This is a genomic window from Streptomyces sp. HUAS 31 (assembly GCF_028198125.1).
Classification (GTDB): Bacteria; Actinomycetota; Actinomycetes; order Streptomycetales; family Streptomycetaceae; genus Streptomyces; species Streptomyces chartreusis.
Genome location: NZ_CP116353.1, coordinates 3303821 through 3361491 on the forward strand (window position 1 = coordinate 3303821; position 57671 = coordinate 3361491).

Genomic DNA, 57671 nt, shown 5'->3' on the forward strand with positions numbered 1-57671 from the left:
GCCTGGAGGCAGACCAGCACCCCGTAGGTGTCCTGGGCGGCCAGCCGCCGCTGGTAGTCCGCGAGCAGCTCGATGCCGCTCTGCAGGAGCTGCACGCCTTCCTTCTTCTTCCGGACGCCCGCCTTGAAGCCCGGATCGAAGTCCTTCCCCAGTCGCACCTTCGTGCCGGGCTCGACCCGCAAGGGCTCGATGAAGTCCGCTATACGTGCGGCCCTGTCGTCGCCCATCGCCACCTCGCCCTTCCCCGTCCGACCCACGGCACGGTCACGGTCCGTCCCCACAGACCACCGCGAAAGGGGCTCCCCCGCTTCACCCTCCGGGGGTGGTTCGTCAAGGGCGACCGGCGGGAACCGGCGTGACCGGTTCGAGGAGGCGGCGTGGGGTGTTGATCGCCCTGGACACGGGGTCGCCGGCGGAGTCCTCCGGCTCGAATCCGGGTCCGGGCTCGATCAGGACCTCGGGGACCGGGACGACCGAGCCGCAGTCCTGGCAGCGGCCCTCGGGGTCGAGCAGTCCGCCGTCCCGGTCGTGACGGAGGGCGCGCCGCACTCCCGCGGGTGAGTAGAACGCGTCTCCCCAGTTCATCAGGGCGCGTACGACGGGCCACAGTTCGACGCCCTTGGCGGTCAGGCGGTACTCGACACCCGTGTCGGCGTCCTCGTCGCGGGTCAGCACGCCTTCCTGCACGAGGGACTTCAGCCGGTTGGCCAGTACGGCGCGCGGGATCTTGAGCTGGGTGGCGAAGTCCCCGAACCGGCGCACCCCGAAGAACGCGTCGCGAACGATGAGGAGCGTCCACCGTTCGCCCACCACTTCCAGGGTGCGCGCCAGCGAGCAGTTGCCGTCCGCGTAGGTGCTGGGGAGTGTCATGCCCTCGATTCTAGCCGCACCGGTTCACTGACTGAACCGAGCCGTGCTACGGTCGTTCCGCGAGGGCGGTTCAGTCACTGAACTGCCACATCCGAGCCCGTGGAGGCTGCCCCATGTACCAGTTCCTTGTGTCCTTCACCGTCAAGCCGGAGAACCGCGACGACTTCGTCCGGGCGGCCCACAGGACCGCCCGTGACTCCCTGGCGAACGAGCCCGGCTCGCACCGGTTCGAGGTCGTCGCGGACGAGGAGAACGCGGACGTCTTCTACCTCAACGAGGTCTACGAGGACGTCGACGCGTTCAACGCGCACGCGGGCGGCCCGTACTTCGCCGCGTTCTTCGCCGAGGCGAGTGGTTACGCCGAAGGTCCGACGTGGCTCATGCGGGGCAATGTCGTCGCCGACGGGCCCGCCGGTCTGCGGTCTTGAGTGACTTCAGGGCCTGCGGCGGCTCAGGACCCGCTGCGGCTCTGGGCCTCCGCCTGAGCGATGGCTTCGGCCTCGCTCTCGGCCATCGCCATCGTGACGCCGAACGCCTCGGCGATGTGACCCGCGGCCGACATCACGCGCGCGGTCCCCACGACGGGGGCGATCGCGACGAGCAGGTCCTGCAAGTGCTCGACAGTGAACTCGGCCCTGATCGCGGGGTTGATGTGGGCCATGTACGAGATCGCGGGTGCGTCCATGGCAACGAGGGCGGCGATACGGGACTGGATGAGCGTCCGCTCGTCCATGTTGCAGTGCTCGAGGGAGTCGATCGTCATCGCGGCGATCGTGTCGAGCACGGGGGTCTCGGATGCAGTGGCCATGACGGGGCCCGCCTTCCGGTGCTGTAGGGAGTGGAACCGCACCCACCCGCTCTACGTGGGAATCGCCCCTGGGTGTCCGGCGGTTGCCACTCAAGCGTAGGCGCGGTCCCTGCACGGCGCGCGTCGAGCCGGACGGGCCCTGGCCGCGAGCCGCACGGAGCGGGCTGGGTCGTGGGCCACGTGGAGCGAGGCTGGATCGTGGCTACGACGTGGAGCGGGGCTGGGTCGTCGGGATCCTCGACGTGAAGAACATCGCCAGGGCGCAGGCGAAACCGAGGATCGCGAGAGCGGCACGCAGACCGTCCAGCCGGGCTTCGGCGTTGGCGTCCAGCGCGGCCTGAGCGACCTCGTCGTCGACGCCCGCCTCGTCGAGGGCGGACTTCAGCTGAGCGTCCGACAGGAACGTCACACCGTCCTGGATCTCGACGGCCGCACGGTTCTCGACCTCGGCGGGGATCGCCGGATTCTGTTCGATGCCGGCCAGGAAGGAGGAGCCGAGCGCGGCGATCAGGATCGACCCGGCGAGCGCCGTGCCGATCGAGGAACCGAGGTTGGTGACGGCGTTCTGGACGCCGCCGACCTCCGCGCTCTGCTCGTCCGGCACCGCCGAGACCGTGACCGACCCCAGCTGGGACGCCAGCGCGCCCGTGCCCAGCCCGATCAGGAGGAACGGGATCGTCACGATCTCCGCGCCGGCGTCCGCGTCCAGCGCGGCCATCAGCACCACCGCACCGGCGAGCAGCGCGAGGATCCCGAGCCTGACCACCCGCCTCGGCGAGACGTCCGGCAGGAAACGAGGGATCAGGGTCGCGGCCGCCAGCAGGGTCAGGGAGAGCGGCAGGAGGCGGGCACCGGTCTCCAGCGCGGACAGGCCCAGCGCGATCGACAGATAGAGGGGTACGACGAAGAACACGCCCATCAGGACCAGGTACTGGAAGAAGAACATGGTCAGGCCGCCGGTGAACTGTCTGTTGCGCAGCAGCACCGGGTCGATGAGCGGATCCCTGTGCCGCTCCACGAGGCGGGCCTCCCAGGCGAGGAAGAGCCGGATCAGCAGCACGCCGGCGAGCATCAGCCACACGACCGGCGAGACACCGAGCCACGCTGGCGCGTCGGGCTTCGGCCGGAACCAGCCCCACTCGCCCGAGCGCAGGACGCCGTAGACGAAGACTCCGAGGCCGAGGGCGCACAGTGCGGCGCCGACGAGATCGATGCGCGGGCGCTCGGCGCCCACGGCGTCGGAGATACGGCGGGCGAGCAGCAGAATGACGAGCACCACCAGGACCTCACCGGCGAAGACCCAGCGCCATGACAGATACGTCGTGGCCAGACCCCCGATGAGCGGCCCGAGCGCGATCGCCACGGCGCCCGCTGCCGCGACCAGTCCGTAGGCGGCGGGACGTCGTTCGGCGGGGAAGTTGCCGGCCACCAGCGCCACGATCGCGGGCAGGATGAGCGCCGCCCCGATGCCCTCCAGGAAGGACCAACCGAGCAGCAGCACCGGCAGGTTCGGCGCGAGCGACGTGGTGAGGGAACCGCAGCCGTAGATGCAGCAGCCGATCGTGAAGGCACGTCTGCGGCCGATCAGCGCCCCTACCTTGCCGCCCGGGACCATGAACATCGCCATCACCAGCGTGTACGCCGTGATGGCGCCCTGGATCCCGGTCACCGTCGTGCCCACGTCGTCGGCCACCGCCGCGATGGACACGTTCATGACGGAGCTGTCGAGCGCCATCAGGAACTGGCCGGCCGCGAGCGTCCACAGGACGAGCCGCGCGGGCTCCCCCGCCGGCCCGTGCCCGCCGGTCAGCTCGCCACCCGGGTCACGTCCGTCACCTTGCACGTCACCTTCTGCGTGACCCGGTCCACGCCTCCGACCTCGGTCCGCACGGTCTGACCTGGTGCCACGGTCGAGGACGCGGTGCCACCCTCCGACACCCGTGTCCCACTCGCGGCAACGAACTCGATCGTGATGGTGTACGTCGACGCCTTCGAACTGTGGTTGTGGATCTCCACCCTCGCCGTCGCCTGCTGCGTCGCCGAGTTCACCGTGCATGACGTGATCTTCACGTCGTCCGCCGGCGGATGGTCGGTGTCGTTGTTCACCACGACGATGACGACGACCAGGATCACGGCGATGGCGACCACGAACGCCAGAGCCCCGACGCACCCCCAGAGACACGCACGACTGCGCTGCTTCCCCTGCGGCGGACCGGCGGGAGGCCGCGCCCAGCCTCCCGAAGGGGGCTGCCCCTGGGGCGGTTCCTGGGGCTGACGTTCCCAGTGAGGCCCGCTCGTGGGCGGCCGACTCCCCGGCGGCTCCCCCTCGGGCGGCTCACTCGGCGTCATCCGGACCTCCTTCGTACCGGTCACCGCCACGCTAGAAAGCCGACGACCACCCCACCAGTTGGAGAGAGCCGGGCGGGCGGCGAGGAGCGTCCCGGGGGTGCTCAGCGGGAGGTCAGGGAGGTCTCGGACTCGACGCGGGTGAGCTTCTCGGGATTGCGGACGTAGTAGAGGCCGGTTACGCGGGCGTTCTCCACGCGGAACGCCAGCACGCCGTCGATCTCACCGTCCAGGCGCAGGAGGAGTCCCGGGTTGCCGTTGACCGTCGTGGGCTCGCCGGTGAGGACACCGCCGGCCTTGTCGGCGCTGCCGGCCATGTAACGGAGCACCTTGTCGGCGCCGACGACCGGCTGCAGGGCGGCCAGCTTGAAGCCGCCGCCGTCGCTGACGAAGACGACGTCCGGGGCGAGGACGTCGAGCAGCCCTTGCAGGTCCCCCGTCGCGAGCGCGCGCTGGAACGAGTCCGACGCCGCCCGGGCCTCTTCCGGGGAGGCCGGTGTGCGCGGCCGGCGGGCGTCGACGTGCCGGCGGGCGCGGAGGGCGATCTGGCGTACGGCGGCGGCGCTCTTGCCGATCGCGGCCGCGATGTCGTCGTAGCCGAAGTCGAAGACCTCGCGCAGTACGAAGACGACGCGTTCGGTCGGCGAGAGCGTCTCGAGGATGAACATCAGCGCCAGCGACAGGTTCTCGGACAGCTCGACGTCCTCGGCCACGTCCGGCGCGGTGAGCAGGGGCTCGGGCAGCCACGGCCCGACGTAGGCCTCCTTGCGGCGCTTGAGGCTGCGCAGCCGGTTGAGGGCCTGCCGGGTGGTGATCCGCACCAGGTAGGCGCGCTGGTCCTGCACCTGCGCCAGGTCGACCTTGACCCATCTCAGCCAGGTCTCCTGAAGCACGTCCTCGGCGTCCGCCGCCGATCCGAGCATCTCGTAGGCGACGGTGAACAGCAGGTTGCGGTGAGCGACGAATGCCTCGGTCGCGGGGTCGGTGACGTGGTCGTTCATGTGGTGCGCTTCGCTCTCTCGTGGTGGGCCGCGATTGCCGACGGGCACAGCCGAAGGGGGGTATCGGCGGCTAGGCCGCAGGGCGAGCGCCGGCCTTGCGCGCCCCGGACGCCAGCTGCTTCAAGGTGAACCGGCAGGCGAACTCCTTGACGCCTGCGCCGAGCCGCCCGCTGATGTGGAGCGCGTTCACCCTGTCGTCCGGGTAGGAGAACTGGGTGACGCCCGCGTCCCGGCCGAGGCTCAGACACTGCCCGCCGAACAGCAGACGGACGGAACCCGGTGTCCTGCCCGCGATCCGGCGCAGGACCGTGTCGGCGGCCCCGGCACCCAGCTGCACTGCGGCCTGGCAGCTCATCCGGAACGGCCGGTCCGTCATGACCGCAGCGTCCCCGGCAGCGACGATGCGCACGTCGTCCACGCTGGTCAGCGTCGCGTCGGTCACCAGTCGGCCCTCGGTGTCGGTACGCAGACCGCTGCGGGCGGCCAGGTCGGGGACACGGAATCCCGCGGTCCAGATCGTCACCGCGCTGGACACCTCACGGCCGTCGTCGAGACGTACGGCATCGCGCGTCACCTCCGTCACGCGCGCGTGGGAGCCTTCGACGACGGTCACCCCCAGGTCGGCGAGCCGACGTGCGACCGGGCGGCGGACCCGGGCGTGCAGGGAGGGGCCGAGCACATCGCCGCAGACCAGGGTGACCTTACGGCCCCCTTCCGCCAGCTCGGCGGCGGTCTCCAGGCCGGTCGGACCGGCCCCGACCACGGTCACCGGATCCGTCGCGGGCGCGGCGGCCAGCGCCGACCGCAGCCGCTCCGCCCCCTCCAGGTCCGACACCGAATAAGCGAACTCCGCCGCTCCTGGCACACCGGGATCGGCGGCGCCGCTGCCCACGGCGTAGATGAGGTAGTCGTACGCGAACGTGCCACCGCCCGCCAGCGACACCCGCCGCTCGGCGGCGTCGATACGGGTCGCGGCATCGACCACCAGCCGGACGTTCCCGCCCAGCACCTCGCCGAAGCCCTCGACCGCGTCGTCGGAGCCGGTCACGAGCTGATGCAGCCGGATCCGCTCGACGAAGTCGGCACGCCGATTGACCAGGGTCACCGACACACCGTCACGCCGCGCCAGACGATTGGCCGCCGTCACACCGCCGTACCCGCCGCCGACCACGACCACCTCGACGTTCTTGCTCATGATGTCTCCCTCGCCGTTTTGAACTCGGCATGGAGACACCGGCCACGCGGGCGGTGTAACAGCCCTCGGGTGAGACGTGGAGCACAGCGGCAGCTCAGTAGCCGGTGCCGCGCTTGACCTTGTCCCGCTCCTTCCCGTGGGTCGCCCCCTTGTCGTCCAGGGTGCGGCACGCGTCGACGATGTCCTCGGTCAGGCGGTCGATCTGCTCGCGGCTCAGGGTCTCCTTGACCAGAGCACGCATGATCTTCACCCGCTCCGCGTCGGGTGGAAGCGTGTACGCCGGCACCATCCAGCCGCGCTCGGCGGAGAGCTGCCACGCGACATCGGACTCGTCGTAGGGGTGGTCCCCGGCGAGCCGGAAAGCGACCAGCGGCAGCTGCTCGAGGTCACTCCCGATCACTTCGAAACGGCCGCTGTCGCGCAGGTTGTCCGCCAATTTGCGGGCGTTCTCCTGCATGGTCCTCATGACATATGTGTAGCCCTGGCGACCGAGCCGAACGAAGTTGTAGTACTGCGCGAGCACCATTGACGCGCCGGTGGAGAAGTTCAGCGTGAAGGTCGAGTCGGTCTTGCCCAGATAGTTCTCGTAGAACACGAGGTCCCCGGCCAGGTCGGATTCCTCACGGAAGACCAGCCAGCCGATGCCGGGGTAGACCAGGCCGTACTTGTGTCCCGAGACATTGATCGAGCGCACCTGCTCCAGCCGGAAGTCCCATTTCGAATCCGGGTACAGGAACGGCCACACGAATGCGCCGCTGGCCCCGTCCACATGGATCGGAATGTCGAGGTCCCGCTCCTTGCGGATGTCCCGCAGCAGTTTGTCGATCCCGACGACGTCGTCCTTGTGGCCGGTGAATGTGGTGCCGAGGACGGCCACGACACCGATCGTGTTCTCGTCGACGTGGGGCGCCACGTCCTCCGGGCCGATCGTGTACTTGTCCACGCCGAGCGGCACGATCCGGGGCTCGACGTCGAAGTAGCGGCAGAACTTCTCCCACACGACGTGGACGTCCCCGCCGAAGACAAGGTTGGGGCGGTCGGCCGGGAGATTCGCCGCCTGGCGACGCTGCCGCCACTTCCACTTCAGCGACAGCGCCCCGAGCATGATCGCCTCGGACGACCCCTGGGTCCGGCACCCGGTGGTCGGGCCCGGAGCGTTGAAGAGATCTGCGAGCATACGCACGCAACGCTGCTCGATCTCAGCGGAAATGGGGTACTCCGCGTGGTCGATGAAATTCCGATGGAGATTCTCAGCGATGATCCGCTGCGCCTCCGGCTCCATCCAAGTGGTCACGAATGTGGCGAGGTTCCGCTGCGGATCGCCCTCCATGGCGAGATCCACATCCAACAGCCTCATCGCGTCCGTAGCGGACATGCCTTCCTCGGGAAACGCCTCCGATGGAGCGGGCATGGTCAGAAATCGATTACCGAAAAGATCCGCGTCGCCACGCTTAGTCATATGACAATTCAAACAGCGCCATCCGGGATCCCACCGAGGGACACGCCGAGGCGGAAAAGGACAGAGACAGAAGCGGCCGAGTGCGACTCGACCCAGGGCCACCGATGAGTTCCGCCGGCGGTCTCGTCGGTGCCCCTGGGGGTAGCCCTTGCCTCCGAGGGCTTCAAGGAGTCGGAGGGGGCTGCTCATGAGCTCGTTCTCGCGTGATGTCCCCGGCCGATCCGCCGGTGGTCCGGGACGCCCTCTGGGAGGAAGGCGTCCCGGACACGGTCACTTCGAGACTGTCACCTTGAGCGAGTCCAGATCCGGGCTCGGAACTGGCCTGCCGGTGCTCGCGGTGGTCGCGTTGGTCGCGGACAACGGCTGGGAGGCCGGGCTCTGCGCAATGGCACCCTTGTAGTACGGGGTGTACGCGTAGGTGCTGTCCACGCCGATGGCCCTGCCGATCAACGGGACCACCTTCGCGTCGACGGAGCCGTTGCCGCCGAACACGGCCACGTGGTTCAGGCTCGCCGACGTGCGCATCATGTACCACTTGGTGTCGTACGTCAGCGAGGTGACGTCGGTCCACAGCAGCGGCCCGAACGTGGTCATCGCCGACGACGCGGAGACGCCGCCGGTCCAGCTGTTCACCGAGGCCACCGCGGCGTTCGACGGCGACGACCACCAGAACTCGGCGAGCCTCGCGGCGACCGGCGCCGGACTGCCGCCGAAGCGGTAGTAGCTGTACTTGCCGGGCCAGTGGGGCAGCTTGCCGGCGTTGTACGCCTTGGTCAGCGCCGACTCGGCGTCGGTCCCCACCGTGATGATCTTCGTCGTGCTCGGGCTGTACTTGTTGAGGTAGCCGTACACGGACGGGGTCATGGTGGAGCCCTCGGTCAGCAGTACGACCGCGGTGCCCGAGGTGCCCATGGCGCCGGCGGCGGAGCTGGCCGCGAGGGCGTTGTGGTAGTCGGTGCCGGTCGCCAGGAACACGTACTTCGGGGCGCTGGTGATCGTCTTGGCGACAGCCACCGAGGTGGAGTAGCGCGAGACGTCGGACAGCCGCTTGGCGACGTATCCGAGCGAGGTCACCTTGGACGCCACCGAGCTGCTGAGGATGCTGGTGCCGCCGACCAGGTAGACGGTCTTGCCCTTGGGCAGCATGCGCTTCAGCTCGCTCTGGACGGAGGAGTCCAGACCCGTGCGGGAGGTCATCAGCACCGGTCCGTGCTTCTTGCCCGCCAGCGAGGTCGCGGTGGTGGCGTACGCGGAGTCCGACTTGCTGATCAGGACGGCCGAGCTCGCGTTCATCAGGCCCGGCACGCTCTTGCCGAGGGTGTTCCACGTCCACTTGGACGACGCGATGTTGGTGTCGTAGGTGTCGGAGCCGTAGACCCGGGAGATCGCGTTCTTCCGGAGCGGTTGCCAGGCCACGTCGGTCCCGTCGGCCATGGGCACACGCGTCTCCGCGCCCGTACCGAGGTCGTGGATCCATATCTGCGAACCGCTGGGACCGGTGTCCGGGCCGCCCGTGAAGTAGGTGTCGTACGCGATCCGGTCGCCCTTGGGCGACCAGGCGGGACGGTTGTGGTCGGCGGGGTCCGTGGTGACCTGGGTCAGCCCGGTGCCGTCGACCTTGACGGTGAAGAGCTGTTTGTGTCCGGCGACGGTCCGGGTGAAGACCAGCGACTGCCCGTCCGGGGACATGCTCGGCTCGTCCGCGTTGGCGGCCACCTTGGTGAACGTCTTGGTGGGGCCGTTGTAGAGCCAGACGGCCGGAGTGCCGGTGGTGGAGCAGCTCGTGCCGGTGCGCACGAAGGCCAGCTTGCCGTTGAGGGCGCCGCTGGCCTTGGAGTCGCAGCCGTCGACGTCGGTGCCGAACAGGGTCGCGGGAGCGCGGCCGCTGTTGGCCACGGCCACCCGGAGTCGGCCTCCGGCGGTGAAGACGATGTCGCCCCCGCCGCCCCAGAACGTCGGATCGGTCGGATGCCAGCCACTGCCCGCCGGCATGACGATGTCGTTGCCCGCTATCGACTCCTGGGCGTACGTCTTCGTGCGGAGACGGCCGTCGGCGGAGCCCACGTAGGCGATCTGGCTGCCGTCGGCGGACCAGGCAGCCTGATTCGCGGTCTCGTAGAACTGGGCGCTCTTGGTCCCGTCGGGGTTGATGTAGCGCAGCGAGCCGAGTTCGTTGTACAGCAGCCTGCCGTCCGTGGCCGGCCAGCCGGCGGTGTCGGCGGTCGCGTGGCCCGGGAGCCCGGCGACGAGACCGGCCGCGAGTGCGGCGGCGGTCATGAGCGCCGCGAATCCGCGACGCGCAGAGATGTTCAATGTGCCCCCACAGATGAATGGATGGCTGCGTTGCCCCTCCCCCGAGGCGAACGGACGGCATCGTGTTCGTCGTCCGTACGGCAGCGGCGAAACTTTAGCGCCGTGCCACGGCATCCGTGGAGACAGGGGCACCCGGTGCCGACGCGCCCGTGGCCGTTGTCCAGCCTCGACCGCCGTCGTCCGCTCCTGCTGGTGTCGGCCACCGGTGTCAGATATCAGCGCCGCGCTTGACGACTACGCAGCGGGATACTGCTCCGAACCATCCCCACGGTCTCCCCACGGCAGTTTGCAGTCGCGGTGTCGAGGGATCGCGGTGATCCTGGCAGTGGAGCATGGCCGGCGCCGCACGGGCGTCGTGCATCGGTGACCGCGCTGTACAGGAAGGTGGCGGCCATGGCGGCGATACCGAACGAACACGGGGGGCCGGGCGGCAGCGAAAGACTCAGCGGCGCGTCCCTGTTCGCCGGAGCCGTGATGATGCTCAGCGGACCGCTCAGCATTCTCATGGGGGCATCCGGAATCGCGGGGGACAACCTGTTCGCCGCGTCCCAGTACGCCTATCGGTTCGACCTGACCGCTTGGGGCTGGATTCACATCGTGGTCGGACTGGCACTCGTCATCGCCGCCATGGGGCTCGTGACGAACAAGAGCTGGGGTCGCGGAGCCGGTGCGGCAGCGGCAGGGGTCAGCCTGATCACCCAGTTCATGTTCGTTCCGTACTACCCGCTGTGGGCCATCCCGATAATGACGCTCGACCTCCTGGTCATCTTCGCGCTCACGAGGTTCTACGCCGGAACCAACGGCGGCCGGTGACACACCTCGGCCCACCACTCTCGAACGACCTGGGCACGGCCCACAGACGGGGGGTTCGACCACAACCCGGATGGCCGTGGTCGAATCGCATGCTCTGGCCCGGTGTCACAGCCTGGAGGCGTGACTGATCGCAAGCGCGAGGAACGCCCAGTGCCCCGGGACCTGTCATGAGCGACGTACAAGGCGACTCCAGCCGGAACGGGCACGAGGACGTCCCGGTCCCCCACCGTCTTGGCGGGCACTGATCACCGGGCTGCTGATCGCCCTGGTCATGACCACGATCATGTGTACGACGTACGTGTCGGCACAGCATGCGGTGGTGGCCCGCGACCTCCCGTGGGGTGTGGTCGGTAGCTCGCCACTGACCACCGCTGTTCAGGAAGACATCTCGCTGAAGATCCACCAGTACTCGGATCAGGCAGAGCTGGAGGACGCTGCCGACCGCACCGAGATCTACGGCGGCTTCGTGGCAGACAGCAACACCTTGGTCATCGCCGAGGCCGCGAGCCTGGTCGCTCCTGGGCAGCTGCCGGCCCTGTACGAGCGGGCCGCCAAGAAGCAAGGCGTACGCCTCGCCTTCGCCGTGACCAACAAACTTCCCAAGGAAGACCCCCTCGGCGTCGTCCCGGGCATCTCGGTGTTCGTACTGCTCGTGGCGGGCTATCTCGGCTCCACTCTGGCCATGCAGCGCACCGGCACCGCGGCAGCCCGCCGCCGCGTCCTCAGCCTCATCGCCTACTCGATCATCGCCGCCCTGGTGTTCGACGTGATCATCGGTCCGATCCTCAACGCCTACCCGGATGTCAGCAGCAACTTCTGGCCCCTGTGGGGCGAGTTCGCTCTCATGTGCCTTGCCGTCGCGCTCTTGGCCGCAACCCTTCAAAGCCTGATCGGCCCGATCGGCACCCTGCTCACGGTCGTCATCGTCGTCTTCTTCGGCAACCCCTCCACCGGCGGAGTCAACGGCACCGCCTACCTGCCCGCCTTCTGGCAATACCTCGGCCCCGTCCTGCCCCCGTGGAACGGGACGACGCTCATCCGCAACACCCTCTACTTCGACGGAAACGCCATCACTCAGCAGCTGATCGTCCTGAGCATCTACGTCGTTCTCGGCGCTGCCCTCGTCACCATCTCCACCTACGGCCACCTGATGTGGTGGCGCCGCAGCAAGCGACGCCCACCCATCAGCCCCGAGGAGGAAGGCGGCATCGCCGCGATCCCACCCGCATGAGGGCGCGTGCAGGTCTCGTCACATCGATGAGCGATGTACATCTGCGAGCACGCTCGGAACAACACAGGTCGTGACCCTGCTAGTCCACTTCGATGCCGTAGTCCTGGAGCAGTTGCTCCAGCCCCCGTGGGTAGCCCTTTCCGCCGAGGACGAAGTCCCAGTCGCCGTTCGGCCGATGCCGGAATGAGCCCAGTACCAGAGCTGTCTCGCCCGAGCGGCCATCCGAGACCTCAAGTCGGCCGAGCTCTGCCCTTGCCGGGTCCAGCAGCCGGATACAGGCGTCGGTGAAGCCTGACAGGTCCGCGTCCGGGTTCACCTCCGGATCAACAGCAGCCACGAGCACGAACCGATCGGCCTCCTGCGGGAGTCCGTCGAAGGAGACACGAATCGCTGCCTTGTCCGGCGCCCGCGCCGGCACTGCTCGCACCGAACCATCCGGAGTCTGCGGGTTGTTGAAGAACACGAAGTGCTCTTCGCTCAGAACCCGGCTGCCGCGGCATACGAGTGCGCACACGTCCAATGCGACGTTCCCCGACCACGTCATGCCCAACACGTTGTAGTCGTCAGTCGGGTTTGCAGGCCCGGCAGGAGTCGTCTGTGTCGGGGCCGCTCGCCCACCCTCCCCCAGACGGCCACGAAGGCCGTGCCTGTGCAGCAGATCGACCAGCTCACTGCCCGAGATGAGCTCCAGGGGCTTCCCCCGGGCGAAGGTGTGCGAGCCGGGTCCGTATGCCGAGGTGGTCACCAGAACGCCTTTGTTGGCGCCGCGGTCCTGGACGGTGCCGTACAGGTCACGCACAGCGGTGGGAGGAACCGTGTTCCGGTAGCGCTTCACCTGTACGACGATCTTGCCGCCGCGGATGGGAGTCGGGTCCAGCGCGTCTACATCAACGCCCCCGTCGTTCGAGCGCTGAGTCGTCACCGCCTGCATTCCCATCGCACGGAACAGATCGGCGACCAGGGACTCGAAGGCGATCGGATCCATGTCATAGAGATCCGGTTCGCCATCCCCGCCATGGGTGACGACGTGGTTGCCGACGTCCCGAGGCTGACGGCTCGGCCGCACCGAGGTGAGCTGATCGGGGCGAGCGGCAAGCTGCCCGCGCAACGCGTCGGTCAGACAGCTGACGGGATCCACCTGCTCCAGATGCAACTCGGTGAAGCCCGACCGACCAGCCATCACGGTCGCCAGAAAGATGTGCGACTGCCTTCCCGTCGCCGGGTCCGGCGCGTCCACGAAGCCGTTCAACGCGACCGAGTCGAGGATGCCGTACTCATCCGCGGCGAACAGCTGATGCAGCACCAGCAGCGTGCTCTGCGCCAGCACCTCCCGGTACAGCGCCCGACGCTGGGTCACGGGACGAGCGGTCTCCTTGTCCTGGTCCTGAGAGGGGACGTACCTCACCGACTTCGCCTCAGGTACGACGTCGTACGTGGGCATCTCCCAGTCCAGGACGAGTTGCCGGGCCGCTGGGTCGAAAGCTGCGGCGATCTGCCGCGGGAAACCTTCAGGCCAGGCAGTCGACGCGTAGAGCGCCGCCGAGAAGTACTCGATCACGGAGTCCGGCTGGCCTCGCCTCACACCCTCGGTCGCTTCGACGACGCCGGCGTTGTGCCGACGTATTTCCGACCGCTGAGCCTCCGCACCCCGCTCGTACTCCCGCTGTGCGGCCGCCAACTGCTGCTGCCGCTGTGCTTCGGCAGCCTGTGCCGCGTGCCAGTCACGTTCGAAATGAGCCCGCGCCTCGGCCTGAGCCTGTGCACGCCGGCTCGCGGTCCAGCCTCCCTGCGCCTGGTACCGGCTCTGATCCGGCATACGCACAGGCCACGCAAGCGGCCCTGGATCGAACGGGGCGATCTCTTCCCGGTGCATCAAGGACGACGCTCTGAAAACCGGCGCCTGGCAACCAGCGACCAGCAGCCCCTGTAAGGACGCGACCTGGGCCTCGATCTCCTCCGTACGCCGCCTGGCCTCCGCCTGCCGGAACTCTCGCTGCCCCTGCGCAGCGAGCCGCTGGTAAGCCCGCGCCTGCCGAGCCTCCTCCCTGCGCTGTCTCGCCTCAGCTTCTGTCTGGCGCTGTTGCTGACGCTGCATCTCGGCCCAGACGCCGACCAAACCAGCAGAGCGACGACTCATGCGCTACCTGCCCTCCCCAGGGACGTCGGCACCGCCGACCAGACCTGGTTGCCCCCGCAACCAGTAGTAACAATCCGACTTTATCCAGTAATCACCATCCTGGATATCAACTTGCCAAAGGCAAGCTGAGCCGACCGTTCAGGCAGCTCACCGGCGTAGACAGCATTGAGCCCCCTCTGGATCTAGAGGGGGCTCAACATCGCCGTACGGGGTCTCAGCAAGGTCTGAGCACTCAGACCCACTCGACCTCTGAGTGGATGCCCAAGAACTCAGCGGGGCTTGGCAGACGCGTAGCAGGCATCCGCCGCGGCGCTGACCGTCGAAGGCCAGAAGCCCCGGCAGAAGCCAGCGCAGCGGCCACCTCTTCCGCGCTCGCCTCCGCCAGTGCCTCAATCACCCGATCGAGTGCCTCGCCCACATCCGCGCAGTCCAAGAACTACAGGTAACTCCACCAACCACCAGGTCGTCATCGATGCCATCGGCACACCGCTTTCGGGCAACCGCAACGACTGCAAGGCATGGGAGGAGTCCGGCACCAAGGCCGTCGTTGGCAGGACGACCACCATCGCTGACGGCGGCTACCCAGGAACGGGCCTGATCATCCCGCACCGTCGACCACGCGGAGGCGAACTGACCGAGTGGCAGGCCGCGCATAACCACGAGCACAAGCAGGTCCGCGCCCGCGTCGAGCACGTCTTCGCCCACATGAAGACCTGGAAGATCCTCCGCGACTGCCGGCTCAAGGGCGACGGCGTTCACCACGCCATGCTCGGTATCGCTCGCCTGCACAACCTCCTCCAGGCCACATAGGAAGCTCACGAGCCCTCAAATCACCCCGCTGCATCCCTCCGAAGATCAATTACGGGACAGCCCTTAGCCGGGCGAGAAGAGGCGATTTCACGTAGTCGCGGGAGAGATCGCTAGTCGAAGAGAGTGACAGCGAACGGGAGAACCGCAGTTCCTGGGCCGTTTCGAAGTCCGACAGCCTGTGCAGGGCCTGCAAAATGATCGTGGCGGAAGCAGGGTCTGTGGCGGCACGTTCGGGCGTCCGTTCGTCGACGGATACGTGTCCGCGGACATCTCAGCCGGGAAGAGCTCGCTCCGATGCTCGGTCGGGAACGCGAACACGCTCCCGGCCGGGACCAGATCCCGTCAGGTCTCCCACACGTTTGGCCCGACCATCTCGCCGACCCACTCGCCTATGGCCACATGACGAGTCTGGCCCTGCCGCTCACGTGGCAGGGCCATAACCCAAGTTCTTCATCGACCGTCTAGGGGGCTTTTGATGGATCTGAGTGTCCGGGACGCTCAGCCGCCGTACTCGATGGCCGCGCCGCCGACGCCGGTGCTCAACGGGCCGCAGCCGATACTGACAGTGGTGGTCCCGCCCGGCGTCACGTAGTACCAATTCGAGTAAGCGTCCGGGGACCAGCCGCAGATGGCGTGTACGGAGAACGCATGCAGCTGCGTCCCGGGGTTGAAGCACTCGCCGTAGGCGCGATTGTCCGCGACCCAGGCCCTGCACTGCAGCACATTTCCCTCCGCGGCCGCCGCGGGTGAGGCGGTCACAAGACCGGCTCCGCCAGCGAGAGCGATCCCCGCTGCTCCGGTGACGAGTGCGCGTTTCCAGAGGATCTTCATGTCCTGCCCTTCTGTTCCGCCCTGTGCCGGGCGTCCTGCGCGAAAGGCTAGGAGACAGGCAGGCGGGAGGGACCCTGACAGCTGTCAGGGCTCCCGAGCGTGGACACGGCGAGGCCCGGTGTGCTGCGCACGATGGTCACGGCAGTCCTCGAGAAACGCTCCCCTCACGCACAGGCCGAGGGGATGGGGGTGAAGGAGAGTGGGGGCTGAGCCTTTCGGGCCAGGACGTGGCTGCGTGCTGCTCGCTGCCACCCGCCCAGATCGTCATCCGGTAGACCCGCGGGCGGAGCCCTTCACAGCGTGATCATGGCATCACACTGGCCGGGGAGAGGCGATCACCCCTCCGTGGAGATCGCGGTCAAAAGGGCGGTTCGCTGCTGCAGCCGCCCGCCCACAGATCTGCGTCTTGATCGTCAGGCAGCACATCTGTGCCTTCTCCCCAGGACTTGAGACCACGGCCAGCAATGAAGCGATACGAACGGTTGTCGCTGGAGACCAACACATCACGGACCAGCGGCGTAAGAAGGGCACGCTGCTGAACGAGCTCCGGGGCGTCCAGGAGCGAAACAGCCGCAGCAATGGCCGCTTCCTGAACAGCAAGGTCTGGAGCGTGGAGGAAAGCAGAGACAGCCTGGAAGAGCCTGGGACGCAGTGCCCGGACCTGGACGGACTCTGGATGCTCCTCCAGGCAAAGCCCCACATCTGCCATTTTCGCCTCTGCCTCGCTGTCGACCTCGATGGCCACCGACGTCACCCAGGCCAACAAGGCAGCGCGCAGCGGAAGGGCTTGGCCGTCACGGTCGGCTAGAACGGTGCCCGTGCGCGGGTCGCTGAGGATCGCCGCCACATACAGTGCCGCAGGCACGGTCGCGGAGTAGATAGTGTTCTGGTGATGCACCGGGTCGTTGAGGTGCCGCAGAGCCCTGGCCTGCGCGCCGGCGTCGTCCGCCAACAGTCCGGCCAGCAGAGCAGGGGTTCCTGCGGCCGACCCACAGGCATGCTCGAGCGAAGCCCAGTCGGCCCCCGCCAACAGATCCCATGGGTTTGGCAGCAGATCGTCAGCATCCGTGATCGTCACACGTTGAGTATGGCTGTTGCTCCCGCGCCTGCCCCTGCCACCTCATGCGTATTGCGGGACAAGCCTTAGGGGCAATATTGCTGAAGGTCGTCCATGATCGTCTGAACGAACTCGGACAGCCTCTGGATGGTCTCTACGACGGGTCTTCCTTCGGGCAGAGCGAATAGCGGAGTTGCAGTCCCGACTCGCGCAATCACAGGGTGGCCGGTCCAGAGAGGGGCGCGAATCCGTGCCACTTCTGCGCCGACCTCGACAAGGCCCGAAGCATGCGAGAAATCCAGGTGATCGGACCCTGGGTCCGGATCGTTGACTCGCTCGGGAAGAAGCTTCACGCCTGACTCGGTTCGCTCAAACCAAGGTGGCGAGTCGGCGCGCGTGGCTATCGTCGTAAATTGATTTGCGTGGAGTTCGATGTGCGCAAGCATGTGGTGCTTGTCAGAGTTTGAGAGATCGGTGAGTAGATCCAACTGATGGATGTACGGGCCGCTCCAGCTGTCCGGCCGCCCGTTGACTCCTTGGCATGGCTGGTAGGCATGCATGCGTCCCCACACCTGGGGCGCGAGGAAGCCGGGAGCCTTGTGCTGTTGGCCTCCTGCTGCATTGCAGGTGATGAAGTAGACATCTCTCGGCTTGCGAGGTGTTCCTTTGGCATGCGCACAGGCATATTGCCAAGCGAGGTGATCTAGGCTGCAGCGGAGGTTGTTGACGATGTCACCCAGACCGAGGCTCACTTCCTCAATCGCGTGGCGGTAGTCAGGGATCTGGTCAATGCGCAGGATGTGATAGCCGCTATCTACGTCTAGATCAGCTCGGAGGGTGGCCCGACCGTTGGGATCGGAGCGAAAGCCCTCGATATGACTATTCAGTTCCGCGCACTGCTCAATTGCGCGACGGAGTCCCGGGAACCGAACGTCGGATCGGAAGTCCATGTCTACCGTTGATCTTTGGTCTGCAAAGGCATCTCAACACACCACTCACCCAGCTCCAGCCACAACTCCGGCGGTTAACGGCACCGAGTGCAGGCCCGCTGAAGTGGCCACGAGCGCCAACAAGCCCCCTTCCCGATCAGGAAAGGGGGCTCGCGGTCACACAGGCACGCACAGGCCGAACCCGGCTTCAGACCCACTCCACCTCAGAAACGATGTGCAGCGAAGCCTCAGGGCCCGGCAGCGGCGTCCGGAGGGGCACTGACGGCGCCACCGGGCGAGAGGCTGAGACGCCAGCCGCGGACATTGCAGTCGTCACCTCGTCCTCACTCGCTCCCGCCAGAGCCTCCATCACCCGATCAAGTGGCCCGCTCACGTCAGTGAGAGTGACCGCTCGATGCCGGCGTCGGACCTGCGTTCTTGACCGTCAGAGGCAGCAGCTTCTTCCCGGTCGGGCCGATTTGAATGGCCGTGTCCATCTGCGGGCACACCCCGCAGTCGAAGCACGGAGTCCAGCGGCAGTCCTCGACCTCCGTCTCGTCGAGGGCGTCCTGCCAGTCCTCCCAGAGCCAGTCCTTGTCGAGGCCGGAGTCGAGGTGGTCCCAGGGCAGGACCTCCTCGTACGTCTTCTCCCGCGTCGTGTACCAGTCGACGTCCACGCCGAAGGCCGGCAGCACCTTGTCGGCGCAGGACATCCAGCGGTCGTACGAGAAGTGCTCGCGCCAGCCGTCGAAGCGGCCGCCGTCGTCGTAGACCGCGCGGATGACGGCGCCGATACGGCGGTCGCCGCGGGACAGCAGGCCCTCGACGATGCCGGGCTTGCCGTCGTGGTAGCGGAAGCCGATCGAGCGGCCGTACTTCTTGTCGCCGCGGATCTTGTCGCGGAGCTTCTCCAGGCGCGCGTCCGTCTCCTCGGCCGACAGCTGAGGCGCCCACTGGAACGGCGTGTGGGGCTTGGGGACGAAGCCGCCGATCGAGACGGTGCAGCGGATGTCGTTGGAGCGCGACACCTCGCGGCCCTTGGCGATCACGTTCATCGCCATGTCGGCGATCTGCAGGACGTCCTCGTCCGTCTCCGTGGGCAGGCCGCACATGAAGTAGAGCTTCACCTGGCGCCAGCCGTTGCCGTAGGCGGTGGCTACGGTCCGGATGAGGTCCTCCTCGGACACCATCTTGTTGATGACCTTGCGCATGCGCTCGCTGCCGCCCTCGGGGGCGAAGGTCAGACCGGAACGGCGGCCGTTGCGCGTGAGTTCGTTCGCGAGGTCGACGTTGAACGCGTCCACGCGGGTGGACGGGAGCGACAGGCCGATCTTGTCTTCCTCGTAGCGGTCGGCCAGACCCTTGGCGATGTCGCCGATCTCGCTGTGGTCCGCCGAGGAGAGGGACAGGAGGCCCACCTCCTCGAAACCCGTCGCCTTCAGGCCCTTCTCGACCATGTCGCCGATGCCGGTGATCGAACGCTCACGCACGGGGCGGGTGATCATGCCGGCCTGGCAGAAGCGGCAGCCGCGCGTGCAGCCGCGGAAGATCTCCACCGACATGCGCTCGTGGACCGTCTCGGCCAGCGGGACCAGCGGCTGCTTGGGGTAGGGCCACTCGTCGAGGTCCATCACCGTGTGCTTCGACACACGCCACGGGACACCGCTCTTGTTCGGTACGACACGGGCGATACGGCCGTCGGGCAGGTACTCCACGTCGTAGAACGCCGGGATGTACACCGAGCCCGTCTTCGCGAGGCGGAAGAGGACCTCTTCGCGGCCGCCGGGGCAGCCCTCCGCCTTCCACTCGCGGATGATCTTCGTCATGTCGAGGACGGCCTGCTCGCCGTCGCCGATGATCGCCGCGTCGATGAAGTCCGCGATCGGTTCGGGGTTGAAGGCCGCGTGGCCGCCCGCGAGGACGATCGGGTCGTCGATGGTGCGGTCCTTGGACTCCAGCGGGATCCCGGCCAGGTCCAGGGCGGTCAGCATGTTCGTGTAGCCCAGCTCGGTGGAGAAGCTGAGCCCGAACACGTCGAAGGCACGGACCGGGCGGTGGCTGTCCACCGTGAACTGCGGGACGCCGTGCTCCCGCATCAGCGCCTCCAGGTCCGGCCACACGCTGTACGTGCGCTCGGCGAGGACGCCCTCCTGCTCGTTCAGTACCTCGTAGAGGATCATGACGCCCTGGTTGGGCAGCCCGACCTCGTAGGCGTCCGGGTACATCAGGGCCCAGCGGACGTCGCAGGACTCCCACGGCTTGACCGTGGAGTTGAGTTCTCCGCCGACGTACTGGATCGGCTTCTGCACATGCGGGAGCAGAGCTTCGAGCTGCGGGAACACGGACTCGGTGACCGCAGCGGCTTCGGCAGGCATCTCGCGAACCTTCGTGGCTGGACTGAACTGACAGGGGTGACCATCTAGCCTAACGCGACCGCGGGCACCCCCCGTACGTCGGAAGGCTCAGAGGAGGTCCGTCCCGCCCTTGATCCCGTCCCAGAACCCCGGCAGCTCGGCCTCCACGACCGCCGCGCGCTGTTCCTCACGCCCGTACAGCAGCCCGTACGTGAACGCGCTCTCCCCGGCGGCGTGCGCGACCGCGGACAGCTCGCGCAGGGTTCCACGGGCCATGACGCTGTCCTGGTGCTCGCCGAGCAGGTTCTGGAGCGACTTCATCGTCTTGACCAGGTCCTTCGCCGGCTTTCCGAGCGCCGGGACGGCCGCCTCCGCCGCGTAGCGGGTGCGCTTGGTCTTCTTGCGGGCCTCGTGGATCGCCACGTCCCGGTCGCTGCCCGGGTCCAGCTCCACGGCCTGCTCGACCAGCGCGGAGACCTTCCCGAAGTCCTTCTTCACGGCCTTGGGCAGCACCTTGCCGGGCTTCTTCCCGGCCTTCTCGCGCAGCGGCGGATCGGCGAGCAACGCATCCAGGGCGTCGAGCAGGGCCAGGTAGCGGTCGGAGTCGAGGATGCCGACCAGCCGGGCGCTCGCCCCGCCGGGCCGGTCACCGGCCCAGTGGCTCAGCCGCTCGGAGACCGGACCGGACACCAGCGCCCCGGGCACCTGCTCCAGTGACGCGCTCAGGCGTTCGTTGAGCACCTCACGGTCACGGTCCACGCCCAGCTCGCCGGCCAGCCACTTCAGCTCGTCGCCGATCGGGTCGGTGACCCCCCGGTCCAGGACCTTGCCGAAGGACTTGAAGGTGCTGCGCATCCGACGGGTCGCGACGCGCATGCTGTGGACGGAGTCCTCGGCGTCCTGCCGCACGGCCGGGTCGAGCTCGACGATCGCGTCCCGTTGGGCCCGCACATACCCGAGCACGTGGTCACCGGCGGTCACGGGGTCCGCGGCGGGGCCGGGGGCGAGCTTCTTCGGAGCGGTCTCGGCCAGCGCCCGCGCGAGCTTCGACGCCGACTTCGACGGCCGCACCCCCGCCTTGCGCAGCCGCTTCTCCACCTTGTCGAGGAAGACCGGGTCGACGCCGTCGGCCAACTCCACCTCGATCTCGGTCCACTGGGCAACGCCGTCCCCGCCGGCGAGCCGCTGCGCGTGTACGGCGTCCACGCTGACCTCGGCCAGCAGCCGCCCGTCGGCGTCCACGAGGTCGCGCACGTCCCGGTCGGACCTGAGCCGGACCACGGGCACCAGCTCTCCGTGCCGGACCCTGGAGCGGACGAGTCCGGCGAGTTCGTCGGGCAGGTCGTCGGAGAGCGGAGCCTGGATCTCGTCGCGCACTCCCTGGGCGACGGGGACCTTCAGATGCCAGCCGGCGTCGGACCCGCCCGTTCTGCGGCGCAGCGTGATCGATGCCGAGGCGAGGCGTTCGTCCGGGGTGTCGTAGTAGGTGGCGTCCAGATGCGCGACACCCTTGTCCACGACGGAGGCGACCCCGGCGACGCCGGTCAGGTCGGGCAGGCCGCTGTCGTCGGACTCATACTTCCGCTCGATTTCGCGCTTCGTGTCCGCCATGAACCGAATCTAATCGGAGTCACGGCCGGATGACAGGGCTTACCAGCCATGAACCGCAGGCGAACGGGCGGTGAAGACAGGGGGACCCGTCGATTCCGCGCACGGCGCCGACGACACGGAGAAGCCGTGCCGCCGGACACCGCGGGCGTCAGTCGAGCACAGAGGTCACGCCGACATCGGGCGCTGCACCCGGATCGACTGGAGCAGCCCTATGGCCACCCACACCGCGAACATCGACGATCCGCCATAGGAGACGAACGGCAACGGCAGACCTGTCACGGGCATGATCCCCAGCGTCATCCCGACGTTCTCGAACGCCTGGAAAGCGAGCCATGCCACGATCCCGGCCGCGACGATGGTCCCGTACAGCTCGGTCGTCTCACGGGCGATCCGGCAGGCCCGCCACAGGATCACACCGAGCAGCACGATGATCAGCCCGCCGCCGAGGAAGCCCAGCTCCTCCCCCGCCACCGTGAAGACGAAGTCGGTCTGCTGCTCCGGCACGAACTGGCCGGTGGTCTGCGAGCCGTGGAACAGCCCCGCTCCCGAGAGCCCGCCCGAACCGATCGCGATACGCGCCTGGTTGGTGTTGTAGCCGACGCCCGCCGGGTCCAGCTCGGGGTTGGCGAAGGCCGCGAAACGGGCGATCTGGTAGTCGTCCAGGACGCCCAGCTGCCAGACCGCGATCGCGCCCATGGTCCCCGCCCCGATCAGTCCGAAGACCCAGCGGTTGGAGGCACCGGAGGCGAGCAGCACGCCCAGCACGATCACCACCATGACCATGACCGACCCGAGGTCGGGCATGAGCAGCACGATCAGCATCGGCACGGTGGCCAGACCCAGCGCCTGCATCACCGTGCGGTGGTCCGGGTACGGCTTGTCGCCCGCGTCCACTCTCGCCGCCAGCAGCATCGCCATGCCCAGGATGATCGTGACCTTCACGAACTCCGAGGGCTGCAGCGAGAAGCCGCCGGGCAGCTTGATCCAGGAGTGGGCGCCGTTGATCGTGGAGCCGAGGGGCGTGAGCACCAGCAGGATCAGGAAGACCGACAGGCCGTACAGGATCGGCACGGCCGTGCGCAGCGCGCGGTGGCCCAGCCACACCGTCCCTATCATCAGCGCGAGTCCGATACCGGTGTTCAGCACGTGCCGGATCAGGAAGTAGTACTGGTCGCCCTGGTTGAGCTCGGTGCGGTTGCGGGTCGCCGAGTAGACGAGGAGTGCGCCCATCATCGACAGGGCCATCGCCGCCAGCAGCATCGGCCAGTCCAGTCGGCGGGTTATCGAGTCGCGGGCGAACAGACGGGTCCAGCCCGCCCGTTCCGGCCCGTACCCGGAGACCTGGAAACTGTTGCCGGTCATGTCGGCATCCTCCGGCTCCCCCGCTTGCGGCCCCCGCGTCGCCTGCGCCGGGTGTCCCGGTTCTCGGCCGACGGCGTCGCCACCGTCCCGGCGAGCTGCTGCTGCTCGTCCGTCTTGTCCTCGCCCTGCTGGGTGACCCGCTGGTCCTTCGCCGGGTCCTTGCCGACCTTCGGCGAGGCCATGGTGCCGTCCGTGCGGACCTTCGGCAGGCTCTTCTGGGGCGTCGGCAGCAGCGCGTTCTTCTTGTTGATCGTGCCGTCGTCGGAGACGCCGTACAGGGCGTCGTAGATGTTGCGCACGGCCGGACCCGAGGCGCCGGAACCCGTACCACCCTGGGAGATCGTCATGACGACCGAGTAGTCCTTGGTGTACGTGGCGAACCACGAGGTCGTCTGCTTGCCGTAGACCTCCGCGGTACCCGTCTTGGCGTGCATCGGGATCTTGTCCTGCGGCCAGCCGACGTCGGCGAACCGCCAGGCCGCGGTACCGCGGGTGGCGACACCGGCGAGGGCGTCGTCCATCGCGGCCAGCGTCTTGCGGCTTATCGGCAGCTTGCCGTGCGACTTGGGCTCGATCTCCGCGACGGACTTGCCGTCGGCGCTGACGACGGCCTTGCCGACGGTCGGGTCGTAGAGGGTGCCGCCGTTGGAGATGGCGCCGTAGATCGTGGCCATCTGGATCGGGGTGACGAGGGTGTCGCCCTGTCCGATGGAGTAGTTGACGGAGTCACCGGCACGCATGCGGTTGCCTTCGAGGCAGTTCTCGTAGGCGATCTGCTCGGCGTACGAACCGCCCTTCTTGCCGTACTTGCACCAGGCGTCCTTGTTGGCCTTCCAGTAGTCCTGCTTCCACTGGCGGTCGGGGATGCGGCCGGTGACCTCGTTGGGCAGGTCGATGCCGGTCTCCGCGCCGAGGCCGAACTGGTGCGCCGTCTTGTAGAACCAGTCCTTGGCGTCCTTCTTCGGCTTGGTGCCGCCGTCCCGCTTCCACTCCTCGTGGGAGAGCCGGTAGAAGACGGTGTCGCAGGAGACCTCCAGGGCACGGCCGAGGCTGATCGGGCCGTATCCCTTGGACTCGAAGTTCTTGAAGACCTGCCCGCCGATCGAGTACGAGCTGGAGCACTGGTAGGGGCCGTCGAAGGAGTAGCCGGCGTTGACCGCGGCGGCCGTCGGGACGACCTTGAAGATCGAGCCGGGTGCCGACTGGCCCTGGATGGCACGGTTGAGCAGCGGGTAGTTGGAGGCCTTGCCCGTCAGCGTCTTGTAGTCCTTGGCGGAGATGCCGCCGACCCAGGCGTTCGGGTCGTAGGTCGGGTTGGACGCCATGGCGACGATGCGGCCGGTCTTGGCCTCCATGACCACGACCGCGCCCGAGTCCGCCTTGTACGGCTCGTTGGTGTTGCGGTCCCACTCCTTGCGGGCGTCCTTCATCGCCTGGTTCAGCTCGTACTCGGCGACCCGCTGCACCCGGGCGTCGATGCTGGTGACGAGGTTGGAGCCGGGCTCCGCGGCGTCGGCCTCGGCCTGGCCGATGACGCGGCCGAGGTTGTCGACCTCGTAGCGGGTGACGCCGGCCTTGCCGCGCAGCTCCTTGTCGTACTGGCGCTCCAGGCCGGAGCGGCCGACCTGGTCGGAGCGCAGGTACGGCGAGTCGCTGTCCTGGGCCTGCTGGAGCTCCTCGTCGGTGACCGGCGAGAGGTAGCCGAGGACCTGCGCGGTGTTGGACTTGCCGGGGGCCGGGTAGCGGCGCAGGGCCTGCGGCTCGGCGGTGATGCCGGGGAAGTCCTCGGCGCGCTCACGGATCTGGAGGGCCTGCTTGGCGGTGGCCTCGTCGGTGATGGGGATCGGCTGGTACGGCGAGCCGTTCCAGCAGGGCTGCGGCGTTTCGGCGTCGCACAGCCGGACCTTCTCCATGACCTCCTTGGGCTTCATGCCCAGCACGCCGGCGAGCTTGGCCAGGACGGCCTTGCCGTCGTCCGGCATCTTCAGCAGGTCGGTGCGGGAGGCCGAGACGACCAGCCGGGTCTCGTTGTCGGCGAGGGGCACTCCGCGCGCGTCCAGGATCGAGCCGCGCACCGCGGGCTGGACGACCTGCTGGACGTGGTTGCCGGAGGCCTCCTTGGCGTAGGCGTCGCCCTCGCGGATCTGGAGGTACCACAGGCGCCCGCCGAGGGTGCCGAGGAGCGAGAGGACGAGGATCTGGATGACGATGAGCCGGATCTGGACGCGTGGCGTCCGGCCGGTCTCCGGGATGTTGGTCACTGCGCTGCCTCCCCCTCTCAGTGCGAGTACCAGTGCGGATACGACTGTGTGCGTTCGAGTGGTGAACGACCGGCCCGCGGGGCCCGGTTCCTGCTGGACTCACCCGTGCGGGTGAACTCCCCTGTCCTCACAGCCGCTTGACCCCCTTGATGCGCCCCGCGCGGGCCGTGCGCGCCCGCGCCGCCTTCACCTTCAGACCGCCCAGTCCGCCGCGCTGGCCGCCGATCCGCAGACCGGTGCCGCCGGAGAGCCAGCCCGAGGAGATGTCGGTCTTCTTGGCCTGGGAGCCGGTGTCGGCGAGCGGGTCGTTGTCCGCGCGCCGGGCCAGCGCCATGATCCCCGGGACGACGAACGGCGCGAGCAGCAGGTCGTACAGGGCGGCCGTGAACAGCAGGCTGCCGAGGCCGACATGGCGGGCGGCGGTGTCCCCGACGAGGGCGCCGACTCCGGCATACAGCAGGGTCGTGCCGATGGCGGCGACGACCACGACGACCATCGGTCCGGTGGCCGACTTGAGCCGGCCGTTGTCCGGCTTGATGAGCCCGGCGAGGTAGCCGATCACGCACAGCACCAGCGCATAGCGACCGGCGGCATGGTCGGCGGGCGGGGCGAGGTCCGCGAGCAGACCGGCGCCGAAGCCGACGAGGGCGCCGCCGACATGGCCGTAGACCATGGCGAGGCCCAGCACGGTCAGGAGCAGCAGATCGGGGACGGCGCCCGGCAGATGCAGCCGGGACAGGACGCTCACCTGCACCACAAGGGCGACGACGACCAGAGCGGAGGAGAGCAGGATTCGGTTGACGCGCATCGGGCTTCAGCTCCTACTGCTCTTGCTCGTACGGGTTCTGTCCGTCGCCCGGAGGCTGATACCGGCCGTCGGCCCGGGGCTGGTACAGCCCGTCGGCCAGCGGCTGGTCCTGGCCGTCCCCTTGCGGCTGCTCCTCGCCGTCGGCCGGGGGCTCGGCGCCCGGGGTGACCGTGACCGTCACGGTAGGCCTGGGAGTCGGCTTGGGCTTGGCGGGGAGCACCGTGTCGCGCGGGTCCTTGGTGGGTGCCTGGACGACGACGCCGACGATGTCGAGCTTGGAGAAGCCGACGAACGGCGTGACGTAGAGGGTGCGGGTCAGGCCGCCGCCGGACGGGTCGACGCGGGAGACGACACCGACGGGAACACCTGGCACGAAGGGCTTGTCGGCCTGTGAGCCGAAGGTGACGAGCCGGTCGCCCTTCTTCACCTCGGCCTTGCCGTTGAGGAGTTCGACGCGCAGCGGCCGGTCCCCCTGGCCGGAGGCGAAACCGAGCTCGTCGCTGGACTCCATGCGCGTGCCGACGGTGAAGTCGGGGTCGTTGGCGAGGAGCACGGTGGCGGTGTTCGGGCCGACGGTGGTGACCCGCCCGACCAGCCCGTCGCCGTTCAGGACCGTCATGTCGCGCCGGATGCCGTCGTTGGCGCCGACGTCGACGGTGATGGTCCAGGAGAAGCCCTGGGCCGCTCCTATGGCGATGACCTCGGCGCCCTTGATGCCGTACTGGCCCGCGCCCGCGACCTTCAGCATCTTGTCCAGCTGCTTGAGCCGGCTGCTGTCGCGGTCCTCGCTGCCGAGTTTCGCCTTGAGGGCGGCGTTCTCCTGCTCCAGCTGGGCGAGCCGGTCGTGGCGCTCACCGGAGTCACGGATCGCGGCGACCGCGTTGCCGACCGGGTTCACCGCGGCCGACACACCGTCCTCGATGGGGCCGAAGACCGTGGCAGCGGCCTGGCGGGCACCGTCGACCGGGGAGTCCTCACCACCGCGGATGTCCACCGTGATCAGTGCGAACGCGATGGCGATCAGCAGCACCAGGAGCAGCCGGCTCTCTCGTGTGTCCCTCACGTGCGGCGGCCGTGCCCTTCCTCATTGGAATGTGCAGGGGTTTTATTGGTCTTCAAATGTGCGGAGGTGTCGGTCTTCAGATGCTTGGGATGCGCAGAGACTTATGTGTGAGCTTATGCCTCAATATCAACGATCCGCCGTACGAGAGGAGATCATCCCGTACGGCGGAACCGAAGAGTTACGTCATCTGCGCGGCGAGGCGTCGAGCACCTGCTGCAACGCCTCGAACTCCTCGACACACTTGCCGGAACCGAGCGCCACGCTGTCCAGCGGGTCCTCGGCGATGTGGATCGGCATGCCGGTCTCGCGCCGCAGCCGCTCGTCGAGGCCGCGCAGCAGGGCGCCGCCGCCGGTCAGAACGATTCCTCGGTCCATGATGTCGCCGGACAGCTCCGGCGGGCACTTGTCGAGGGTCGTCTTCACGGCGTCCACGATGGCGTTGACCGGTTCCTCGATGGCCTTGCGCACCTCGGCCGCGGAGATGACGACGGTCTTCGGCAGCCCGGACACGAGGTCCCGGCCGCGGATCTCGGTGTGCTCGTCGGAGTCGAGGTCGTACGCCGAACCGATCGTGATCTTGATCTGCTCGGCCGTCCGCTCACCCAGCAGAAGGGAGTACTCCTTCTTGATGTGCTGGATGATCGCGTTGTCCAGCTCGTCACCCGCGACGCGGATGGACTGGGCGGTGACGATGCCGCCGAGGGAGATGACCGCGACCTCCGTGGTGCCGCCGCCGATGTCGACCACCATGTTGCCGGTGGCCTCGTGGACCGGCAGGCCGGAACCGATGGCCGCGGCCATGGGCTCCTCGATGATGTGCACCTGGCGGGCGCCCGCCTGGGACGACGCCTCGATCACGGCGCGGCGCTCAACACCCGTGATGCCCGAGGGCACACAGACGACGACCCGCGGACGAGCCAGGTAACGCCGCTTGTGGATCTTCAGGATGAAGTAGCGGAGCATCCGCTCGGTGATCTCGAAGTCGGCGATCACGCCGTCCTTCAGCGGACGCACGGCAACGATGTTGCCGGGCGTGCGCCCGATCATCTTCTTCGCCTCGGCACCGACCGCGAGGATGCCGCCGGTGTTGGTGTTGATCGCGACGACCGACGGTTCGTTGAGTACGATCCCGCGACCCCTGACGTACACCAGCGTGTTGGCGGTCCCGAGGTCGACAGCCATGTCACGGCCGATGAACGACATTGAGTTCCCCATCAGGATTCGTCTGGCCTTCCCGGGAGCTTTTGATGGCTTGTCAGGTCGGCGAAGTGGGTGCTGTGACGTGAAGGCTTCCATCGTAGACGCGCCTGCACGAACACTGCGGGAGGGTCTTCGCCATTGTCAGCAGATGGCGAGTCGCCTCGCTTGTGGAGACGGGCCATCGGGGGCACTCGTTCCCTCGATCGCCACGCATATGCATTTGGTATGCACTCCGGTGTGGAGATTCAATCTCCACACCCTCTCCGTTCAACTACGAAGGGGTTACGCACGCCCCGGGAAGAAGATCTTCACCTCGCGCTCGGCGGACTCCTCGGAGTCGGAGGCGTGGATGAGGTTCTCACGGACGATCACACCGTAGTCACCGCGGATCGAGCCCGGCGCGGCGGCGATCGGGTCGGTCGGACCGGCGAGCGCGCGCAGCCCCTCGATGACCCGCTCGCCCTCGACGATCAGGGCGACGACCGGACCGGAGGCCATGAACTCCACCAGCGGCTCGTAGAAGGGCTTGCCCTTGTGCTCGCCGTAGTGCTGCTCCAGGGTCTCCTGGTCCAGGTTGCGCAGCTCCAGCGCGGTGATCTGCCAGCCGGCCTTGCGCTCGATGCGGCTGATGATCTCGCCGGTCAGGCCGCGGCGGACTGCGTCGGGCTTGAGCAGGACGAGGGTGCGCTGGGTCACGGGATGGCTCCTTCTTACTGCCGGTGTGCGGTGGGATGAGGTTACAGGGCGTGTCCAGGCGCCTGTTACGCAGCGTCAGGTGTGGAGGAGTCCGCCTGCGCGGCGAATCTCGCCTTCGCCTCGTCGACCTTCTTGCCGTAGTGCACCGAAGCCCACCAAAGTGCCGCGAAGATCGCGCCCAGGAAGAACATCGTGGGAACGATGAACCCGGATGCGATGAGCGCGATCTGCAGGGCCCAGCCGAGGCCGACCCCGCCGGGGCGGGTCACCAGGCCGCACAGCAGCACGCACAGGAACATCGCGATCCCGCTGACCGTCCACACCGTGGACATGGCCAGATCGGGGTCCTTCATCGCGACCAGACCGGCGAAGCCGATGACGAAGAACTCGCCGATCAGGGTCGATGAACAGAGGGTACGCATCTTTCGGACTCAGCCCTTCCCCAGCAGCAGCCGGGCCTCGCCGACCGTGATGACGGACCCGGTGACCAGCACACCGCCGCCCGTGAACTCGCCTTCCTCCTCGGCCAGCGTGATCGCGGCCTCCAGGGCGTCCGGCAATCGCGGCTCGACCTGCACGCGCTCGTCGCCGAACACCTCGACGGCGACGGCCGCGAGTTCGTCGGCGTCCATCGCGCGGTGCGAGGAGTTCTGCGTGACGACGACCTCGGCGAAGATCGGCTCGAAGGCCTCCAGCAGCTCCCGCACGTTCTTGTCGCTGCTCGCGCCGACCACGCCGATGAGCCGGCTGAAGTCGAAGGCCTCCCCGATCGCCTCGGCGACCGCCCGCGCGCCCGCCGGGTTGTGGGCGGCGTCCAGCACGACGGTCGGAGAACGCCGTACGACCTCCATCCGGCCCGGCGAGGAGACGGACGCGAAGGCCTTGCGGACCGTGTCGATGTCCAGCGGCTCTGCGCGTGCGGCGCCGACGCCGAAGAACGCCTCCACGGCGGCCAGGGCGACGGCGGCGTTGTGCGCCTGGTGCGCGCCGTGCAGCGGCAGGTACACCTCGGGGTACTCGCCGCCGAGCCCGCGCAGCGTAACCTGCTGTCCGCCGACGGCGACCTGACGTGCGACGACTCCGAACTCCAGGCCCTCGCGGGCCACGGTGGCGTCGACCTCCACGGCCTTCTTCAGCAGCACCTGGGCGGCGTCCACCGGCTGCTGGGCCATGATCACGGTGGCGTCCTGCTTGACGATGCCGGCCTTCTCGACGGCGATCTCGCCCGGGGTGGAGCCCAGCCGGTCGGTGTGGTCGAGGTCTATGGGCGTCACCACGGCGACATCACCGTCGATGACGTTGGTGGCGTCCCAGGAGCCGCCCATGCCCACTTCCACGACGGCGACGTCGACGGGCGCGTCCGCGAAGGCCGCGTACGCCATGCCCGTGAGCACCTCGAAGAAGGACAGGCGGTACTCCTGCGAGGAGTCGACCATCTCGACGTACGGCTTGATGTCGTTGTACGTCTCGATGAAGCGCTCGGCGGTGACCGGGGCGCCGTCGAGGCTGATCCGCTCGGTGACCGACTGGACGTGCGGCGAGGTGTAGCGGCCGGTGCGCAGCTCGAAGGCGCCGAGGAGGGCCTCGATCATGCGGGCGGTCGACGTCTTGCCGTTGGTGCCGGTGATGTGGATCGAGGGGTACGAGCGCTGGGGCTCGCCCAGGACGTCCATGAGCGCGGCGATACGGCTGACCGAGGGCTCCAGCTTGGTCTCGCCCCAGCGGGTGGCGAGCTCGGTCTCGACCTCGCGCAGGGCCTTGTCGACCTCGGGGTCCTCGGGGCGCGCGGGCACGTGCGCCTGCGGCGGGCCGCCCTGGGTGCGCAGGGTTCGGCTGCCGGCCTCGATGACGGCGAGATCGGGGTCGCGGTCGGTCTCCGCCGCGATGATCTCTTCGAAGGGGTCGAGGGGGTCGGGCTCGTTCTGGTCACTCACGGGGCCAGTCTACGGAGGCGGACTGACAGCGCGCCCAGGGAGTGGGGTGCGTGAGGTCGTGTGGCGAGTGCGGGCGCGTTGTGGCCGGTCGCGCCCACGCGGCGGAGCCGCAGATCGATACAGCCCCGCGCCCCTGGGAGACGTGGAGGCCCCCGGCGCCTGACAGCGCCGGGGGCCTCACGACCGTGGGAACGCCTACGCCTGCGGCAGGCGCTCCAGCTGGGCGGCGATCCGGGCGATGTCCTCCTCGGCCTTCGCCAGGCGGCCGCGGATCTTCTCCACGACGTTGTCCGGGGCCTTCGCGAGGAACGCCTCGTTGCCGAGCTTGGCCGTGGCCTGGGCCTTCTCCTTCTCGGCGGCGGCGAGGTCCTTGGCCAGGCGCTTGCGCTCGGCCGCGACGTCGATCACGCCGGACAGGTCGAGGGCGACCTCCGCGCCCGCGACCGGCAGGGTCGCCGTCGCCGAGAAGCTCTCGCCCTCGGGCTGCAGGCGCAGCAGCTGGCGGATGGCCGGCTCGTGCGCGGCGAGGGTCGTGCCGTCCAGGATCAGGCGGGCCGGGACGCGCTGGCCCGGCTGCAGGCCCTGGTCGGCGCGGAAGCGGCGGACCTCGGTGATGACCGACTGGAGCGACTCGATCTCCCGCTCGGCGCCCTGGTCACGGAAGCCGCTGTCGGCCGGCCACTCGGCGATCACGATCGACTCGCCGCCGGTCAGCGTGGTCCACAGGGTCTCCGTGACGAACGGGACCACCGGGTGCAGCAGCCGCAGCGTGACGTCGAGGACCTCGCCGAGGACGCGCTTGGAGACCTCGGCCGCCTCGCCGCCCGCCTGGAACGTCGTCTTGGACAGCTCGACGTACCAGTCGAAGACCTCGTCCCACGCGAAGTGGAAGAGGGCGTCGGACAGCTTGGCGAACTGGAAGTCCTCGTAGAACGCGTCGACTTCGGCGACGACGGAGTTCAGGCGGGACAGGATCCAGCGGTCCGTGGAGGACATCGCCGACGCTTCCGGCAGCGGGCCCTCGACCGTCGCGCCGTTCATCAGCGCGAAGCGGGTGGCGTTCCAGATCTTGTTGGCGAAGTTGCGGGAGCCCTGGACCCAGTCCTCGCCGATCGGGACGTCGACGCCGGGGTTGGCACCGCGCGCCAGGGTGAAGCGGAGCGCGTCGGAGCCGTACTTGTCCATCCAGTCCAGCGGGTTGACCGCGTTGCCGAAGGACTTCGACATCTTCTTGCCGAACTGGTCGCGGACCATGCCGTGCAGGGCGATGGTGTGGAACGGCGGGGTGCCGTCCATCGCGTACAGGCCGAACATCATCATCCGGGCGACCCAGAAGAAGAGGATGTCGTAGCCGGTGACCAGGACGGAGTTCGGGTAGAACTTCGCGAGCGACTCGGTCTGTTCGGGCCAGCCGAGGGTCGAGAAGGGCCACAGACCGGAGGAGAACCAGGTGTCGAGGACGTCGGTGTCCTGACGCCAGCCCTCGCCGCTCGGCGCCTCCTCGTCGGGGCCGACGCAGACGACCTCGCCGTTCGGGCCGTAGAAGACCGGGATGCGGTGGCCCCACCACAACTGCCGCGAGATGCACCAGTCGTGGAGGTTGTCGACCCAGTCGAAGTACCGCTTCTCCATCTCCTGCGGGTGGATCTTGACCCGGCCGTCGCGGACCGCGTCACCGGCGGCCTTGGCGAGCGGGCCGACCTTGACCCACCACTGCATCGACAGACGCGGCTCGATGGTGGTCTTGCAGCGCGAGCAGTGGCCGACGGAGTGGACGTACGGCCGCTTCTCCGCGACGATCCGGCCCTCGGCGCGCAGCGCGGCGACGATCGCCGAGCGGGCCTCCAGCCGGTCCAGGCCCTGGAAGGGGCCGTGCGCGGTGATGACCGCGTGCTCGTCCATGATCGTGATGGCCGGCAGGTCGTGCCGCTGGCCGATCTCGAAGTCGTTCGGGTCGTGGGCCGGGGTCACCTTGACCGCGCCGGTGCCGAACTCGGGGTCGACGTGGGTGTCGGCGACGACCGGGATCGAGCGGTCGGTCAGCGGCAGCCTGATGAGCTTGCCGATCAGGTGCTTGTAGCGCTCGTCGTCCGGGTGGACGGCGACGGCGGTGTCGCCGAGCATCGTCTCGGCACGGGTCGTGGCGACGACGATGGTGTCGTCACCGTCGCCGTACTTCATGGAGACGAGCTCGCCGTCGTCGTCCTGGTACTCGACCTCGATGTCCGAGATGGCGGTGAGACACCGGGGGCACCAGTTGATGATGCGCTCGGCGCGGTAGATCAGCTCGTCGTCGTAGAGCCGCTTGAAGATGGTCTGAACGGCCTGCGAGAGGCCCTCGTCCATGGTGAAGCGCTCGCGCGACCAGGCGACACCGTCACCGAGGCGTCGCATCTGCCCGGAGATCTGCCCGCCGGACTCGCCCTTCCACTGCCAGACGCGCTCGACGAACGCCTCGCGGCCGAGGTCGTGGCGGGACTTGCCCTCCTTGCCGAGCTCGCGCTCGACGACGTTCTGCGTGGCGATACCGGCGTGGTCCATGCCGGGCTGCCACAGCGTCTCGAAGCCCTGCATGCGCTTACGACGCGTCAGGGCGTCGATGAGGGTGTGCTCGAAGGCGTGCCCGAGGTGGAGGCTGCCGGTGACGTTCGGGGGCGGGATGACGACGGTGTAGGGCGGCTTGTCGCTCTTCGCGTCCGCCTCGAAGTAACCGCGCTCCACCCAGCGCTCGTACAGCGGCCCCTCTACATCGGCCGGCGCGTACTGGGTCGGCAGTTCGGTGTCGGGCGCTGATGGCTGCTGCTGAGCGTTCTCGGTCACGGGCTCAGTTTAGGGGTGTCTCGGGGGTGTCCCGAAACGCCTTTGTTCTGTAACGGTGGGCACCCCGATGCCATGCGTTGCCTGTGTCTGCGCCAGGATGTCAGGAACACATAAGCATCTGGAGGGGAACCCAGAAATGAGTCACAACCAGCCGGGCCCGTACGGCGGGCAGCCTCAGCAGCCCGGTCCGTACGGCGGGCAGCCCCAGCAGCCCGGGCCCTACGGCCAGCCGCAGGCGCCCCAGCCCGGCTACGGCTACCCCCAGCAGGCTCCGCCGGCCCAGCCCGGGTACGGCTACCCGCAGCAGCCCCCGCAGGGCGTCCCGCCCCAGCAGCCCTACGGCCAGCAGCCCCCGTACGGCCAGCAGCCGCCCTATGGCCAGCAGCCGTACGGCATGCCGCAGCCGCCGGCGCCGGGTGGCGGCGGCAAGAAGACCGGCCTGATCATCGGCGCCGTGGCCGTGGTGGCCGCGATCGGCGTCGGCGCGTACTTCGTCCTCGGCAGCAGCGGCGGCGGCGCGGGCAACCTGGAGGACGACGGGGCGCACAAGCTGGCGACCCCGGAGACGGTGCTCAGCGACTACAAGCGGATCGGCGACGACGGCCAGACCGCCGGTGGCGACGACTCGGCGGCGGAGCTGGAGAAGAGCGGCGTCAAGAACGGCAAGACCGTGGTCGGCGCCTACTCCACCGCCAACCTCACGGACTACGACCCCAGTGACCCGAGTTCGGCACCCGACCTCAGCGAGTTGGCGACCTCCAAGAGCATCACGTACGTGGGGGCCTACGGCGAGATCGCCGACCCGGAGAAGGCCCTGGACGCGTTCTTCGCCAACATCAAGAAGTCCTCCGAGGAGAACTCCTCTTCCAGCAGCGGTACTCCCACGAGCGAGCTGGTCGGTGAGCCCGAGGCCGCCGATCTCGACGGTGCGGTCATGAAGTGCCAGGCCGCCAAGGGCCAGGACCTGATGACCAAGAAGGACAAGACCAACTGGTTCTGTGTCTGGGCCGACTACAGCACCCTCACCATGGTGTCGCCGAACGACGCCACGGCGGACGTCAACAAGGACGTGGCGATCGACATCACCACGAAACTGCGCCAGGAAGTTCGCGTCAAGGCCTGACTCGCACAACTCGACCGCCACGGGCCCAGTTGGTGAGGCGACGCTCGACGCGTTCGTCGCTCGAGCCGGGTTCGCACGCATCGCGGGAGATCATGCGATCACCGGATGCCGACGATGACACCACGAGATTAGCGAACACGTGATCGATTAACTGTTACGGTTGGCGTGACCATGTGTTTTGAAGTGTTCGAGGGGAACTCTCGTGTTGAAGCGAGCATTTGCTGTAGCCGGCCTTGTTATTGCGGGAGCGGTGGTGCCGTTGGCGACCGCAGCGCCTGCATCCGCCAACGTTGCGCAGTGCACCGGCGTCCTGAAGAGCTATGGATATAACGTGGGGCCCAAGTCGAAGGCGGCGTGCAGTCACCCTGCCTTGGGAGGTAGCGCGCCGCAGTTCAACTGCTACAACCCGCTGCTCCTCCTGCACGTGAAGGTAGACCACGCGATGTCCGCCTGCTCCTGGGCGTAGGGCTCACGGCTGTACAGACGGAGGCCGCTCCAGCTCACCGGCTGGAGCGGCCTCCGCTCGTTCGCATCGCAAGAGATTCTCTTGTAACAACCCCGCGGCTACGCCGACTTCTGCTCCCCCGGGCCCCGTCGCGCGTCGCGCGGGATCAGGGTCGGGTTCACGTTGGAGTGGACGACGTCGGCCGTGATGACGACGCGGGCCACGTCCTTGCGGGACGGGATCTCGTACATCACGCCCTGGAGGACTTCCTCCATGATGGCGCGCAGGCCGCGGGCGCCGGTCTGGCGGAGGATGGCCTGGTCGGCGATGGCCTCCAGGGCCTCGCGCTCGAAGTCCAGCTCCACACCGTCGAGTTCGAAGAGGCGCTGGTACTGCTTCACCAGTGCGTTGCGCGGCTCGACGAGGATCTGCAGGAGCGCCTCGCGGTCCAGGTTGTGGACCGACGTGATGACGGGGAGGCGGCCGATGAACTCGGGGATCATGCCGAACTTGACCAGGTCCTCGGGCATGACGTCCTCGAACTGGTCCTTGGCCTCCAGCTCGCGCTTGGAGCGGATCGTGGCGCCGAAGCCGATGCCCTTGGCGCCGGCCCGCGACTCGATGATCTTCTCAAGACCGGCGAACGCGCCGCCCACGATGAACAGGACGTTCGTCGTGTCGATCTGGATGAATTCCTGGTGCGGGTGCTTGCGTCCGCCCTGCGGCGGCACCGAGGCGGTCGTGCCCTCGAGGATCTTCAGCAGTGCCTGCTGGACGCCCTCGCCGGACACATCGCGCGTGATCGAGGGGTTTTCGCTCTTCCGGGCGACCTTGTCGATCTCGTCGATGTAGATGATCCCGGTCTCGGCCTTCTTGACGTCGTAGTCGGCCGCCTGGATCAGCTTCAGCAGGATGTTCTCGACGTCCTCGCCGACATAGCCGGCCTCCGTCAGCGCGGTGGCGTCGGCGATGGCGAACGGGACGTTCAGCATGCGCGCCAGGGTCTGCGCCAGGAGCGTCTTGCCGGAGCCCGTGGGGCCCAGCAGCAGGATGTTGGACTTCGCCAACTCGATGGCGTCGTCACGGCCTTGGGCGCCGCCGTTCTCGCCGGCCTGAACGCGCTTGTAGTGGTTGTAGACGGCGACGGAGAGCGCCTTCTTGGCCGCTTCCTGGCCGACCACGTAGCCCTCGAGGAACTCGTAGATCTCGCGGGGCTTGGGGAGTTCCTCCCAGCGCACCTCGCTCGTCTCGGCGAGCTCTTCCTCGATGATCTCGTTGCAGAGATCGATGCACTCGTCGCAGATGTACACACCAGGGCCTGCGATGAGCTTCTTGACCTGCTTCTGGCTCTTGCCGCAGAACGAGCACTTGAGCAGATCGCCGCCGTCACCGATGCGTGCCACGGTGTGCTTCCCCTTCGCCTGGGAGACGCCTGGACGTTTTCGAATCCAGCGGCTCCTGGTGCTGCCTTATGTCGACGGTACCTTGCCTGGCCCCCCGTTCGGGCCCCCCTTGGCGCGGTTCACTTTGACGTGCACCGTCCCAAACCGTGCCAAGGGGCAGCAGACAATACCGGGTCCGCGTCAGCGAACGTCGGCGTTGTTCATCTTCCGGGTGGAGATGATCTGGTCGATCAGCCCGTACGACAGCGCGTCCTCGGCCGTGAGGATCTTGTCGCGCTCGATGTCCTCGCGGATCTTCTCGATCGCCGTCGTGGAGTGCTTGGCCAGCATCTCCTCCAGCTGCGAGCGCATCCGGAGGATCTCGTTGGCGGCGATCTCCAGGTCGGAGACCTGACCGCGGCCGGTCTCGCTGTACGGCTGGTGGATCAGCACACGGGCGTTCGGAAGCGCCATGCGCTTGCCGGGCGTGCCCGCGGCCAGCAGGATCGCGGCGGCGGACGCCGCCTGGCCCATGCAGACCGTCTGGATGTCCGGCTTCACGAACTGCATCGTGTCGTAGATGGCCGTGAGCGCCGTGAAGGAGCCACCGGGGCTGTTGATGTAGACCGAGATGTCCCGGTCGGGGTCCATCGACTCCAGGCACAGCAGCTGCGCCATGACGTCGTTGGCGGAGGCGTCGTCGATCTGCACGCCGAGGAAGATCACGCGCTCCTCGAACAGCTTCGCGTACGGGTCGTACTCGCGGATGCCCTGCGAGGTGCGCTCGACGAAGCGCGGGATCACATAGCGGGACTCGGCGGCGGGGCCGGTGTACTCGGCGCGCGTGCGGTCGTACAGGCCGCTGCCGGGGAAGTCGTTCACTGTCTGTCTCCTAGAGGCTGTGGCGGTCGGCTGGGGGCTTCCAGGGGGCCTCAGGCCGCCCCGGTGCCGCCGCCGCCCGGCATCCCGGCGGCCGTCGGGATGACGTCGTCGATGAGGCCGTACTCCTTGGCCTCGAAGGCGTCGAACCAGCGGTCACGGTCCGAGTCGCGGGTGATCTGCTCGACCGACTGGCCGGTGTGCTGGGAGGTGAGCTCGGCCATGCGCTTCTTGGTGTGCAGCAGCCGCTCGGCGTGGATCTTGATGTCGGAGGCCGAGCCCGCCAGGCCCGCGGAGGGCTGGTGGATCAGGATCTCGGCGTTCGGCAGCGCGAAGCGCTTGCCGGGGGTGCCCGCGCTCAGCAGGAACTGGCCCATGGAGGCGGCGAGGCCCATGGCGATGGTCACCACGTCGTTCTTGATGAACTGCATGGTGTCGTAGATCGCCATACCGGCCGTGATCGAGCCGCCCGGGCTGTTGATGTACAGGTAGATGTCCTTGTCCGGGTCGGCGGCAAGGAGCAGCAGCTGTGCGGTGATCTTGTTGGCAATGTCGTCGTCGACCGGCTGGCCGAGGAAGATGATCCGCTCGCCGAGCAGCCGGTTGTAGACCTGGTCGCCGAGGCCACCACCGATAGAGGGCTCGCCGGCGGCGTAGGGCATCAGATTCGTCACGTCTCCACCTGCTCGTCTTACGACGGCGCCGGGCCGTCTCACGTGTTCCCTGCGGGGGGCCTCCGGCGGTTTCGCCGACTTCCCTGCCCCCATACTCATGGACCCTAACGCGCAGGCTGTGCGGTGCCATCCCGGTTCCGTGAGTGTTCGCCGGGGGCGTAGAGCCACGGGCGGTGGGCCGATGCCTACGCGCCGTTGCGCCGTCGGGCCCCGGGCGGCCGCGGGATACGGAAGAAGGGCCCCGGGGATTTCTCATCCCCGGGGCCCCTTCCTACGACCTTCTAGGCGCCGTGGGCTCAGCCCTCGGACTTCTCCTCGGCGGCCTCGTCGGCGGTGCCCTCGGCGGCCTCGACCGTCTCGGTGGCCTGCTCGACGTCGTCCTCGTCGTCGAGGTCGATGACCTCGCCGTTGGTGTCCTTGACCACGGCCTTCTCGACCACGACGGCCAGGGCCTTGCCGCGGGCGACCTCGCCGACCAGAAGCGGAACCTGGCCGCCCTCGACGACGGCCTGGGCGAACTGGTCGGGGGACATGCCGGAGGAGGCGGCGCGACGCATGAGGTGCTCGGTGAGCTCCTCCTGGTTGACGTTCAGCTTCTCCTGCTTGACGAGCTCGTCCAGGACGAACTGCGTCTTGATGCCCTTGACCGCGGCTTCCTTGGTCTCGGCGTCGAACTCTTCCTCGGTCTTGCCCTGGATCTCCAGGTACTTCGCGAGGTCGAGGCCCATCTGGCCGAGCTGGTGGTGCTCGAGGTTGTGCTTACGGGTGTTGATCTCGTCCTCGAGCAGCTTCTCGGGGACGGGCACCTCGACGAGCTCCAGCAGCTTCTCCAGGACGCGCTCCTGGGCCTGCGTGGCCTGGTCGTACTGCTTCATGTTCTCGAGGCGCTTGCGGCTGTCGGCCTTCAGCTCGTCGAGGGTGTCGAACTCGGAGGCGAGCTGCGCGAACTCGTCGTCCAGCTCGGGCAGTTCGCGGGCGGCGACCTGGGTGACCTTGACGGTGACCTCGGCCTCCTTGCCGGCCGCCGAGCCGCCCTTGAGCTCGGAGGTGAAGGTGGCCTCGCCACCGGCCTCCAGGCCCTTCACGGCGTCGTCGATGCCGTCGAGCAGCTCGCCGGAGCCGATGGTGTAGGAGACGCCGCTGGCGACGCCGTCCTCCAGGACCTCGCCGTCGACCTTGGCCTCCAGGTCGATGGTGACGACGTCGCTGTCCTCGGCGGCACGCTCGACCGGGGAGGTGGACGCGAAGCGCTCACGGAGGTCGGAGACGGCCTTCTCGACGTCCTCGTCGCTGACCTCGACGGCGTCGACCTCGACCTCGATGCCGGAGTAGTCCGGGATCTCGATGGCGGGGCGGATGTCGACCTCGGCGGTGAAGTTCAGCGTCTCGCCGTCCTTCAGCTCGGTGATGTCGACCTCGGGCTGGCCCAGGACGTTGAGCTCGGCCTCGTTGACCGCCTCGGTGTAGAACTTCGGAAGCGCGTCGTTGACCGCCTCCTCCAGGACCGCACCGCGGCCGAACCGCTGGTCGATGACGCGGGCCGGGATCTTGCCCTTGCGGAAGCCCTTCACCGTGACCTGCTGGTTGATCTTCTTGTACGCCGCGTCGAGGCTGTCCTTGAGCTCCTCGAAGGGCACCTCGACAGTGAGCCGAACCCGGGTCGGGTTCAGGGTCTCCACGGCGCTCTTCACGGTTCGGTCTCCTTGTGGGCTGACTTCTTGGTTTCTGCCGGAGCCAGACTGGTCCGGCGGATTTCGCCGCCCGGAGGACCTCGTGACTTCGTACGGAGAGACACACGGGCGTGCAGCTTGCATAGTAACGGCAGCGGGGACACGCCCCCAAAGGCGATCACTGAACGCGATCGCAGGAGGTCGTCGCGCATGTGGCCGGTCTTCGCCGGACCTGGTCGGGGTGGCGGGATTTGAACCCACGGCCTTCCGCTCCCAAAGCGGACGCGCTACCAAGCTGCGCCACACCCCGTGCTGGTGCGACACGTAGGGTACATGCCCGCAGGCAGCGGGGCTGCCGCATTTACGGGGTGTGCGACAAGGGGGGCCGACCCGCTACGATGCATCCTGTGCCGCGGTCGGCTGACCTGCGGCGCGTCCTGTGCGGGCGTAGCTCAATGGTAGAGCCCTAGTCTTCCAAACTAGCTACGCGGGTTCGATTCCCGTCGCCCGCTCTGTAGGCCGAAGGCCCAGGTGAGAGGTTGTTTGCCTCTCACCTGGGCCTTTTGCGTACCTCCCGGGCGGGGGTCAGTCCGTGGCGATCAGCAGGTCCCCCTGGCTGTCTCGCCAGCCGATGCTCACCGCGCCGTCGGCGACGTCGAGGACGTCGAGCTTCACGAAGTGGTCGTAGTCGTCCGGCGTGGTCATGGTCGGCAGTCGCAGGGTGTGGAGCAGGTGGCCGGTGTCCGCGTCGAGGACGAGCAGGTCCGCGTGTATTCGGCGGCCGGTGTCCGCTCCGGTGAGGTAGGGCTGGCGTACGACGTACACCCGGCCGTCGGCGATCTCGGGGAACCCGTACTCCTGGCCGGCCGGCGCCCGCAGCTGCCAGGAGAGGTGTCCGTCCCGGGTGCCGTAGGCACGCAGGAGGGTGTCGTGGTCCTCCGAGCCCTCTTGGGGGTCGGTGCCGGACAGCACGGTGCCGCTGCCCCCGGCGACCACGTCCCGCCCGTCCAGGGGGAGCGTGGCGCGTGGCGAGATCCCCTGGCGGTTCATGTCGAACAACCGGATGGTCCGCGGGTGGTCCGGGGCCGGGGCCGCGAGCGTGTGGCCGTCGCCCCAGACCGTCGGATCGGGGTCCACGATGCGATGCCGCCAGAGGAGCCTGCCCGTGCGGCTGTCGACACCGAGCAGAAGCTCGTACTCGTCCCGGTCGAGGCTCGACACGTTGCACATCACGTGAACGGCGCTCAGACGGTCCGGCAGGGCGTGCACGGAATGGACGAGCGCCTCGGGACATGACTCGGGCATCCTCACCGTCCACAGGCTCCGGCCGTCACGCTCGTCGAAGGCACGCACGGCGCCGTGCGCGTCGGTGACGACCTGGCCGCCGGCCAGCTCCACCGACCGGTAGCCGTCCTCCCGGATCTCCACGCGCCACAGCAGCCTGCCCGTACGCAGATCGATGCCGACAAGCCGCCCGTCGTCGTGGCCGACGACCACGGTGCGTTCCGACACCGTGACCTCCCACGAGACCTTCTTCCCGTCCCGGCGCTCGTAGCGCCAGTACTCCTTGCCGGTGCGCAGGTTCACCGCCGTCACGCCGAAAGCCGTGTCCTGGAGGAACAGCCCGTGCACCAAGGCGTGCTCGTCAGAAGTCCGGCGCACGACGTGGTCAGGTGCGATCGGGGCGTCGGCGGCGAACGCGGCCGGATAGGGGCCGTGGGCTCCGGTGAACACGTCCCGCGACTGGTACCAGTTCACCAGCAGGGCGATCACGAGTAGCACCAGTACGACGAGAAAGCCCCACGCCCCGCCGCGTGCCGCCTGCACGTCCGCGAGGCTCGGAACAGGCGTGCCCGGGCCGCCCCGCAGGCCCACTCCTCGCTCCCCCAGCAGATTCATCCGTTGCGTCATGAATGCCCCCCACAGGCCTTGCCTCCTGCCACATCGGCACGGCGGCCCAGGGATCTTCACCCCCGTGCAGGGGCCACGCAAGCCGGTTCCCCCTGATCGTTTTCCGGTCAGGCCCTCAGGGTGTGCACGTCCACCGTGTAGACGGAGCGGATGCCGTAGGGGACGTAGAGGGCGTCGCCGACCAGGGTCGGTGGGGCGCCGGGGGCGGAGGAGTCGGCGGTGCCGCCGTCGTCGCGGCCCTGGAGGGTGGCCTCGACCGCGCCGGTGCGCACGTTCAGGGCGGCGAGGCGGCCGCTCGGGGACGCCAGGTACAGGTGGGTCGCCGAGGCGGTCGGCAGGCCCGGGGACTCCACGGTGGAGTTGCTCTCCCACAGCCGGCGGCCGCTGTCGGGGGCGACGGCGCGGACGCTGCCGCTGGGGAAGGTGACGTAGAGCGTGCCGTTCAGGAGGGTGGGCGTCGCCGTCTCGGGCTGGGGTTCCGACATCCGTACTGTCGTCACGACGTGCGAGGCGGCGTTGATCAGGGTGATCGTGCGGCGGGTTCCGGTCGTGTTCAGGACGACGAGGCGTCCGTCGGCCTGGCCTACGACGTCCTGGTCCTCGGCCACGGTCACGGTCCAGCGGGGACGCCCGTCGGCCGGGTCGAGCTGCGTGAAGCTCGTGCCGGTGACGGTGTCGTCGGTCCACTTCTGACACACCAGGTAGGCGTTGCCCGCGGCGCTGCGCAGCAGGCAGATCCGGCTGTCCGGGTCCGGCAGCGGGCGCTTCCAGCGGACCTCGCCGGTGTCGGCGTCCAGCAGGGCGTACTGCTGTCCCCTCGCGCCGTACACGGCGACGACGCCCTCCGGTACGGCGGCGGAGTAGCCCTGCTCGCTGTTCGGTTCCGTGGCCTCCGGGCCGTCGCCGGTGACCGTCTTCCAGATCACCTTGCCGGTGTCGGCGTCCAGTGCCTGGACCGTGTAGCGGGAGGGGTTGACGTCGCCCTCGGTCCGGTCGTCGGCGCCGTAGACGTACACACGGCCGCCGCGGGCGGCCATGACGGTGCCCAGGTCGCCGCTGCCGAGTTCGTCGGGGGTGTCGTCGATCGGGCGGGCCCAGGTGTTGCTGCCGTCGGCGAGGGCGAAGCGGGTCGCCATGACGTCGTCCCCGGCGCACACGAGGGACCGGCCGGTGGCCGCGCAGCGGCTGAACGGGCCGTCGGCGTTGATCGGGTCCTCGTCGACGTTCGGGTCCTTGGACTTCTTGTGCCACTCCTGCCAGCCGGCGGGCAGGTCGCCCGCGCTCGGGGCGGGCTCGGAGTCGACCGCGAGGACGGTGAGGGCGGTCGTGGCGGTCAGCAGCAGGGCGCCCAGGGCGGAGGCGAGGAGGAGGCGCCGGCGCCGCCGGGGGCGCGAGGGCCTGGGGGCGTCCGGCGCGGGGGCGGGGCGCGGGTCGGGGAGTTCGCCCTCGCGCAGGAGATGGAGCAACTCGTCCGGCGACGGGCGGGACTTGGGATGTTTTTCCAGACAGAACTGGACGAAGGGGAGCAACTCGGGCGGGACCCCGTCGAGTTCCGCGTCGCCGTCGACGACTCTCACGGCCGTCTCGTAGGGGCTCGGGCTGTCGAAGGGGCCGTGGCCGGTGGCGGCGTAGGCGACGACCGAGCCGAGGGAGAAGACGTCCGCGGCGGGGCCCACGTCCTGCGGGGACGAGAACTGCTCGGGGGACATGAAGGGCGGGGTGCCCATCACGCGGCCGGTCTGGGTGAGCACGTCGGCCGCGGCGAACTCGGTGGTGCGGGAGATGCCGAAGTCGATGACCCTGGGGCCGTCCTCGGCGAGCATCACATTGGCCGGTTTCAGATCCCGGTGGACCATCCCGGCGCGGTGGATGTCCCGGATCGCCTCGGCCAGCCCTGCGGCGAGTTCGCGCAGTTGCGGCGGCGGCAGGGGGCCGTGGCGGCGGACATGGGTGCCGAGATCCTCGCCGGGGATGTAGAGCGTGGCCATCCAGGGGCGCGGCGCGTCGGCGTCGGCGTCCACGACGGGGGCCGTGAAGGCACCGCTGACCTGACGGGCGGCGGCCACCTCGCGGCGGAAGCGGGTGCGGAACTCGTCGTCGTCGGCGTACTGCGCGTGCACGACCTTCACGGCGAGGCGGCGACCGGAGGCGGAGCGGGCCAGGTACACCACGCCCATGCCGCCGGAGCCGAGGCGGTCCTCGATCCGGTAGCCCCCGATCTCAGCCGGGTCCGTTTCGCGCAGCGCCATCCCTTACGTCCCCCGTCCGCACCGTCGCCCGAAGCGTTCGACGATCGCGAACGAGGGTATCCGTACCCTTTCGGGCCGCCCCACGGACCCTAGAACTGGATGGAGTTGATGGTCTCGGCTATCGAGTTGAGGAACCGCTGGATGTCGTCGGCCATGCCCGTCGAGGCCAGGAAGAAGCCGAACAGCACGGCGACGACGGCAGGGCCGGCCTTCAGGGATCCGCCACGGATCAGCACCACCAGGACGATCGCCAACAGCAACACCACTGACAGCGAAATGGCCACAACAGATCACACCCTCGGTCGGTCCGCTCTCCCGGCCCGGGGACGCGACCCCGCGCACCCCCGCCAGAACCATCGTGCCACCAACCGGGCCTCGCTATGCGGCACGTGACGTTTCGTTCGCCACACCTGTGCCGGATCTGTGACGGTCCGCGGACGTACCGACCTCTCGCATCACCCCCGTCCGACATTTCGGCGAGAGATCGGCGCAGAGAATTCGAAGGGATCGTTTCCATCGCCACACAACATGTTCGCCGCTATTTCGAATTCGCAACACGGTGATCATTTCATCGGCGTCACCTCCTTGCCATATGCACTACTTAGTCAGGATGAATCCGGACAAGAAGGGTGACCAACGGGTGTCTACCAGGTGCATGTTCGCTGTACATGCGAAGTCGCTCGCAATAACCGCTAATGACCTCGGGGGTTTTACGAAATCCCACAGGCAACGCTAGGGTGCCTCAGATGTTCCACGCTGCCTCGTCCCCCGCATACGCAGCGAGGTCCTGGATCCGCTACCCGGGCTTCCGACGGGAGGGTCTGTGACGGACTCGCTGCGACCGCACGGCCACAACAGAGCGCCACTCCCCCCGACACAGCAGTCGGCGGACGGAGTGCCGAGTCCGCGCTCACCGCAGGGCAGGAAGGCTCAGGGCGACGCCAGAGCCGCGTCCAGCGGTGCCAAGCAGCGCGACGCGTTCTTCGACAACGCCAAGTACCTGGCGATCGTGCTCGTCGCCATAGGCCACGCCTGGGAGCCGATCAAGGGCGACAGCCGGATCCTGGAGGCCGTGTACACCGTCGTGTACACCTTCCACATGCCGGCGTTCATCATCATCTCCGGCTTCTTCTCGCGCAGTTTCGACGCGAGCCCGAACCGCCTGAAGCGTCTGATCACCGGCGTCGCGGTGCCGTACGTCGTCTTCGAGACGGCCTATCCGCTCTTCAAGCGCTGGATCGACGAGGACCCGGGCCAGGACATCAGCCTCCTGGACCCGTGGTACCTGACGTGGTTCCTGTGCGCGCTGTTCATCTGGCGCATGACGACGCCGATCTGGAAGATGGTGCGCTGGCCGCTGCCGATCGCGCTCGGCCTCGCCATGGCGGCGACGGTCACCCCGGAGATCGGCGACGACCTCGACCTCCAGCGGGTCCTTCAGTTCCTGCCGTACTTCGTGCTGGGTCTGATCATGAAGCCCGAGCACTTCCACATGGTGCGCACGCGCACGGTGCGGATCCTGTCCGTGCCGGTGTTCACCCTCGCGCTGGCCATCGGCTGGTGGGCGGTGCCGCGCATGAACACCGCGTGGTTCTACCACCGGGACGCCGCACAGGAGCTGCACGCCCCGTGGTGGACCGGGCCGGTCATGGTCCTGGCGATGTTCGGTTGCTCCCTCGTGCTGACGGCCTGCTTCTTCGCCTGGGTGCCGCGTCGCCACATGTGGTTCACGGCACTCGGCGCGGGCACCCTGTACGGCTACCTCCTGCACGGCTTCGTCGTGAAGGCCGGTGACTACCAGGGCTGGTTCGAGCACGCCTGGCTGCAGCGCCCGCTCGGCGAGATCTTCGTCAGCGTCGTCGCGGCCGTCGGCGTCACGCTGCTGTGCACCGCGCCGGTGCAGCGCATGTTCCGGTTCGCGATGGAGCCCAAGATGGAGTGGGCGTTCAAGCGGGACGCGGCCCAGCTGGCCCGGGAGCGGGAGAAGCGCGAGGGCGCGACCGCGCGCGAGAAGGTCAACGCCTGACCCCGCGCCGTTCCTTCACAGCATGGACAGACCGAGAAGCGCGCGCATCCGTGCGTACTTCTCGGTCAGTCGTTTCCGGGTCGCTTCGTCCAGGACCGCCAGGCGCGCCGGGTCCGCGTTGTGCGCCAGGTCCGCCTCCTTCACCAGCAGCGCGCCCGGGGTGGCGAGGATCCGCGCGGCGTAGACCTCGGGCGGCTCTCCGGCCCGCTTGGTGACCGCGCGCACCACGTCCTTCGTACGACGGCTCAGCGCGGCCTCTTCCAGCCACTGCTCGGACAGCGCGTCGTCCTCCACGGCGTCGTGCAGCCAGGCCGCGGCGATCAGCTCCTCGTCGCCGCCACGCGCGCGTACGCCCTCGGCGACGGCGCCCAGATGCTCGGTGTACGGCCGCCCGGCCTTGTCGGTCTGGCTCGCGTGGGCGGCGCGGGCGACGGCCTCCACGTCGGCGAGGGACAGTGTCGCGTGCGGGGTGCTCTGCGGCTGCGGTGTCTCGGTCACCCGCCCAGTGTCGCCCCTCCGGCTCAGCGGGCGGCAGCCGTCGTCGTCGGGCCCTCGCGGGAGATCAGCAGGAGCGCCCGGTCGTCGTTGACGTCCTTCGCCACCGCCTCGATGAGGTGCCAGGCGGCGCCGTGGAAGCCGCCGGCGACATAGCGGTCGGCCTCGCCGGTGAGGCGGTCTATGCCCTCGACGATGTCGCGGTCGGACGTCTCGACCAGACCGTCCGTGAAGAGCATCAGGACGTCGCCGGGACGCAGCGAGCCCTTCACGGGGTCGAACTGGGCGCCGTCGTACACGCCGAGGAGGGGGCCCTCGGCCGCCTTCTCCTCCCAGCGGCCGCTGCCCGCGCTCAGTTGCAGGCCCGGCGGGTGGCCCGCCGAGTAGAGCTCGTAGTCGCCCGAGTCGAGGTCCAGGACGAGGTGGATGGAGGTGGCGAAGCCCTCGTCCCAGTCCTGGCGCAGTAGGTAGCCGTTGGCGGCCGGCAGGAACGCGTGCGGGGGCAGGCTGCCCAGGAGGCCGCCGAAGGCTCCGGAGAGCAGCAGGGCGCGGGAGCCGGCGTCCATGCCCTTGCCGGACACGTCCGTCAGGACGGCCTCCAGGGTGCGGCCGCCGTTCGTGCGGGCCGCCACCACGAAGTCGCCGGAGAAAGACTGGCCGCCCGCGGGGCGCAGGGCCATCTCGCGGTGCCAGCCGTGCGGCAGTTGCGGCAGCTTGCTCTGCACGCGGATCCGCTCGCGAAGGTCGAAGAGCATGGTGCCGCCGCGCCGCCAGGGCACGCCGACGCGGCTGCGGAACTGCGCGATGAGCAGACCGAAGAAACCGCACGCCGCCACGACCAGGACCACGCCCGGGGTGACTCTGGACGGACCCTCCGTGTAAGGACCGAGTTGCACCGACTCCACGATGAGGGCGGTAGCCGCCGCCGCGTACAGACCCAGCAGGCTCGCCGGGCGCAGCAGCAGCCCCCCGGCCACGATCGGCAGGACCAGCGCGGCCGGTGAGAACCACACCGAGTTGGCCATCGTGGCGCTGCAGATCAGCGGCACGGTCACGAGCAGTCCGGCGAGCGCGACCCAGTCGGAGCCGTCACCGCGGAAGTAGTCCACGGCGCTTCTGCGCAGGCCGACGCGGACCCGGTGCCAGTGCATCCTCAACCGGGCCATGAACGTCTCGGCGGCCGTGCGCCGCTCTCGTCCTGCTGCCATTAGTTCGGGACCCTATCCATCGGACCAGCTGCTTGGCACGGGAGGTCCCACTTGTCCCCCGTCCGAGGTTCAACTTCACAGTGAACTTCACAGAAAGACGTCCCGTCGCCGCAAGGAGAAATTCCCTCGCTCGTCCCGCATTGCGCTGGTAGGCATGGTTCATGGCGAAAGACAGTGTGAGCGAGGCCGACCGCCTGGAGCTGCGGGCGCTGCGTCAGGACGAGTGGGACATCTGGTACGACACCCTCATCCGCGCCTTCGGTGGCGTCGCGGAGGCGGCGGAGGAGCGGGAGTTGTGGAACTCGCTCACCGAGTTCGACCGGTCCCTCGGGGTCTGGGACAAGGACGCGTGCGTGGGGACGGCCGGGGCGTTCAGCTTCCGGCTCACCGTGCCCGGTGGTGCGGCCGTGGACGCCGCGGGCGTCACGATGGTCAGCGTCGCCGCCACGCACCGCAGGCGCGGCGTCCTGACGTCGATGATGCGCCGGCAGTTGGACGACGTGCGCGAGTGGGGCCGGCCGCTGGCGGTGCTGACCGCCTCCGAGCCGGCGATCTACGGCCGGTTCGGCTACGGCATCGGCACCCACCAGGTCAGCGCCGAGATCGACACCTCGCGCGTGCGGCTGTCCGTGCCGCCCGGCACGGATGACGTACGTCTGCGCTACGCCGCACCGGCCGACGTCCTCGACGCGTGCGAGGCGGTGTACGCGCACCGGGTGTCACGCCGGCCGGGGATGATCGCGCGGCTGCCCGGCTGGGAGCGGCTCGGGCTGCTCGACCCGGAGAACGACCGGGAGGGCGCGTCGCCGATCCAGTGCGTGCTGGCGGAGCGGGACGACGAGGTCGTCGGGTACGCGCGCTTCCGCGTGAAGCCGGAGTGGGACGGCAACGGCCCGAGCGGTGTCGTGCTGCTGCGGGACGTACAGGCCCTGGACCCGGCGGCGGAGGCCGCGCTGTGGCGGTTCCTGTTCGGCATCGACCTGACGTCCACGGTGAAGGCGTGGTCGCGGCCGCTGGACGAGGCGTGGCAGTACCAGGTCTCGGACATCCGGCGGTGCGTGGTGCGGGTGAAGGACGCCCTGCATGTACGGCTGGTGGACGTCGGGGCCGCGCTGGAGGCGCGGACGTATCAGGCGCCGGTGGACGTGGTGTTCGAGGTGGAGGACGACTTCTGCCCCTGGAACGCGGGGCGTTGGCGGCTGAGCGGGGACGCCAAGGGCGCGTCGTGCGCTCGTACCACGGACGCCGCCGATCTCGCCCTGTCCGTACGGGAGTTGGGGGCGGCCTACCTCGGCGGGGTGAGTCTCGCGGCGCTGGGCGCGGCCGGGCGGGTGCGGGAGCTGCGGCAGGGGGCGCTGGCGGAGGCGTCGGTCGGTTTCGCGTCCACGGTGGCCCCGTGGCTGCCGCACGGCTTCTGAGGCGCCCCTGACCGCCTTACGGGCGTTGGCAGTTCGGGCACCAGAAGAGGTTGCGGGCGGCGAGGTCGGCGGTGCGGATCTCGCCGTCGCAGATGTGGCAGGGCATGGTGGCCCGGCGGTAGACGTAGACCTCGCCGCCGTGGTCGTCGACGCGGGGCGGACGGCCCATCGCCTGAGGGGTGTGCTCGGGGCGGACGGTGTCGATGCGGTTGTTGCGGACGCCCTCGTGCATGAGCTCGACGAGGTCGCCCCAGATCGCGTCCCACTGGGCCGGGGTGATGTCCTTGCCCGCGCGGTAGGGGTCGACGCGGTGCCGGAAGAGGACCTCGGCGCGGTAGACGTTGCCGACGCCCGCGATGACCTTCTGGTCCATGAGCAGGGCGGCGATCGTCGTACGGCTGCGGGAGATCCGGCGGTACGCCTGCTGCGGGTCGGCGTCGTCGCGCAGGGGGTCGGGGCCGAGGCGGTCGTGTATCGCCTGCTTCTCGGTGTCGGCGATCAGGGCGCAGGTGGTGGGGCCGCGCAGATCGACGTACGCGGTGGTGTTCGCGAGGCGGAGCCGGACGGTGTCCGTGGGCGGGGGCGCGGGGGCGTCGCCGAAGTTGACCTTGCCGAAGAGGCCCAGGTGGATGTGGATCCAGTCGGCGTCGCGGAAGCCGAGGAAGAGGTGCTTGCCGTGGGCCTCGGTGCGGGTGAGTTCGGCGCGGTCGAGGAGGGCCGCGGCGTCGGAGAACTTGCCCTGGGGGCTGGTGACCCGGGGGGCCGTGCCGAGGAACGCGGCGGCGTAGTCCTTGGCCAGCCGGTGGATGGTGTGCCCCTCAGGCACGATCGCTCCTTCTGTGCGTGAAGGGGCGGCAGCCCCTTCGGCCCGCGCCCAGGGGGCTCTGCCCCCTGGACCCCCGTCAGCCCTGGACGGGCCTCGTCCTCAAACGCCGGACGGGCTGAAACAGATCACCCGGCGCGAAAGAGCTACTGCTGCGGGTGGTGGGCCGGGATCGGGGGCAGGTCGCCCGTCGTCTCGTAGTCCGCGAGCATGTCGATGCGGCGGATGTGGCGCTCGTCACCCGAGAACGGGGTGCCCAGGAAGGTCTCGACGAACTTGGTCGCCTCTTCCGTGGTGTGCATGCGCGCGCCGACCGCGACGACGTTGGCGTCGTTGTGCTGACGGCCGAGCTGCGCCGTCTCCTCGCTCCAGGCCAGGGCCGCGCGGACACCCTTCACCTTGTTCGCGGCGATCTGCTCGCCGTTGCCCGAGCCGCCGATCACGATGCCGAGGGCGTCGGGGTCCGCGGCCGTCCGCTCCGCCGCGCGGAGACAGAAGGGCGGGTAGTCGTCCTGGGCGTCGTAGATGTGGGGGCCGCAGTCGACGGGGTCGTGGCCGGCCGCCTTCAGCCAGTCGACGAGGTGGTTCTTGAGTTCGTAGCCCGCATGGTCCGAGCCGAGATACACGCGCATGGGACGAGTGTGACACGGCTGTTTCCGGGCAGCAGCGTCGGGTGTCGAACGTGTCAATTGTGACCTGAGCCATGGAAGCTCAAGGAAACCTCAAGTAACAATCCCGAATCAAAGGTTCCCGAATCCGTTCTCCTCCGATTCACTGGTCCGACTCGTACGCCACACGCAATCCGCTTGTGCGAGGACCGCTCCCCACGGCGCAAAGGAAATCCCTTCCATGACTTCGCAGCCGACAAAGAAGACGGCCGAACCGGCCCCCGGGGGCCACGGCCTACAGGCCGGGCTCAAGAACCGCCATCTGTCCATGATCGCGATCGGCGGCGTCATCGGCGCCGGCCTGTTCGTCGGGTCCAGCTCCGGTATCGCCACGGCCGGCCCCGGCATCCTCCTTTCCTACGCACTCGTCGGCACGCTCGTGGTGCTGGTGATGCGGATGCTCGGTGAGATGTCGGCGGCCAACCCGACGTCCGGGTCGTTCTCCGCCCACGCCGACCGGGCGCTCGGCCGCTGGGCCGGGTTCTCCATCGGCTGGCTGTACTGGTTCTTCTGGGTGGTCGTGCTGGCGGTCGAGGCGACCGCCGGTGCGGTGATCCTGGAGGGCTGGATCCCGGCCGTCCCGCAGTGGGGCTGGGCCCTGATCGTCATGGTGGTGCTGACCGCCACCAACCTGGTCTCCGTCGGCTCGTACGGCGAGTTCGAGTTCTGGTTCGCCGGGATCAAGGTCGTCGCGATCGCCGCGTTCATCGTCATCGGCGGGCTGGCCATCTTCGGGCTGCTGCCGGGCGTCGACAGCGACCAGGCCGGGCTGAGCAACCTCACCGACCACGGCGGCTTCCTGCCGCACGGACCGGGCGCGATCCTCACCGGTGTGCTGCTGGTCGTCTTCTCCTTCATGGGAAGCGAGATCGCCACCCTCGCGGCCGGTGAGTCCGAGAACCCGCAGCAGGCCGTCACCAAGGCGACCAACAGCATCATCTGGCGTGTGGCCGTGTTCTACCTCGGCTCGATCCTCGTCGTGGTCTCCCTGCTGCCCTGGGACAGCAAGGCCATCGCCGACAAGGGCTCCTACGTCGCCGCGCTCGACTCCCTCGGCATCGCGCACGCCGGTCAGATCATGAACTTCATCGTGCTGACCTCGGTGCTGTCCTGTCTCAACTCCGGGCTCTACACCGCCTCCCGCATGGCCTTCTCGCTCGGCCAGCGCGGGGACGCGCCGAAGGGCTTCGCCCGCACGACCGGCAACGGCGTGCCGCGGACCGCGATCCTCGTGTCCGTCGCGTTCGGCTTCGTGGCCGTGTTCTTCAACTACAAGTTCCCGGACTCCGTCTTCCTCTTCCTCGTCAACTCCTCCGGCGCGGTCGCGCTGTTCGTCTGGCTGGTCATCTGCTTCTCGCAGCTGCGCATGCGCAAGATCATCCAGCGTGAGTCGCCGGAGAAGCTCGTCGTGAAGATGTGGCTGTACCCGTACCTGACCTGGGCGACGGCCGCACTGATCGTGTTCGTGCTTGGCTACATGCTGACCGACACCGAGCACGACGGGCGCAAGACCGTGCTGCTGTCGCTGCTGGTCGCCGCGGCCGTGCTGGCCGTCGCCTTCGTGAAGGAGAAGGTCCGCGGCGGGCGCCCGGCGGGCGTCGGGGCCGTGGCCTCCGAGACGGAGCGCGACGAGGTCAGGACCGGCTGAGTCGCCGGCCGTGTACCGCCTGAGGGGCGACGGGGACCACCCCGTCGCCCCTCTTGTCGTCTCCGCCTGTCCTGCGCTCGCGCCTCCCGCCCGGTCACAGCACCGTGAAGGTGTCCCTCACCTTCTCGTAGGTCTTCAGGGCCTGTGCCTCCATGTCCGGGCGGTACCACGTGTTGATCTGGTACGACTTCCCGCCGACGGTGAAGCCGAGCAGCCGGGCGTGCCAGGGCTCGCCCTGGAGCGAGAAGGTGTACTCCCAGACGACCGCCGGGTGCCCGCGGAAAGTCGTGCGTTCCAGGCGGATCTTGCTGTAGTCCTTGCCCTGTTGGGCGTTCTGCTCCGACTTCTGCCAGGAGTCCATCAGGTCGTCGCGGGCCACGGACGACTTGGCGGCGAGCTCCTGTCTGGCGTCCGGTGACGTGTAGTGCACCTCCGAGCCGGTCTTGACGTCCCGCTGCCAGCCCGCGGGCGGCACCCACGCGAACCCGCCCGCCTCCCGGCGCGAGCCCGGCGGCAGGCTCTGCGGTCTCGACGTGCCCTCGACCGTGGACGACGGGGAGGACGCGGCCGTCGACGGCGACGTCGAGCCGCCCGCGTCGTCGTCCCTCGGCGACCCGAAGTCGGACGCGAGCACCACGGCCACGACCGCGCCGACCGCGGCGATACCGACGGCGGCGACGATTCCCGTACGGCGAGGCCCGCGCCGGGGTCGGGGGTGCGCCGGAACCGCCGGCCCGGGGAACTCGCCGGGCGGCATGGCCCCTTGAGCCTGCGCGCCGCCTTGCGGCATGCCGCCGTGAGCCTGCGCGCCGCCTTGCGGCATGCCGCCGTGTGCCTGGGCCACACCGTCCGGCGCTCCCACCCCGGGCCCCGGACGCCGCTCGGTCACCGCCCCGGCCCGCTCCAGGGAGACGCCTGCGCGGCGCGGGGTGGGGCCGGTCGAGTTGCCGGCCGGGGTGGCCGAGTGCACTTCCGAGCGGGATCCGGGGGCCAGTTCCGTGGAGGCGTTGAGGGCGCGAGGGGCTTGCGTGGGTGAGGTCTGCGCGGGTGGGGTCTGCGTGGGTTGGGGCGGGGTGGGTTGGGGCGGGGTGGGTTCGGCCTGGTGGGAGGGCTCGGCGGGTGGAGCCTGGGCGGGCGGAACCTCGGTGGGCCGTACCTCGGTGTGTCGTGCCTCGCTGTGCGCAACCTCGGTGGGTGGAACCCCGGTTCGGGCCTCTTTGGTGGGGGCCGGGCGGTGGGTCGGCGGTATCGCGTCTCGGATGTCGTCCGGCGGCTGCCGGGGGTCGGGCGGGAGCAGGACGCGGGAGGGGTCCAGGAGGGCGGGGGTGGGGGATTCGCCGGGGGGTGCGGTGGCCGGCGCGGGGTCCGGTGAGGATTCGGGCGGTGGACCGGGTTCAGGCGTCAGGTCGGCGGCGGGTGGCGATCCCGTCTCCGGGTCACGCTCCAGCTCGGCAACCGTGCCGGGTATGAGCGCCTGCCCGGACTCCGGCGCCAACTGCGGTTCCGGACCCGGCTCGTGCTCCTGCTCCTGCCGCTCGGCGGACTTCGCCCGATCGGCTTCCGGCTCGGCTTCCGGCGGCGAACCCACCGCCCCAGTCGCGGGCTCGCCCCGCTCGTGGGCCCCTCCCCTCACGACCGGCACGGTCGGAGTGGGAATCGGATGGGCCACCGGCTGCAAGGCCGTTTCAAGGTCGTCCAGGCCGGGGCGCCGGTCCGGGTCCTTGTCCAGGAGGGTCGCGAGGATCTCCCGCAACGGGCCTGCCGCGGGCGGGAGTTCGGGCTCCTCGTAGAGGACCGCGTGCAGGGTCGCCAGGGTGGTGTCACGGGAGAAGGGGGAGCGGCCGGCGAGGGCCGCGCTGAGCGTGGCACCCAGGGACCAGATGTCGGACGGCGGGCCCTGGGGGCGGCCGGAGATGCGCTCGGGGGCCATGTAGTCGGGCGACCCGACCAGCATGCCGACCATGGTGAGGGCCTTCGCGTCCTGTATCGCCGCGATGCCGAAGTCCGTCAGGACCACCCGGCCCCGCCCGCGCCGCACGTCCGTCTCCACCAGCACGTTGCCCGGCTTGATGTCCCGGTGCAGCACACCCCGGTCGTGGACCTGCCGCAGCGCCGCTACCAGGCCCAGGCCGATCCGGGCCGTCTCGGCGGGGCCGAGCGGGCCCTCCTCCGCCATGATGCGTTCCAGGGAGCGGCCGGCCACCAACTCCATGACGATCCACAGGCGTTCGCCCTCGTCGACGACGTCGTAGACCCGTACGACGTTGGGGTGGTCGATCCGTGCCGTCGCCCGCGCCTCGCGCAGGGTGCGTTCACGGCGCGTGCGGGTGTCCTCGGGATCCAGGCCGTCGATGCGCATTTCCTTGACGGCGACCAGTCGGTCGAGGATTTCGTCGACCGCTCGCCACACGCGCCCCATTCCCCCCTGGCCGATACTCTCGACCAATCGATAGCGCCCCGTCACCAGTACACCTGGAACCCCGCCACTCCTCGTATTCCCCGGCAATCCACTGCACCCCCCTCGATGCCGCATCGGACATCCGCCATTGAAACACAATGGTCACACTTCGTGCCGTACCAGCATAGTGCGGAGAAATCTTGTGGTAGCTCTTCAAGTACTGCGAATTCAGGCGCAGGCAAGGGGGACGAACATGAGTTCTCGTCGCACGACGACCATCGCGGGATCGCTGGTCGCGACATCTTTTTCGGCAGTGATGATCCTTTCCTTCACTGCCAGTGCGGACGACCAGGGACCCGGGAGCAGCAAGGGGGGAAAGGTCATCGACGCGGCGCCGTCGGGGGTGAAGCTCACCACCGAGCTGCCGGAGAAAATCTCGGTGAACAACAGTTCGCAAGAAACCGAGATCACTGCCACGGTGAAGAACGAAGGGACCGAGGAGAGCGGAAAGATCCAGCTTTTGGTCGTCGGGTTCGACGGCCTCACCGTCAAGAATGTCGAAGGCTGTTCGGCGATCGAGAAAAGCAATCTCCCGGAGGGCTCGAACAGCGGTTTCGCCTGCCCTCTCGACAATCTCCCCGCCGGTGAGTCGAAGTCGTACGCCGTGGCGGCGACGTTCGACCTCGGCAAGGAGGGCAAGATCTGTCTCCCCGTCCAGACCGGTGACGGCAAGAAGACGTACTGGCAGCAGGGCCCGGTGCCGTTCGGTACGACGAACCCGTCGCCCGACGCCCCGGCCACCCCGCTGCTGCTCGGCACCGACAACAAGCCCGTGGCTCCCGGCCCCGACGAACTGCCCAAGACCGGCCTCGGTCGTGACGTCCTGCCGCTCGGCGCGGCCGGCGCGGCACTGATCGCGGCGGGCGCGGCCGGGCTGTGGTGGTCGCAGCTGCGACGGCCGAGGCGGCACGCGGACTGAGTCCACGGGCCCGCCGTCCGGCGCGGGAACGCGAAAGAGGCTCGTCGGGTCGAAGTCGTCGACCCGGCGAGCCTCTTGCTCGGGAGCTACCGCGTCAGCGGTCGAGCAGCTTCCAGGCGCTGGGCAGCGCGCCCATCGCAAGGGCGGCCTTCAGGGCGTCGCCGATCAGGAACGGGGTGAGGCCGGCCGCGATCGCGGCGGACGCCGACATACCGGTGGCCAGGGCCAGGTAGGGCACGCCGACGGCGTAGATGATCGCCTCGCCGAGCAACATGGCACCGGCGGTGCGCAGTACGGTGCGGTCGGCGCCGCGGCGGGCCAGCGCACCGACGACGGTCGAGGCGAGGATCATGCCGAGGATGTAGCCGAAGGACGGGGCGGCGGCGCCGGAGGTGCCGTCCGCGAACCACGGCACACCCGCGATGCCGGCCAGCGCGTACAGCGCGAGCGAGAGGAAGCCGCGGCCGGCGCCGAGGGCCGTACCGACGAGGAGCACCGCGAGGGTCTGACCGGTCACCGGCACCGGGGAGCCGGGCACGGGCACGGAGATCTGGGCCGCGAGGCCGGTGAACGCGGCACCGCCGACGACGAGCGCGATGTCGCGGACGCGGGAAGCGGGAAGCAGGTCGGCGAGGACCTGTCCGGTGCGAGCGGGGGCGACGGCAGCGGTGCTCATGGGGACTCCGCGAGGGTGAGGGCGGTACGGGACGCTGTGACGCTATCCCAGGGTGTTGCGGCCCCTCACCGTCAGTGGTCGACAAAGGCCGGATCGCGGGGTTAGTCGGCTCCGGACAAAGGGTGGCGGTTACACCGGGTACGGGGTGACGCCGGTCACTGAGGCAGGGACGTACGACTCACAGGACGGGGCTTCGGGCCGACTGTGGGAATGCGCCAATCATGTTGCTAGCGCGTGAAGAGATTGCCCGCATGTGAAGAGCCGTCTCGCCCGTCGGTCGCCGTCTGGGCAGCGGTGGTCCGCTTTGCTAGCTTCGAGCGCATGGTCGCCCAGTCCCGGAACTTCACGTCGCGTCGCCACGTCGACCTGCGACGCGTGGGCGCGGCCGCCTGTCGCCGACCGGGGTGAGTCGGTCCGAGGTGGCTCCGGTCCGGCTCGCCCGCAGCAGACGGCGCAGTGTCGGACCGGCTCCCGAGGAAGTACCCCATGCCCCGTACCGCGGCACCCACCCTTACGTCCCCCGTCCCCCGTATCGCCGACCGTGACCGGCGCCGGACCAGCGCCAGCGTGATCCTGCGGTCCGTGCTGGAGCACGGCCCGGTCGCCCGCAGCAACATCGCCCGGCTGACCGGGCTGTCACCGGCGTCGGTGACCGACCACTGCGCCCGCCTCACCCGGCTCGGGCTGATCCGCGAGGCCGCCGCGCCCCAGCAGTCCGGCGGCGTCGGCCGGCCCCACGTACCCATCGACCTGGACGACACACGATTCGTGGTGGGCGGGGTCCATGTGGCGGTGCCGCACACCACGGTGGCGCTGCTCGATCTGCGCGGACGCGTCGTCGCCGAGCGGGAGTTGAAGCACACCGGCGACATGGATCCCCGCGACGTCCTGGACCGGGCCGCCGACGGGCTGGCCGCACTGCTGGACGCGGCGCAGGGCAGCCGGCCGCTGGGCGTCGGCTTCGCGGCCGGGGGCTGGGTGGACCGGGACTCGGGCGTCGTCGTCGAGCATCCGCTGCTGGGCTGGCGCGAGGTGCCGGTGCGGGACGTGCTCGGCGCACGCACCGGGCTGCCGGTCCATGTGGACGGGC

46 protein-coding genes, 2 tRNA genes and 1 pseudogene (2 of these 49 running past the window's edge) are annotated in these 57671 nt (G+C 68.9%); 11 read left to right on the forward strand and 38 right to left on the reverse strand.

The window, feature by feature from the left end; genetic code table 11:
• Together PGH47_RS14540 and PGH47_RS14545 are read right to left on the reverse strand one after the other, a co-directional pair.
• Nucleotides 1-227, reverse strand: partial view of a polyphosphate kinase 2 family protein gene (locus tag PGH47_RS14540; RefSeq protein WP_271663787.1) — the beginning only. The gene continues 775 nt to the left of window position 1, outside the view; 227 of the gene's 1002 nt are visible here — the first part of the coding sequence; its start codon is at nt 225-227; its stop codon lies beyond the left edge, outside the window.
• A gap of 103 nt (nt 228-330) precedes the next feature.
• Nucleotides 331-870, reverse strand: a complete 540-nt coding sequence (locus PGH47_RS14545; protein WP_271663788.1) for a winged helix-turn-helix transcriptional regulator — start codon at nt 868-870, stop codon at nt 331-333.
• Nucleotides 871-983: 113 nt separating this feature from the next.
• On the opposite strand from PGH47_RS14545, the gene PGH47_RS14550 reads away from it, so the two are divergent.
• On the forward strand, nt 984-1298 hold the full coding sequence (locus PGH47_RS14550; RefSeq protein WP_271663789.1) for a putative quinol monooxygenase: 315 nt from the start codon (nt 984-986) through the stop codon (nt 1296-1298).
• A 23-nt stretch (nt 1299-1321) separates the two neighbouring features.
• Here PGH47_RS14550 and PGH47_RS14555 read toward each other — a convergent pair whose 3' ends face one another.
• The 7 genes from PGH47_RS14555 to PGH47_RS14585 all read right to left on the reverse strand — a co-directional run bounded on the left by PGH47_RS14555 (nt 1322) and on the right by PGH47_RS14585 (nt 9956).
• A complete protein-coding gene (locus PGH47_RS14555) occupies nt 1322-1678 on the reverse strand; it encodes a carboxymuconolactone decarboxylase (protein WP_107907334.1) in 357 nt (118 codons plus the stop codon).
• Nucleotides 1679-1880: 202 nt separating this feature from the next.
• Entirely contained in the window at nt 1881-3488 is a 1608-nt protein-coding gene (locus PGH47_RS14560) for an MFS transporter (protein WP_271668056.1), read from the reverse strand.
• Complete coding sequence (locus PGH47_RS14565) at nt 3485-3826, reverse strand: hypothetical protein (protein WP_271663790.1); 342 nt, start codon at nt 3824-3826, stop codon at nt 3485-3487. Before PGH47_RS14565 ends, PGH47_RS14560 begins: the two co-directional genes overlap by 4 nt.
• Before the next feature lie 302 nt (nt 3827-4128).
• Nucleotides 4129-5025 (reverse strand): RNA polymerase sigma-70 factor, encoded by an 897-nt coding sequence (locus PGH47_RS14570; RefSeq protein ID WP_271663791.1) that lies wholly within the window; start codon nt 5023-5025, stop codon nt 4129-4131.
• Nucleotides 5026-5095: 70 nt separating this feature from the next.
• Nucleotides 5096-6220, reverse strand: coding sequence for an NAD(P)/FAD-dependent oxidoreductase (locus PGH47_RS14575; RefSeq protein WP_271663792.1), 1125 nt, complete (start codon nt 6218-6220; stop codon nt 5096-5098).
• Nucleotides 6221-6314: 94 nt separating this feature from the next.
• Nucleotides 6315-7679: a glutamate decarboxylase gene (locus tag PGH47_RS14580; RefSeq protein ID WP_271668057.1), complete on the reverse strand. Its 1365-nt coding sequence runs from the start codon at nt 7677-7679 to the stop codon at nt 6315-6317.
• A 270-nt stretch (nt 7680-7949) separates the two neighbouring features.
• Nucleotides 7950-9956 (reverse strand): cell wall-binding repeat-containing protein, encoded by a 2007-nt coding sequence (locus tag PGH47_RS14585; protein WP_271663793.1) that lies wholly within the window; start codon nt 9954-9956, stop codon nt 7950-7952.
• A gap of 399 nt (nt 9957-10355) precedes the next feature.
• Between PGH47_RS14585 and PGH47_RS14590 the strand changes: the two genes are divergently transcribed.
• Together PGH47_RS14590 and PGH47_RS14595 are read left to right on the forward strand one after the other, a co-directional pair.
• A complete protein-coding gene (locus tag PGH47_RS14590) occupies nt 10356-10805 on the forward strand; it encodes a DUF7144 family membrane protein (RefSeq protein WP_271663794.1) in 450 nt (149 codons plus the stop codon).
• A gap of 271 nt (nt 10806-11076) precedes the next feature.
• Complete coding sequence (locus PGH47_RS14595) at nt 11077-12036, forward strand: hypothetical protein (protein ID WP_271663795.1); 960 nt, start codon at nt 11077-11079, stop codon at nt 12034-12036.
• A 79-nt stretch (nt 12037-12115) separates the two neighbouring features.
• On the opposite strand, the gene PGH47_RS14600 is transcribed toward PGH47_RS14595, so the two are convergent.
• Nucleotides 12116-14173, reverse strand: coding sequence for a restriction endonuclease (locus PGH47_RS14600; RefSeq protein WP_271663796.1), 2058 nt, complete (start codon nt 14171-14173; stop codon nt 12116-12118).
• Nucleotides 14174-14598: 425 nt separating this feature from the next.
• Between PGH47_RS14600 and PGH47_RS14605 the strand changes: the two are divergent.
• Nucleotides 14599-14983 (forward strand): annotated as a pseudogene (locus PGH47_RS14605) (transposase); the annotation flags it as partial.
• Nucleotides 14984-15481: 498 nt separating this feature from the next.
• Here PGH47_RS14605 and PGH47_RS14610 read toward each other — a convergent pair.
• The 14 genes from PGH47_RS14610 to PGH47_RS14675 form a co-directional block, all read right to left on the reverse strand.
• Nucleotides 15482-15814, reverse strand: coding sequence for a hypothetical protein (locus tag PGH47_RS14610; RefSeq protein ID WP_125523697.1), 333 nt, complete (start codon nt 15812-15814; stop codon nt 15482-15484).
• 358 nt (nt 15815-16172) lie between these two features.
• Nucleotides 16173-16892, reverse strand: a complete 720-nt coding sequence (locus PGH47_RS14615) for a hypothetical protein (RefSeq protein ID WP_271663797.1) — start codon at nt 16890-16892, stop codon at nt 16173-16175.
• A 65-nt stretch (nt 16893-16957) separates the two neighbouring features.
• The gene (locus PGH47_RS14620; RefSeq protein ID WP_271663798.1) at nt 16958-17821 is read right to left on the reverse strand and encodes a hypothetical protein; all 864 of its coding nucleotides are present in this window, start codon (nt 17819-17821) and stop codon (nt 16958-16960) included.
• Nucleotides 17822-18195: 374 nt separating this feature from the next.
• On the reverse strand, nt 18196-20175 hold the full coding sequence (locus PGH47_RS14625) for a TIGR03960 family B12-binding radical SAM protein (protein ID WP_271663799.1): 1980 nt from the start codon (nt 20173-20175) through the stop codon (nt 18196-18198).
• A gap of 87 nt (nt 20176-20262) precedes the next feature.
• Nucleotides 20263-21765, reverse strand: coding sequence for a CYTH and CHAD domain-containing protein (locus PGH47_RS14630; protein ID WP_271663800.1), 1503 nt, complete (start codon nt 21763-21765; stop codon nt 20263-20265).
• A 165-nt stretch (nt 21766-21930) separates the two neighbouring features.
• Nucleotides 21931-23127, reverse strand: coding sequence for a rod shape-determining protein RodA (rodA, locus tag PGH47_RS14635; RefSeq protein ID WP_271663801.1), 1197 nt, complete (start codon nt 23125-23127; stop codon nt 21931-21933).
• Nucleotides 23124-25388, reverse strand: coding sequence for a penicillin-binding protein 2 (gene mrdA, locus PGH47_RS14640; RefSeq protein WP_271663802.1), 2265 nt, complete (start codon nt 25386-25388; stop codon nt 23124-23126). Before mrdA ends, rodA begins: the two co-directional genes overlap by 4 nt.
• Before the next feature lie 127 nt (nt 25389-25515).
• A complete protein-coding gene (mreD, locus tag PGH47_RS14645; RefSeq protein WP_271663803.1) occupies nt 25516-26196 on the reverse strand; it encodes a rod shape-determining protein MreD in 681 nt (226 codons plus the stop codon).
• 13 nt (nt 26197-26209) lie between these two features.
• Nucleotides 26210-27259, reverse strand: a complete 1050-nt coding sequence (gene mreC, locus PGH47_RS14650) for a rod shape-determining protein MreC (RefSeq protein WP_271663804.1) — start codon at nt 27257-27259, stop codon at nt 26210-26212.
• Between the two features lie 183 nt (nt 27260-27442).
• Nucleotides 27443-28462, reverse strand: coding sequence for a rod shape-determining protein (locus tag PGH47_RS14655; protein WP_107906544.1), 1020 nt, complete (start codon nt 28460-28462; stop codon nt 27443-27445).
• A 279-nt stretch (nt 28463-28741) separates the two neighbouring features.
• Nucleotides 28742-29155: a nucleoside-diphosphate kinase gene (gene ndk, locus PGH47_RS14660; protein WP_269638064.1), complete on the reverse strand. Its 414-nt coding sequence runs from the start codon at nt 29153-29155 to the stop codon at nt 28742-28744.
• A gap of 65 nt (nt 29156-29220) precedes the next feature.
• A complete protein-coding gene (locus PGH47_RS14665; RefSeq protein ID WP_271663805.1) occupies nt 29221-29577 on the reverse strand; it encodes a DUF4233 domain-containing protein in 357 nt (118 codons plus the stop codon).
• Between the two features lie 9 nt (nt 29578-29586).
• The gene (gene folC / locus PGH47_RS14670) at nt 29587-31089 is read right to left on the reverse strand and encodes a bifunctional tetrahydrofolate synthase/dihydrofolate synthase (RefSeq protein WP_271663806.1); all 1503 of its coding nucleotides are present in this window, start codon (nt 31087-31089) and stop codon (nt 29587-29589) included.
• A 195-nt stretch (nt 31090-31284) separates the two neighbouring features.
• Nucleotides 31285-33909 (reverse strand): valine--tRNA ligase, encoded by a 2625-nt coding sequence (locus PGH47_RS14675; protein WP_271663807.1) that lies wholly within the window; start codon nt 33907-33909, stop codon nt 31285-31287.
• A 136-nt stretch (nt 33910-34045) separates the two neighbouring features.
• On the opposite strand from PGH47_RS14675, the gene PGH47_RS14680 reads away from it, so the two are divergent.
• A complete protein-coding gene (locus tag PGH47_RS14680; protein WP_271663808.1) occupies nt 34046-35032 on the forward strand; it encodes a hypothetical protein in 987 nt (328 codons plus the stop codon).
• 564 nt (nt 35033-35596) lie between these two features.
• On the opposite strand, the gene clpX is transcribed toward PGH47_RS14680, so the two are convergent.
• From clpX to PGH47_RS14705, 5 genes are all read right to left on the reverse strand, one after another.
• Nucleotides 35597-36880 carry an ATP-dependent Clp protease ATP-binding subunit ClpX gene (clpX, locus tag PGH47_RS14685; RefSeq protein WP_030967070.1) on the reverse strand — a complete coding sequence of 428 codons (1284 nt, stop codon included), beginning with the start codon at nt 36878-36880 and terminating at the stop codon, nt 35597-35599.
• Between the two features lie 180 nt (nt 36881-37060).
• Entirely contained in the window at nt 37061-37741 is a 681-nt protein-coding gene (locus PGH47_RS14690) for an ATP-dependent Clp protease proteolytic subunit (protein WP_107906539.1), read from the reverse strand.
• 50 nt (nt 37742-37791) lie between these two features.
• Entirely contained in the window at nt 37792-38400 is a 609-nt protein-coding gene (locus PGH47_RS14695) for an ATP-dependent Clp protease proteolytic subunit (protein WP_030967072.1), read from the reverse strand.
• Between the two features lie 308 nt (nt 38401-38708).
• Nucleotides 38709-40103 carry a trigger factor gene (gene tig / locus PGH47_RS14700; RefSeq protein ID WP_126900001.1) on the reverse strand — a complete coding sequence of 465 codons (1395 nt, stop codon included), beginning with the start codon at nt 40101-40103 and terminating at the stop codon, nt 38709-38711.
• A 212-nt stretch (nt 40104-40315) separates the two neighbouring features.
• Nucleotides 40316-40392, reverse strand: a tRNA-Pro gene (locus PGH47_RS14705).
• A 131-nt stretch (nt 40393-40523) separates the two neighbouring features.
• On the opposite strand from PGH47_RS14705, the gene PGH47_RS14710 reads away from it, so the two are divergent.
• Nucleotides 40524-40594, forward strand: a tRNA-Gly gene (locus PGH47_RS14710).
• Nucleotides 40595-40667: 73 nt separating this feature from the next.
• Here PGH47_RS14710 and PGH47_RS14715 read toward each other — a convergent pair.
• The 3 genes from PGH47_RS14715 to PGH47_RS14725 form a co-directional block, all read right to left on the reverse strand.
• Entirely contained in the window at nt 40668-41993 is a 1326-nt protein-coding gene (locus PGH47_RS14715; RefSeq protein WP_271663809.1) for a PQQ-binding-like beta-propeller repeat protein, read from the reverse strand.
• A gap of 107 nt (nt 41994-42100) precedes the next feature.
• Nucleotides 42101-44242, reverse strand: coding sequence for a serine/threonine-protein kinase (locus tag PGH47_RS14720; protein WP_271663810.1), 2142 nt, complete (start codon nt 44240-44242; stop codon nt 42101-42103).
• A gap of 89 nt (nt 44243-44331) precedes the next feature.
• Nucleotides 44332-44526 carry a hypothetical protein gene (locus tag PGH47_RS14725; protein ID WP_004001285.1) on the reverse strand — a complete coding sequence of 65 codons (195 nt, stop codon included), beginning with the start codon at nt 44524-44526 and terminating at the stop codon, nt 44332-44334.
• A 539-nt stretch (nt 44527-45065) separates the two neighbouring features.
• On the opposite strand from PGH47_RS14725, the gene PGH47_RS14730 reads away from it, so the two are divergent.
• Nucleotides 45066-46268 (forward strand): acyltransferase family protein, encoded by a 1203-nt coding sequence (locus PGH47_RS14730; RefSeq protein ID WP_271663811.1) that lies wholly within the window; start codon nt 45066-45068, stop codon nt 46266-46268.
• A 15-nt stretch (nt 46269-46283) separates the two neighbouring features.
• Here the strand turns inward: PGH47_RS14730 and PGH47_RS14735 are convergent, their stop codons facing one another.
• Both PGH47_RS14735 and PGH47_RS14740 read right to left on the reverse strand, forming a co-directional pair.
• Nucleotides 46284-46766, reverse strand: a complete 483-nt coding sequence (locus tag PGH47_RS14735; RefSeq protein ID WP_271663812.1) for an HD domain-containing protein — start codon at nt 46764-46766, stop codon at nt 46284-46286.
• A 23-nt stretch (nt 46767-46789) separates the two neighbouring features.
• Nucleotides 46790-47971: a PP2C family protein-serine/threonine phosphatase gene (locus PGH47_RS14740; protein WP_125529001.1), complete on the reverse strand. Its 1182-nt coding sequence runs from the start codon at nt 47969-47971 to the stop codon at nt 46790-46792.
• A 161-nt stretch (nt 47972-48132) separates the two neighbouring features.
• On the opposite strand from PGH47_RS14740, the gene PGH47_RS14745 reads away from it, so the two are divergent.
• Nucleotides 48133-49389 carry a GNAT family N-acetyltransferase gene (locus PGH47_RS14745; protein WP_271663813.1) on the forward strand — a complete coding sequence of 419 codons (1257 nt, stop codon included), beginning with the start codon at nt 48133-48135 and terminating at the stop codon, nt 49387-49389.
• A gap of 16 nt (nt 49390-49405) precedes the next feature.
• Here PGH47_RS14745 and PGH47_RS14750 read toward each other — a convergent pair whose 3' ends face one another.
• Both PGH47_RS14750 and PGH47_RS14755 read right to left on the reverse strand, forming a co-directional pair.
• Complete coding sequence (locus tag PGH47_RS14750; protein ID WP_271663814.1) at nt 49406-50215, reverse strand: Fpg/Nei family DNA glycosylase; 810 nt, start codon at nt 50213-50215, stop codon at nt 49406-49408.
• A 143-nt stretch (nt 50216-50358) separates the two neighbouring features.
• Nucleotides 50359-50844: a ribose-5-phosphate isomerase gene (locus PGH47_RS14755; RefSeq protein WP_107906532.1), complete on the reverse strand. Its 486-nt coding sequence runs from the start codon at nt 50842-50844 to the stop codon at nt 50359-50361.
• Nucleotides 50845-51061: 217 nt separating this feature from the next.
• Between PGH47_RS14755 and PGH47_RS14760 the strand changes: the two genes are divergently transcribed.
• Nucleotides 51062-52528, forward strand: coding sequence for an amino acid permease (locus PGH47_RS14760; RefSeq protein WP_271663815.1), 1467 nt, complete (start codon nt 51062-51064; stop codon nt 52526-52528).
• 94 nt (nt 52529-52622) lie between these two features.
• Here PGH47_RS14760 and PGH47_RS14765 read toward each other — a convergent pair whose 3' ends face one another.
• Entirely contained in the window at nt 52623-54938 is a 2316-nt protein-coding gene (locus tag PGH47_RS14765; RefSeq protein ID WP_443048491.1) for a protein kinase domain-containing protein, read from the reverse strand.
• Nucleotides 54939-55179: 241 nt separating this feature from the next.
• Between PGH47_RS14765 and PGH47_RS14770 the strand changes: the two genes are divergently transcribed.
• Nucleotides 55180-55905, forward strand: coding sequence for a hypothetical protein (locus PGH47_RS14770; protein WP_271668058.1), 726 nt, complete (start codon nt 55180-55182; stop codon nt 55903-55905).
• Between the two features lie 94 nt (nt 55906-55999).
• Here the strand turns inward: PGH47_RS14770 and PGH47_RS14775 are convergent, their stop codons facing one another.
• Nucleotides 56000-56581, reverse strand: coding sequence for a biotin transporter BioY (locus tag PGH47_RS14775; RefSeq protein WP_271663817.1), 582 nt, complete (start codon nt 56579-56581; stop codon nt 56000-56002).
• Nucleotides 56582-57067: 486 nt separating this feature from the next.
• Between PGH47_RS14775 and PGH47_RS14780 the strand changes: the two genes are divergently transcribed.
• A protein-coding gene (locus tag PGH47_RS14780; protein ID WP_271663818.1) for an ROK family transcriptional regulator crosses the window boundary here: on the forward strand, nt 57068-57671 show its 5' portion. 599 nt of this gene lie beyond the right edge of the window; the window shows 604 of its 1203 coding nt (coding positions 1-604); the start codon lies at nt 57068-57070; the stop codon falls past the right edge of the window.

Excerpts from the sequence above, each read along its gene's own strand:
- PGH47_RS14545 (WP_271663788.1), bottom strand. The coding sequence starts at position 870 with ATGACACTCCCCAGCACCTACGCGGACGGCAACTGCTCGCTGGCGCGC.
- PGH47_RS14550 (WP_271663789.1), top strand. The coding sequence starts at position 984 with ATGTACCAGTTCCTTGTGTCCTTCACCGTCAAGCCGGAGAACCGCGAC.
- PGH47_RS14555 (WP_107907334.1), bottom strand. The coding sequence starts at position 1,678 with ATGGCCACTGCATCCGAGACCCCCGTGCTCGACACGATCGCCGCGATG.
- PGH47_RS14570 (WP_271663791.1), bottom strand. The coding sequence starts at position 5,025 with ATGAACGACCACGTCACCGACCCCGCGACCGAGGCATTCGTCGCTCAC.
- PGH47_RS14575 (WP_271663792.1), bottom strand. The coding sequence starts at position 6,220 with ATGAGCAAGAACGTCGAGGTGGTCGTGGTCGGCGGCGGGTACGGCGGT.
- PGH47_RS14580 (WP_271668057.1), bottom strand. The coding sequence starts at position 7,679 with ATGACTAAGCGTGGCGACGCGGATCTTTTCGGTAATCGATTTCTGACC.
- PGH47_RS14585 (WP_271663793.1), bottom strand. The coding sequence starts at position 9,956 with ATGACCGCCGCCGCACTCGCGGCCGGTCTCGTCGCCGGGCTCCCGGGC.
- PGH47_RS14595 (WP_271663795.1), top strand. The coding sequence starts at position 11,077 with ATGACCACGATCATGTGTACGACGTACGTGTCGGCACAGCATGCGGTG.
- PGH47_RS14600 (WP_271663796.1), bottom strand. The coding sequence starts at position 14,173 with ATGAGTCGTCGCTCTGCTGGTTTGGTCGGCGTCTGGGCCGAGATGCAG.
- PGH47_RS14610 (WP_125523697.1), bottom strand. The coding sequence starts at position 15,814 with ATGAAGATCCTCTGGAAACGCGCACTCGTCACCGGAGCAGCGGGGATC.
- PGH47_RS14620 (WP_271663798.1), bottom strand. The coding sequence starts at position 17,821 with ATGGACTTCCGATCCGACGTTCGGTTCCCGGGACTCCGTCGCGCAATT.
- PGH47_RS14625 (WP_271663799.1), bottom strand. The coding sequence starts at position 20,175 with ATGCCTGCCGAAGCCGCTGCGGTCACCGAGTCCGTGTTCCCGCAGCTC.
- PGH47_RS14630 (WP_271663800.1), bottom strand. The coding sequence starts at position 21,765 with ATGGCGGACACGAAGCGCGAAATCGAGCGGAAGTATGAGTCCGACGAC.
- rodA (WP_271663801.1), bottom strand. The coding sequence starts at position 23,127 with ATGACCGGCAACAGTTTCCAGGTCTCCGGGTACGGGCCGGAACGGGCG.
- mreD (WP_271663803.1), bottom strand. The coding sequence starts at position 26,196 with ATGCGCGTCAACCGAATCCTGCTCTCCTCCGCTCTGGTCGTCGTCGCC.
- PGH47_RS14655 (WP_107906544.1), bottom strand. The coding sequence starts at position 28,462 with ATGTCGTTCATCGGCCGTGACATGGCTGTCGACCTCGGGACCGCCAAC.
- PGH47_RS14665 (WP_271663805.1), bottom strand. The coding sequence starts at position 29,577 with ATGCGTACCCTCTGTTCATCGACCCTGATCGGCGAGTTCTTCGTCATC.
- PGH47_RS14680 (WP_271663808.1), top strand. The coding sequence starts at position 34,046 with ATGAGTCACAACCAGCCGGGCCCGTACGGCGGGCAGCCTCAGCAGCCC.
- PGH47_RS14695 (WP_030967072.1), bottom strand. The coding sequence starts at position 38,400 with ATGCCCTACGCCGCCGGCGAGCCCTCTATCGGTGGTGGCCTCGGCGAC.
- PGH47_RS14715 (WP_271663809.1), bottom strand. The coding sequence starts at position 41,993 with ATGACGCAACGGATGAATCTGCTGGGGGAGCGAGGAGTGGGCCTGCGG.
- PGH47_RS14720 (WP_271663810.1), bottom strand. The coding sequence starts at position 44,242 with ATGGCGCTGCGCGAAACGGACCCGGCTGAGATCGGGGGCTACCGGATC.
- PGH47_RS14740 (WP_125529001.1), bottom strand. The coding sequence starts at position 47,971 with ATGGCAGCAGGACGAGAGCGGCGCACGGCCGCCGAGACGTTCATGGCC.
- PGH47_RS14745 (WP_271663813.1), top strand. The coding sequence starts at position 48,133 with ATGGCGAAAGACAGTGTGAGCGAGGCCGACCGCCTGGAGCTGCGGGCG.
- PGH47_RS14755 (WP_107906532.1), bottom strand. The coding sequence starts at position 50,844 with ATGCGCGTGTATCTCGGCTCGGACCATGCGGGCTACGAACTCAAGAAC.
- PGH47_RS14760 (WP_271663815.1), top strand. The coding sequence starts at position 51,062 with ATGACTTCGCAGCCGACAAAGAAGACGGCCGAACCGGCCCCCGGGGGC.
- PGH47_RS14770 (WP_271668058.1), top strand. The coding sequence starts at position 55,180 with ATGAGTTCTCGTCGCACGACGACCATCGCGGGATCGCTGGTCGCGACA.
- PGH47_RS14775 (WP_271663817.1), bottom strand. The coding sequence starts at position 56,581 with ATGAGCACCGCTGCCGTCGCCCCCGCTCGCACCGGACAGGTCCTCGCC.